Raw genomic sequence first — 57,671 nt, 5'->3', positions numbered from 1 at the left:
GCATTTTTGCAAGTCTCCCAAATATAAGAGTGAATATTATCATTGTAAAAAAAGGCTGCAGTAATGCCCATGATGCTCCCATGATTGTCTGCTTGTACCTGATCTTGATTTCTCTCAGGGCAAGGAAGAACAGAAGTTCTCTGTACTCTTTGAGTTCCTGCCAGTTCAGATCCAAAAGCCCATATTTCGGGCGAATAACCAGTTCGTAATCAGTTGAATGTTCAGTCATAGAAGAACACATTTACCTGTTTTTAGCTGTGGATTCGCTCGTTTTCATAGTACACAGCTAATAGATACTTCAAGCCATTTATTTTTCTCGAACTCTTCATTCTTTTATACTACTTAAGCTCTTCATTTTTGGCTAAGCTCTTCATTTTTGGCTTTGATACCACTCATAAGTTTGTTCAATCCCATCTTTCAATGAAATTTTGGCTTTCCATCCTAGTGAACTCAATTTTGTAATATCGAGCAGTTTCTGCGGAGTACCGTCGGGTTTTGAAAGGTCTTTTTTAATTTCACCCTCAAATCCAACAATTTCTTTTATTAATTCTGATAGTTCGCCTATTGTAATATCTTTCCCTACCCCTATATTGACAAATTCTCCAATATCATCAATATTAAAGTTTTCCATCAAATAAACACATGCATCCGCCATGTCATCCACATGCATGAATTCCCGGAGAGGTTTTCCGGTACCCCATATTACAACTTCAGGTTCATTCTTCACCTTAGCTTCATGAAACTTCCTGATCAGTGCAGGCATTACATGCGAAGTTTCAAGGTCAAAATTATCATTCGGCCCGTAAAGATTGGTCGGCATTACCGAGATAAAATTAGTCCCATATTGCTGATTGTAATGTTTGCAGAGCCTGATCCCTGCAATCTTTGCGATTGCATAGGCTTCGTTTGTCTCTTCTAGGGAGCCTGTTAGTAAGTATTCTTCTTTTAAGGGCTGCGGGGCGAGTTTAGGGTAGATACAGGAAGAACCCAAGAAAAGTAATTTTTTTACACCATATCTATACGAAGCATGAATAATATTTGCTTCGATCATAAGATTTTCATAGATAAATTCGGCAGGATAGGTGTTATTGGCAAGAATCCCTCCTACTTTTGCAGCCGCTAAAAAAACATACTCCGGCTTTTCCCTTTCGAAAAATTCATTGACTGCTTGCTGTTTTGTCAGGTCAAGCTCTCTATGGGTGCGGAAGATAAGATTGGAGTAGCCTTTAGACTCAAGTCTTCTTTTAAGAGCTGAACCTACAAGGCCTCTGTGACCAGCTAAGTAAATTTTTGATTTTTTGTCCATAATCATTACCTTTGCTTTATTCAAAAGAGTGATTTTCCTTTACAGCCTTTTCGTCGGCTTTTATCATAATTTTTACCAATTCTTCCAATTTCACTTTCGGCTTCCAGCCAAGTTTTTCATTTGCTTTTGAGGGATCTCCAATTAGTAGGTCTACTTCGGTAGGTCGGTAATATCTTGGATCTATTTCTACTATAATTTTGCCTGTACTGGAGTCGATTCCAACTTCTTCACTACCTTTACCCTTCCACAAAATCTCGATCCCGACTTCTTTAAATGCCAACTCCGTAAACTCCCTTACTGAATGAGTCTCTCCTGTAGCAATCACGTAATCATCTGGATTTTCTTGCTGCAGAATCAGCCACATTGCTTCCACGTAATCTTTTGCAAATCCCCAATCTCTTTTTGCGTCAAGGTTTCCAAGGTAAAGCTTCTCCTGCATTCCACGCTTTATTTTTGTGGCCGCCATTGTGATTTTTCTGGTAACAAACGTTTCTCCACGAATAGGAGATTCATGGTTGAATAAAATACCATTACATGCAAAAATATCGTATGCTTCCCGGTAGTTGACCGTAATCCAGTATGCGTACAGTTTAGCTGCTGCATACGGGCTTCTCGGATAGAAAGGAGTTGTTTCTTTCTGGGGAATTTCCTGGACCTGCCCGTAAAGTTCACTGGTTGAAGCCTGGTAGAATCTTGTTTTTTTCTCAAGGCCCAGAATTCGAATGGCCTCAAGAAGGCGCAGTGTTCCCAGCCCATCGGAGTTTGCTGTATACTCCGGGGTTTCAAAGGATACCTGTACATGGCTTTGAGCGGCCAGGTTGTAAATTTCATCCGGTTGAGTTTCCTGTATTATACGGATAAGATTGGTAGAATCCGTAAGGTCACCATAATGCATGAAAAAATTTACGTTTCTTTCATGAGGATCCTTATAAAGATGATCGATCCTCGCAGTGTTAAATGAAGAAGATCTCCGTTTTATACCATGTACAGTGTATCCTTTGTTTAAAAGAAGCTCAGCTAAGTAAGCCCCATCCTGACCTGTAATTCCTGTGATCAGTGCAACTTTAGGCATTTTTCGCTCCACTTTTACTAGAAATCCTAATTAGTTTTTAATAAAAAACTTTACTACATCAAGCCGAGATAATACCAAGAAAAATTAAATTCGTAATCTTAATTAGATATCAAGAATTATTAAAAACCTGAGGGATTATATTTTCTTGGTCTTAATTATTTTTGGTTATCTATTTTTGGTTTTTTACCAAATTTCCTGCTTTTAAAAGACTATCAAAAGTGCCCGCGTCACTCCAATAACCATTTAGAATTGAATACTTCATATCTCCACGCCGGATATAGTGATTATTTACATCCGTTATTTCAAGTTCTCCGCGGCCAGAAGGCTTTAAAGTTTTTATTATATTAAACACATTTTTATCATAGATATACAGGCCTGTAACCGCATAATTGGATTTAGGATTCTCAGGTTTTTCTTCAATACCAATAACTTTCTTATTTTCTTCTTCAATCTCAGCAACACCGAACCTATGAGCATCAGGCACATTTTTTAGGAAAATTTGAGCCCCAGAATTAAAACGCTGTACAGTATCATTTATTTTATCCTGAAATATATTGTCCCCTAGGATAACAGTTACATTATCATTATCAACAAAATCTTTTGCTAGATAAAGTGCCTGTGCAATTCCTCCGGCTTCTTCCTGAATTTCGTAAGTAAACTTAACCCCAAGATCTGCACCAGATCCCAGAAGCTCTAGAAAATGTCCTGCATGACCTCGACCGGATACGATCATTATCTCTTTGATGCCTGCGTCAATTAGAGTCTGGATTGGATAAAATATCATTGGCTTATCATAGACAGGCAAAAGGTGTTTATTTGTAACTTTAGTCAGGGGGTAGAGCCTGCTGCCGGTACCGCCTGCGAGTATTACGCCTTTCATTCATTTCTCTCCTTCAGATAATCCTTAAGTGCTTCTTTCCAATGCCTCATAGAGCTTGTTTTAGTATTTACAAGGACCGAATACTTTGGGCGTCTGGCTTTTCTTAGAAATTCCTCACTTGTGCAGGGAACAGCGTTACTTATTATGGCAGATGCAAACTCGTACCAGGAACATATACCTTCGTTTGTTACATGGTATATCCCGGTCTCAAGTTCAGATATTTCCAAGATTTTATTCGCGAGATCTACGGTATAGGTGGGTTTCCCAAATTGATCATTAACAACTTTAACCTGAGACATCTCACCGGACAGTCTCAGCATCGTTTCTACAAAGTTTTTTCCATGTATGCCAAAAAGCCAGGAAATCCGGATAATTCTATAATCATCCAGATTTTCTACGATTTTCTGTTCACCAAGAAGTTTTGAACGACCATATACATTAATAGGATCAGCAGGAGTATCGGATTCTATATACTCTTTTTTTGACCCGTCAAATACGTAGTCTGTGCTGAAATGTATAAGTGTTGCACCTATTTCCTTACAGGCTTCAGCGATATATCCAGGTCCATAACCATTAACCTTAAATGCAAGTTCCTGGTGGTCTTCGCAACCTTCAACATCAGTGTAAGCTGCTGAATTTATCACAAGATCTGGGTTTATTTTTTGTATGGATTCCATTACCTGCTCTTTGTCTGTGATGTCAATGTCTTTATGTGTCAGTTTCACAGCATCCGGAAACACTTTGCAAAGATCGAATCCTAGCATCCCGTCGGCACCGATAATTAGCGTTTTAATGGTTCCCACCACCATCGATTTTCAACATACCATTTGACTGTTTGCTCAAGGGCAGTATCAAAATCGTATCTGGGCTTCCAGCCCATTTTCTCAAGCTTGCTGCCATCAAGTGAGTAACGGAAATCATGTCCTTTTCGGTCTTCGACATATTCGATTGAAGATTCGTCTTTTCCAAGCATTTTAAGAATACGGTGAGTGATTTCGAGGTTTGTAAGTTCGTTTCCGCCGTCTATATTGTAGATTTCCCCACTTCTCCCATTGTGAAGAACAAAATCGACTGCAGAACAATGGTCTTCAACATAGATCCAGTCCCGGATATTCAGGCCAGTGCCATAGACAGGAACTTTTTTTCTTTCCATCAATCTGCTGATGAAAAATGGAATTAGCTTTTCAGGGTACTGATAAGGTCCGAAATTATTTGTGCATCGAGTTATGCAGATGGGTAGGCGGTAGGTTGTGTAGTAAGACCTCGCAAGAAGATCGGAACCTGCTTTGCTTGAAGAATAAGGACTTGAAGGATTCAGATTGTCTTTTTCATTAAATGAACCTTCTTTGATACTTCCGTATACTTCATCAGTAGAAATATGAATGAATTTTTTGATTTTGTTTGCAAGAGCACTCTGAAGAAGGGCGTTTGTGCCTAGTAGGTTTGTTCTTACAAAAACCGATCCATCCTCAATTGAGCGGTCTACGTGACTTTCGGCTGCAAAATGCACAACATAATCGACTTTTTTCATTACTTCATTGACAACCTGCGAATCACAAATATCCCCTTTCACAAAAGAGTAATTTTGGTTATTTTCAATATCCTTGAGATTGGCTGGATTTCCAGCATAGGTTAGTTTGTCAAGGTTTACTACTTGATAGGTGGGATACTTTTCGAGCATGTAACGAATAAAGTTGCTGCCTATGAATCCGCAGCCCCCTGTAACCAGAAGTCTCATTTAAGTCACCTCTTGGCGTGTTAATAAATATTTGGTACGTTAATAGAATAAATACATACCAATAAATTACAATTGATAAATAAAAATTTGCTCAAGTTTCAATAACTCATTTTAGCTTCTTCTAATTTTGGGAGTAATAGATCCTTTGGAGAGGTCTTTATATCTTCAGTTTTTATCTTCCAGTCAATATTCAACGACGAATCATTATAGATAATCCCTGCTTCAGCCTCAGGGTGGTAGTATTCATCGCATTTGTATTGAAAAATGGCAGTTTCGCTCAGTACGGAAAATCCATGAGCAAAGCCTTTAGGAATTAAAAACTGCCTTTTATTTTCAGCGGAAAGTTCAACTCCAACCCAATCAAGAAAAGTAGGTGAATTCTTCCTTAAATCTACTGCAACATCGTAGACTTCCCCTTGTAATACTCTTACAAGTTTCGCCTGACTAAAAGGAGCCAGCTGATAGTGTAGACCACGAATTACTCCATAAGATGATTTTGACTCATTATCCTGAACAAAAGAGTATTCTTTTCCTAAAAGGCTATCCAGTGTTGTTTTGTTATAGCTTTCAAAAAAATAACCCCGATCATCTCTAAAAACTTTAGGTTCAAGTATAAAGAGATCATTTATTTTCGTGCCTATTACCTTCACACTTATCATTTCCTCCCGTAGACATCGTCAAACCTGACAATATCCGCTTCGTCCACAAGTTCCCCTAACTGCACTTCAATAATCTCAAGCGGAATTTTCCCGGGATTGGACAATCTGTGTTTCTCTCCTGCGCTGATAAAAGTACTCTCTCCAGGTCTCAGGAAAAATTGCTGTCCGCTAACTTCCACACAGGCCATACCTTTGACAACCACCCAGTGCTCACTGCGATGGTAATGCAGTTGGAGGCTTAACTTATGGTCAGGAAGTACTGTGATATTTTTAATCTTATGCTCCGGAGAGGCTTCAAGTAGGGTATATGAACCCCAAGGCCTATAAACAGTCTGTCCTATGTATGCCCTTTCATCATTCCTGTCTTTAAGGGCTGAGACAATATCCTTCACCTTCTGGCTGCTGGATTTAGGGCAGACTAACAGAGCATCACTGGTATCAACAATAACCATATCCTTAACATCGATGAGTGAAACAAGCTTGCCACAACTTGAATATACTAGATTTCCATCGGAGTTGAGCATCAGAGGATCACATTCATGAATTACGTTTCCTACGGGGTCCTTTTCAAACTCGTCATAAATTGCTGCAAAATTTCCCAGATCGCTCCATTTCTGCTCAAGTTTTACAACTGCGACCCGATCGGATTTTTCCATTATTCCATAATCAATGGAGATCTTGTCCACAGATGCATAAATCTCATTAATATTCTTTCCGTTTTCAAAACAGGCGAAAACAGACGGTGCATATTTTTTAACTTCGTCAAAGAAGAGTCCTGTGTCGAAAAGGAACATCCCGCTGTTCCAGAGGCAGCCTTCCTGAATATACTTCTCTGCAGTTTTCCGGTCCGGCTTTTCTCTGAATTCCGAAACCCTATAACCTGGCCCACAGGTTTCTGAGGGTTTAATATAGCCGTATCCCGTGTGAGGAAAAGCAGGAATAACCCCGAAAGTAACCAGATAATCCGAAGCAAGTTCTTCAGCCGAAGAAATTGTCTGCATTGCAGATCTATCAAGGACATGGTCCGAAGAAAAGATTCCTACTACAGAGTGCCCATATTTTTTTTCAATTTCTTTCATTCCGAAGAAGATCGCAGGGAGAGTATTCTTGCCTTCGGGCTCGATTAAGACATTTTCTGGAGGGATTGAGTACCCGATTTCCTCAATTTGTCCGATTACGAAAAATTTCTGAGCTTCATTCGTTACAACGAAAATTTCGGAAATTTCAGTAATTTCAAGGCATCTGAGGACCGTTTCCTGGAAAAGAGACGTACTTCCAAACTTTAAAAATTGTTTGGGATACATTTCTCGGCTGAGAGGCCAGAGTCGTGTTCCTGAACCGCCTGCAAGAATTATTGATTTTATACCTGTCATCTCCTTTGGATATTGGTTAAAACGGATGCTATCTTAATAATCGAATTGAAGATAACTTAAATCTTTTAATAGCTTAAATTTTATAATAACTAGATTTTATAATAGCTTAGATTTTATAATAGCTTAGATTTTATAATGACTTGGATTTTATGATAGCTTAGATTCTATAATAAATTAAATTTTAGATATAAAGGGTACAGATAAGCTGAAAACACAAGATTAGAGCAATATATAATGAATGTCATTAAATAATCTTTGCACAGGAAAATGTTAAATCTACTCATTTCCTGCATGACAAGCATGGTATTCTTTCAAAAAAGAGAATAACTGATTGCCAGTATATATTTCAGAAGGCACCAGTTACATCCGTGTTTTCATTTATCATATTTTCAGTTGCATCCAGACTTTCAGTTCGCACTTTCAGGTGCTTTGAAACCGTTGTCTGGTCCTTATCTGTAAGGGAGGTCACATCAGAGGCACAATAGCTGTTTTCCAGCATAAGAATGAATGGAATAAACGAACCTGGAAAATAAAGTAAAATAAAAGAACCCGGAAAATAAAACAGGATAAAAGATCAAGAAAATAAAGAGGCGAGCAGCGAGCTAAAAGAAAAATGCTTAAAAAGGACGGAAAAGAACACAAAGTTCAATAAAGGCCTCTATTCGAGGATTTTCCTCTGTTCTTCCTTTCCTGACCTCAAAAATATTCAGGACCTTCTTTCTTTCCCATAAAGGGTCTTTCGTTCTTTCTCATCGTATTTATCACAGCTTATGAGAGGCTTTTTCCTTGCCTTGACCTCTTTTTCTATCGGGCCCGGAGATTCAATATCAGTTTTTTGTACTATAAGCGTTCCCTTTTATAATTTTTTCAATCTTCCAGCGTCTTAATCATCCCGGCAAAAAAGTAAAAAATAAGTGAAATTATTTGCAGGTGTCAAGTAGCGATCTCTTCTTGCCACCCCGTGCTTCGGTAGGATGGATCGGATCGACGTCAGCTACTTCTTCTCCTTTCTTCTCCTCTAACTTCTCTCCCTTTGTACCTTCTCTTCTTTCTTCAGGCATTTGTTTAACCTCCATGTATAAATTCATCTCAGTTGTATTTTCCCTTATCCACCTGTCAGAACGAAATCATTCAGCTTTTTATAACCATTTAGCTTTATATAGCAATAAAGTGGACGAGTCTCTTCAGAGAATGAATTTCTCTCTCAGGCAAAGGTTTTAAATTTTCAAGTTCAAATACGGCCATAAAATTCGGTTATCTATCTGGATATAGTTTGCACTGAGTTTGCTTTATCCCCCCTCTCCGCCAATTAACTTCCTGATATAATCTGTTTAGGGATTACCCCTTAATTTATTATATCCATTATATTTATTAAATTATTGCAACAATGGTCAAAAAGTTGAAGAATACCCAGACTCTTTTAAAAGGAAGCATTGACAGAAAGGGTACTTATAGTTCAACAAAAAAATGATCCAGACGGACAAAATAATTAAAATTATTTGGGAGAATATATATCCCATTAATCAATATAAGGAGAGCGTCCAGGCGGGAAAGCTCTGTAGTGCGAAAAATCCGTGAGGAGATCCGCCGTATCAAAATTTACCGATTCATTTGCTCAAAAGAATTGCTTTTACTCAGGAAAATGTGATCTCATGGCATATAAAATATTGAAAAAGGAAGAAATCGCTCCGTCAGTGCACAGGATGGTAATAGACGCCCCTGACGTGGCAAAGGCTGCGAAAGCCGGACAGTTCATAATCCTCAGAATTGATGAAAAGGGAGAACGGATTCCCCTTACAATCGCCGATTTTGACAAAGAGAAAGGCACAGTAACCATAATATTTCAGGAGATGGGCAAGACTACAAAACAGCTTGCAAAGTTTTCTGCAGGCGAGTTTCTGGAAGACTTCGTCGGACCTCTTGGCACCCCTGCCGATGTAAGGAAACTCGGTACTGTTATCCTTGTAGGAGGAGGTATAGGAGTTGCCCCGTTATATCCTCAGGCAAAGGCATATAGCAAAGTGGGTAACAAGGTAATTTCCATTATAGGAGCCCGGAACAAGGACCTTCTTATCCTTGAAGAGGAAATGAAAGATGCCAGCTCCGAACTGTATATCGCGACCGATGATGGATCAAAAGGACACCACGGGTTTGTGACCAACATCATGAAACAGATTCTGGATAGCGGTGAAAAGGTTGCAAGAGTTGTGATCATTGGGCCCCCAATAATGATGAAGGTAGGAGCAGGAGTAGCTTCTCCCTATGATGTTGAAATTCTGGTCAGCCTTAACTCCATCATGGTCGATGGGACAGGTATGTGCGGCGGCTGCAGGGTTACAGTTGATGGAAAAACAAGATTTACCTGCGTTGACGGGCCTGAATTTGATGCACGGAAAGTTGATTTTGTTCAACTCATGAACAGGCTTGCGATGTATCGCGGCGAAGAGGCAAAAGCCGCGGAAAAATACGAAGAAGAATGCAGGTGTGGACTGCACTGATAAGGAGGGGATGAAAAATGCAAGAATTAAATGGAGAAAAAACCTCAAAAGCAAAGAAAGAAAGGATCCCGATGCCAGAACAGCCTGCGGAAGAGCGCAGAAAGAACTTTAATGAGGTAGCTCTCGGCTACACGAAAGAAGACGCTCTTGCCGAAGCCTCCCGCTGTCTATCCTGTAAAGAACCAAAATGTGTCGAAGGCTGCCCTGTGAATGTGGACATTCCAGGCTTTATCAAGCTGATCTGTGAGGAAGATTTCTCAGGGGCAATCGAGAAGATTAAAGGCACAAATGCTCTTCCTGCCATCTGCGGCCGCGTCTGCCCCCAGGAAACTCAGTGCGAAGCTCTCTGCGTACTCGGAAAGAAGGGGCAGTCAGTCGCTATCGGAAGGCTCGAACGTTTTTGCGCCGATTATGAACACCAGCAGGGAGTAAAGGTTCCTGAGATTCCGGAGCTTACAGGAAAGAAAGTAGCCGTTGTAGGTTCAGGGCCTGCAGGTCTCACTGCTGCGGCAGACCTTGTAAAGATGGGTCACAAAGTAACAGTTTTCGAATCCCTCCACAAGGCCGGCGGAGTTCTGAGTTACGGCATTCCCGAGTTCAGGCTGCCAAAGGAAATTGTGCGGCAGGAAGTTAAGTATATTAAGCAGCTTGGGGTAGAGTTCAAGCTCAACTATATAATCGGCAGGATCAAGACCTTAGACGAGCTCTGTGATGAATTTGATGCGGTTTTCATGGGCACGGGCGCAGGCCTCCCTAGCTTTATGGGAATCCCGGGCGAAAACTTCAATGGCGTATATTCCGCAAACGAGTTTCTGACCCGCGTAAACCTCATGAAAGCCTATGACCCTGAATATGATACCAGAGTCAGGCTGGGAAAGCACGTTGTGGTAGTAGGAGGCGGAAACGTGGCAATGGATGCCGCCCGTTCAGCCCTCCGCCTTGGCGCTGAAGAAGTCAGCATAGTCTACCGTCGCGGGGAAGAAGAGATGCCAGCTCGCAGGGAAGAAATCGAGCACGCTAAAGAGGAAGGCATAACCTTCAGGCTCCTTACAAACCCTGTCCGCATCCTTGGCGACGAGAAATTCAATGCTACTGCAGTCGAATGTATTAAAATGGAACTCGGCGAACCTGACAAGTCCGGCAGAAGAAGCCCTGTCCCTGTAGAAGGTTCGGAATTCACGATCCCTGCCGATGTTGTGGTTATCGCAATCGGTACATCTCCTAACCCAATGATTTTCAAAGGCTCGGAAGGCCTTGATCAGAACAAAAAAGGCACTGTTGTCGCAGATGAAGAAACAGGTGCAACCTCCAAATGTGGAGTCTTTGCAGGCGGAGACGTTGTTACAGGTGCAGCAACCGTCATCAGCGCAATGGGCGCTGGCAAGAAAGCCGCAAAAGCAATCGATGAGTATTTGAAAGAGCAGTGAAACCAGAATATTCTGGTTTTCTTTTTTAATTAAAAAAAACCATTAAATCATATTTTTATATACTTTTTGAGTGAGTAAAAACGCCAACAGAAGATATCTAAAAAGTGCCCATGTGTATCTCATAGTTTTTTTGCGTTTTAGGGTGGGGTTATCGAAGGAAACAAGTAACTTCTTATATACTATGGAATAATCGAGAAAGCAAATACATAGGCACTTGTGGAAAATTCAGCTCAGAAAGGGCAATTTTCTTTATAATAAACAAGCGATGATATAGGAATTATGCTTCAAGTATTATGTTTTTCCCCATAATGAGGTCGAATCTACATACTTGAATTAATTTGTAATTTTTCCGATATTTGTAATCTTATAGAACTTTTGACCATTGTAAGGATCAAGTAAAGCATTTAATGTAGGGGTAGAGCTACGTAAGCTGTCACCAGCCATAAAATAGCAGATAATGCTTGTTTTTGACCACTAAATATGCAAATCTTTAAAAAAGTTTAAATTAATTATTTTCATATATCTTTCGTTGATTATACACAGGTAACAAGGAATATATATGGATAAAAAATATTATTCAATAAATATAGGTTCTAATAATAATGCAAATAACAATAGTAATAATGAATCATCAATAAAGATTGGTTCCGAAAATAAGATTGATAAATCAGTAGTTGGAAATAATAATGAAGTTTCATTTACTAATAATGAAAATACCATCCATTATTATGGAACTCGGAAAAACAGTTTTTTACATAAAATGATTTCTGAATTATTAATAGGTTATTTTGGGAAAACTAAAGTTAGAAATGTGGGAATTGGATCTGTTATAGCTGGTACTATTTTAACACTTTCTTCTGGATACAATATTAATCTACATTTTTTCTTTTATTTTGGGGTTCTATTAATTTTCATTGGTTGTTTGTTTATATATGCGCTTTTTCATTCCAATACTACTACGTGTAAAAAGTGTAATAAAGAGTTTGCATATTATGAATATAAAAATCCAGATATCCAAGAAATAAAAGAATCAAAAAGAACTATAGAAACAACGACGACTTATTTAAAATGTAAATATTGCGGATATGAAGATAATATAACTAAGACAGAAGTATATTTAAGATAGTATACTAAAAGTTCTATATTGTGTTTCCATTGACAGTAAAAACGCCTATCGTTCTAAGTCGCTCTGAGACATTTTTAAAATAAGATGTAAAAGAACATATTCTAAAAGTCAAACAGTGAGCTTGAGAATACGCCCATGTTTTGACCTGTGAGTTCAGCAAGTTGAACGTGTATCAGCTTAACTAAGAAAAATAATAGTAACGATTAAGTGTATAGTTACTAATTTACTTATCTTTCTAGATAAAACGTTCCAACATCCAGAAGTTCAGAAATCTTTGAAATAAATCAAAAATTAATTAAAAATTTTCCAGTACTACTTTCAGAAGTATAATTATTCGATAAAATTGAAAAAAGAAACTTACTGGAGAATACTATACACCCTGGAAAAATAAGATTTACGGTCACTTAGCCGACTTTCTCTTTTTTAATTTCACTTTTGACTTTCCCCGTGTGGGATCTTATCCTGGGAGCTCCTCCAAATAGACGTCCAGGAAGCTCTCTACAAGCCTATAGTTTTCTTGCCCCCAGTATCCAATGGAGAGTGTAATTTCCTCATTGTAAGTACAAACTCCTAGCATAAACCCAGGTGGATACATGATAGGGCTTGTAATATACCCTTTTACTGTAAGCAACACTCCAAAGTTATATTCCTTCAAGATCCCAAAATTTGAGAGCAGTGGATACGTTAAGTTGTGTTTCCTACTTAGTACACCTGACTCTATTATCCACTTCTCCATAACAGGATAACCTTGCCCGTACTTGTATTCCAGTCCTTTTGCGCTCTCGATTCCTGGGTAATTATCTTTCAATTTTCTCATAAAAAAAACAATTCTTTCAAGGGTTTTCTCAAATACTTCTTCCTGTATTCTTTCAACGCCAAGATACAGTGCTCCTGAAAGATTGCATATTGCTTCCGCTTCATTATCTGGGCAATATCTTCGCAGGTCTATGGACACTTGGATAGTCATGGGTACTTTATACTCTGTATTGTTTATCTCAAAAAGCGTCCTATATAATGCAGTCAGGAGCAGGTCGTTTATAGTTGCTTTCTTATCGTGGGCATACTTTTTAATTTTAATGAATCGCTCCTTCGGGATATACCTGATGGAACGCATTGGTGAAACTCCGTCTTTTTGATGGAGCGTCCAGGTTGGTCTTGGACCACCCTTTGGTTCGATACTACTAAACTCTTTTATATGCTTAAAGACCTGACTTTGATCCCTTCTACCGCATAAATTCGGACTAATGGAATATCTCGGATCTTCACATAGCCTACTGTATACGTCAGACAATATCGATACATATTCCTTAAGCCCGCCGGCATCACAGGCAGAGTGACTTACTTTGATGCAGACTGTATCCGTCTCTTTCTCTCTGAAGATTCTTGATACTACTAGGGGATCCGTATCTGCATGCAAAGCCTCGTTAACAAACGTCATTATTCCCTGCTCCGGGGATGGGGTTTCAATCACGGAGCATATCATTATCTTTTCCAGATCATCTCTGCGTCCCCAATAAGGGTTGCCGCAGTTCTCGACAAACCTGGAGCCCAGCACAGGTTCCTGGTCTAACGTCAGACGCAGCGCTTTGGCAAAGGAAGTCTCATCAACTTGCCCGCTCAACTTTAGAACCATGCAAAGTTGCTGATCTGCGAACACCTTGCTTGAGACATGATTAAACGCATCTTGTGCTGTTAAGTTGAATATCTTTGGGATGTTCATATGATTCGTTCCAAAATCTAGTATTGCGATTCCGAAATAGGTTCATAAAACTTGATTCTTTAATAGATCCAAAGATCACGGATTTTTTCAGGAAATAAGGAATCTATTTTGGAATCGAAGCACTAGTACTGCGATTCCGAAGTAGGTTCATAAAACTTGACTTTTGAATAGATCCAAAGATCATGGATTATTCCAGAAAATAAGGAATTAATTTTGGAATCGAAGCACTAGTAATGAGAGTAGAAAATCATTACACAAGTTTATATTTTTACAACTATTTAATTACGCTACTATTATCCAGTTGTTTTCCTAAAATCACTTTAAAACCGTCTATTAGAGCAGTTATTGAAAACTACTACTTCTCAAGATAAAAGGAAAAATTCAGTTATTTTAAGGAAAATTACTGCATTTTTAAGTTTTTCTGGATTCCTTTCTCATTGCGTTTTTGTGTTTCCATAACAATAAAAAACGCCTATCATTCTAAGCCGTTTTTAGACATTTTTAATAAGATGTAAAAGGACATATTCTAAAAGTCAAACAGTGAGCCTGAGAATACGACCATGTTTTGACCTGTGAGTTCAGCAAGTTGAAAGTGTATCAGGTTAACTAAGAAAAATAATAGTAACTATTCAGTGTATAGTTACTAATTTACTTCTGTTTCTAGACAAAACGTTCCAACGTCCGGAAGTTCAGAAATATCTAAAATGCATCAAAAGTTTATTAAAAGTTTTCCAGCACTACTTTCAAGAGTATAATCAGAACGACGATCAAAAACAGAGTCCACAAAAGCGGCAAAAGTATACGCAGCAAAAAATACAGTATTATCGCTATGAGAATTAACTGAACTAAAGATATCCTTCTTCCAGCACGCAGGAAGCGACGATTTAATCCTCTAGCCATTAAATTGCATCTTCTAACTTATGTTCTATTTTATTTCAGGTCTTTGTTCTGTTTTTGTTTTAGATCTTATACTTTCTGTCTGGCAAAGAGTATAAAAAGTAAAACCATGCTTTAAACCCGAGTTTTAGTAAACAGGTCTGCTGGGAATCGAACCCAGGTTCGGAGCTCCGGAGGCTCCAGTGATATCCTCTACACTACAGACCTTCATGTGAAAAAGTTAATATCAGTTCGCTAAAAGATTAATCTATAATCAGTTAACTGGCTGGCTATAGTGCTAAATAGCTTATAAACTTAATCCTTAATTATATTAAAATATCCTTTAAACTATTTAAAAACCATTACAAGGAAACTTAGCCTGAAAATCTCAAGATAGGTTTATTCTTCCCATTTCTGGCCGTACTTCTCATCATATACTATTTCGGATAGAGCCCTACGTGTTGAAGTCCTTTCCTTTGGAACCGGTTCCCCAATTGCAAGAACTGCCATCAGCTCCAGTTCTGAAGGGCATCCCAGAATAGAATTGACCTTCTCTTTTTGATTCAGGATTTCTCCAAGCCAGACTCCGCCAAGGCCAAGTTCACAGCAGGTGAGGAGCATATTCTGGATTGCAGCCCCTATTGCCTCGAGATCTTTTGTCCTGTTGTAAGAAGTTTCATTATCCAGAAAAGTAGCAATAAGCAGAGGAGCTCCTGCCACGATACCTGAGTAATGCGTGCATTCCGATAGTTTCTGGATGGTCTCTCTATCCCGGATAACAATGAAACGCCAGGGCTGATTATTCAATCCGGAAGGAGCCCAGTGCCCTGAATTCAGGATTATGTTGATATCTTCCTTGCTGACGGGCTCGTCTGTAAACTCCCGGACGCTCCGTCTGCTAAGGATAGTGCTAATAACTTTGCTTTCTCCTGTTATTGGCATCATTTCCCCTCCGGATTGATTTTATACTTCCAGATTTATGAATTTTCTGTCTACAGGCTGTCAATTACTGTAGAATCAGTCATCGTCAATCTTCTTGTTGAGCCAGGGGATGTTTGCACGGATCTGCTTTCCGACGACCTCAAGCTGGTGTTCCTTTTCCTGGCGTTCCATGGCTTTGAGTACTGGATGGTTGACCATGCCTTCGAGCACAAATTCCTTGGCAAATTCGCCGTTCTGAATTCTTTCCAGGGCTTCATACATGGCTTCGCGGGACTCCTCGTTAATAACCCTGGGGCCGACGGTCATGCCTCCGTATTCTGCAGTGTTGGAAACGGAGTGCCACATTCTCTCAAGCCCACCTTCATAGATAAGATCAACAATGAGCTTGACTTCATGGCAGGTTTCAAAATAGGCCATCTCGGGCTGGTATCCTGCCTCAACAAGCACCTCAAAGGCGGTCTTTATGAGAGATGAGATTCCTCCGCAAAGGTCAACCTGTTCTCCAAAAAGATCGGTTTCGGTTTCCTCACGGAAAGTAGTCTCATAAACGCCTGCCCTGGTTGCACCGATCCCTTTGACATATGAAAGAGCAATGTCCCTGGCATTTCCGGTTGCGTCCTGATAGACTGCAATTAGAGCCGGGACTCCAATACCTTCGGTATATGTTCTTCTTACAATGTGACCAGGGCCCTTGGGAGCAGCCATGAAAACATCAACGTCTTTCGGGGGAACAATCTGGCTGTAGTGAATATTGAAGCCGTGTGCAAAAGCAAGCGCATTACCGGCTTCCAGATTTGGCGCGATTTCAGAATAATAAACCGATGCCTGATTTTCGTCCGGCAGGAGGACCATGATAACATCTGCAGCTTTTGCAGCTTCTGCCACAGTCATGACCTTCAGGCCGTCATTCTCGGCTTTTGCCCAGCTTGAACTGCTTTTTCTGAGCCCAACAACAACATTGAGCCCTGACTCATGGAGGTTACGGGCGTGAGCATGACCCTGGCTTCCATAGCCCATTATTGCGATAGTTTTGTCTTTAAGTGCATCAAAAGTAGTTTCGTTATCATAAATTATATTTGCCATATTTGATTCTCCTGATGAATTTTTCAGTTTTTGAGCAAAGCTCCTTATATTTTTTAGGGAAGCTATTATTAAATCTTTTTTAAATCTGTTCACTTCCCTGAGAATTAAGTCGCTTTAAGTTGATTCATGGAAAGTTGCTTTTTTTGGATAGGGCAGCTTTTGAAGTTTTAGCAGAGGCCTGAAACCTCAGGCTTACTTTTATTGAAGCTTCAAGGGGTTTAAAACGCTTTCGGCTGCCCCAATCTGTAAAAATAATCCAGCAGCTACCTTCCTTTACCTGCCCTTATTATTTAAACCTTCTTTGGGCCGCGAACCAGAGCAATCTTACCTGTCCGGACCATTTCCTTAATCCCGAACTGCCTGAGGAGTTTTTCTATTGCCTGAATTTTGGCTTCATCCCCGGTTACTTCGACAGTTATGGATTTAGGAGCTACATCCACTATCCTTGCCCTGAAAATATCCGCAATCTGGATAATTTCGGTTCTCGCACTCACGTCGGCTGCAACTTTAATGAGGGCGAGTTCCCTTTCTACAGCTTCGTCTCCTCCTATGTCCGAAACTTTGATCACATCAACTAGCTTGTTAAGCTGTTTTGTAACCTGTTCGAGCACATGGTCATCGCCATCAACTACTATAGTCATTCTGGAGGTTTTGGGGTCTTCAGTGACTCCAACAGCCAGGCTTTCAATATTGTATCCGCGTCTTGAGAAGAGCGAAGCTACCCTGGAGAGGACTCCAGACCTATTTTCCACAAGGACTGCCAGTGTGTGTTTCATTACTGCTCCTCCAAGTCGAGAATTCTATCAGCTTTTGCCGTACGCAGATCAGGCATAGCGCAGGGGGTGTCTGCATGTTCTTCCGTATCAAGGATTTCATTAATTGCAGCCCCTGCCGGTACCATAGGATAAACATTTGCCTCGCATTCAACAATCACTTCGACAACGGCAGGCCTACCCGAAGTGACAGCTTCTTCGATTGCAGGCCTTACTTCGGACGGTCTTTCCGCACGCAGTCCAAGGGCCCCGTAAGCCTCGGCAAGTTTAACGAAATCTACACTGCCCTTAATAAATGTGTGGGAATACCTTTTATCATAAAACAGTTCCTGCCACTGCCTGACCATACCCAGATAACCGTTATTAATGATCACAGAAACAACCGGAATGTCGTTCTGGACTGCAGTTGCAAGCTCCTGAGAGTTCATCTGGAAAGAGCCATCGCCTGCAATGTTGATAACCGTTTTATCCGGCTTGCCAACCTTTGCTCCTATGGCAGCAGGGAAACCGTAGCCCATCGTGCCAAGCCCGCCTGACGTAATGAAAGTGCGGGGATTTTTATACTTGAAGAACTGAGCAGCCCACATCTGGTGCTGCCCGACCTCAGTAACTATAATTGCGTCCTTGCAGGCCTCAGAGATTTGCTCGATGACAAACTGAGGCATTATAACATCAGATGACATCTGTTTATAGGTAAGTGGGTATTCCTTCTTCCACTGTTTTATCTTTTCAATCCATGCTTCGGATTTACAACGCTTGATATATTTATTCAGGGACTTGAGTACCTGTTTTGCATCTCCAACGATTGGGATCTGAACCTCTACGTTCTTTGAGATCTCTGCAGGGTCTACATCGATGTGGATAACCCTTGCGTTGGGGGCAAAGGATTCGAGTTTTCCGGTCACACGATCATCGAACCTTGCGCCCACGGCAATAATAAGATCGGATTCCTGAATTGCGTAATTCGCGTATTTGGTTCCGTGCATACCAAGCATCCCGACATGCAGAGGGTGTTCGGTTGGAATTGCACCAATTCCCAGAAGAGTAGTCGTAACCGGAGCGTTTATTGTCTCAGCTAGTTCTACAAGCTCTGCGCTGGCATTAGAACTTATCACGCCGCCACCTGCGTATATAATAGGCATGCAGGAATTTGCAATTTCCTCAGCGGCTCGTTTGATCTGCTGGGTGTTGCCTTTGTAAGTTGGCTTATATCCTCTAAGCTCTACTTTGTCAGGATAGTAAAAGTCGATCTCCGCATTCTGTACATCTTTTGGAAGGTCAATTAATACCGGGCCAGGCCTTCCGGTAGAAGCGATATGGAAGGCTTCTTTTACGATTCTCGGGAGTTCGTTTGCATCCTGTACAAGGTAGTTGTGCTTGGTAATGGGCTGGGTAATTCCCTTAATGTCGGCTTCCTGGAAAGCATCGTTACCTATCAGGAACGTCGGAACCTGTCCTGTTAAGGCTACAATAGGTACTGAGTCCATGTATGCGGTAGCAATCCCTGTTACCAGGTTGGTTGCTCCGGGACCTGAGGTGGAAACGCAGACCCCGGTCTTTCCAGTAGCGCGGGCGTACCCGTCTGCAGCATGAGCTGCTGCCTGTTCGTGGCGCACAAGTATATGGCGCAGATTCGAATCATAAAGTTCGTTATAGAAGGGAATAATCTGCCCTCCTGGATATCCGAAGATGGTGTCAACCTCTTCTTCTTCCAGGCACTTTATCAGAGCCCTTGCGCCATTAACTTTTTCTGTTGACCCGGTTGTCATTATTTAGCTCCTTTTTATTTATTGAAATGGTGATTTAACTGGGTACTCACCTGAAGATGAGCACATTTCCAGTAAGGGTGTGTTCATTAGAAATATTTATCTCTCACACTCGCAATTTCTCGTTATTAATTTTGCAGATATATCATAATCGATCATGTATATATGGATAAGGTTTTTTCCTGATCCAGAAACATCAGCAGTGTACGATTTCAAAAATTTTTCCAGCAGGAAAAAGAGAAGAGGATATAAGATCCCTCTTGAGAAATTTTTAAAACTCATTCTTTCTGAAATCACTCAGCTCGGATAAGGCGGTTCATGCCGTTCATTACAGCCTCTACGGAAGCCATTATAATGTCCGTCCTGGCTCCGCTTGCGGTAACTTCCTTTCCGTCTTTGGAAAGTTTTACCCTTACTTCAACAAGAGCATCGGTTCCGCCAGTGATCGAGTCTACATGATATTCTTCAAGGATAATATCTTCCGCGCAGGAACTTACAGCTCTCCGGATTGCGTTGATTACAGCATCTACAGGCCCGTTCCCGATTCCTGCCTGTACTATAGCTTTATCTTTTACGTTAAGTTTTATTGATGCCGTTGGAGTCACCCGGTTGCCGGACACAATGGTAAACTCTTCCAGTTTTACCAGAGGTTCCTTATAAATATCAAGTACGGTTTCTGCAATAGTGTGCAGGTCAGCATCAGTTACGTGTTTTCCCTGGTCACCCATCTGCTTGACCCGGTTGAAAATTTCTTCGGTCTGGGCGTCGTCAGCTACAAGCCCCATTTCCTTTAAGGCGAGGGTAATCGAGCTGCGTCCTGCATGTTTTCCAAGTACAATCTGGCGCTGCCTTCCAATATATTCGGGACTCATCGGCTCATAGGTCGCCTTATCTGCCAGAAGACCGTGGACGTGGATTCCTGCTTCGTGAGTGAATGCATTTCCACCTACAAGAGCTTTATTGGGTGATACAGGAACGCCTGTAAGCCGGCTTACAAGTCTCGAAATCCGGTAGATCATCTCGTGTTTGATACCTGTATCATATTTGTAGAGCCATTCCAGGCTCATTACCACTTCTTCAAGGGATGCGTTTCCAGCTCTTTCTCCTAACCCGTTTACAGTTACATGGGCCTGTTTTGCCCCTGCCGCTAGGGCAGCAACCGTGTTCGCAGTTGCAAAACCGAAATCGTTGTGGCAGTGAATGCTGATTGGGGCTTTCAGGGAAGAAGACAGGTCCCGGAAAATTTCGGTTGTCCTTTCAGGTACCAGAAGGCCTACAGTATCGCAGAAGCATAACCTGTCAGCACCCGCAGAGATTCCGTCGGCATAGATAGCCTTTAGAAACCCAGGGTCTGCACGCGAAGCATCTTCTCCGCTCAATTCCACAATCAGGCCGTGGTCTTTGGCATACTCCGTTACTTCAGATGCGATCTGCCGTACTGCATCCCGACCCTTTTTGATTTTCGTTCTTATATGAAGGTCCGAGACAGGTGCTACAAGGTGGATTGAGTCAACATCACATTCCAGAGCACGGTCAACATCGGACTTTACGATCCTGCAGTAGCTGCAAATCTCAGCATCAAGCCCTGCATTTGCAACAGCCTTGATAGACTCTCTTTCACCTTTGGAAGTGATTGCAGAACCAGCTTCTATTATCGAGATTCCCATCTCATCAAGCGCTCGGGCGATTAAGAGCTTCTTGTCCTTTGCCAGCGCAACGCCGGGTGTTTGTTCACCGTCTCTCAAAGTAGTATCCAGAAAGCGGATATTTTCGAATAATATAATCCCTCAGTCTTTGTTTTATTAAGATAGTTTCTTCGGCAATACAGGAAAATAATATCTATATAATACTTACAATTTTATAATATTATGTCCTATTTTGCAAGCTCCAATGTATTAATACAAATATTACATATATTTTTTCTCAGGAACCCGGCTTTTTCAGGAAGATTTCCTAGTTTACGCCGTGGCTCTCTGAAACTTTTCCTCAATAGGTATACCATAGTATTTTTAGTTTACAGTTAACAATGTATTCAACTTTAAAAAGAATAATCTCTTTCTAAAATCACTTATTCAAAAAATTAAAAAATAACAATAGCAAAGGTTAGGGTAAAAGAGAGAAAAGTAGAAGAAAAGAAGAAAAAGTCAGAAAAACATAACTGCAAGAGTTTTCCCGTAACATGCGGAGCAAAGTGTATGCGACTCTTGCATAAAATTACCTAGAATTTACTCTCAAGAGGATTTTAAAAATATTTGCCTACGTTCTCTATTGCTTTTACAATGAGGGAAACGCATGCTTCAATATCTGCCGTATCCAAAACCTCAACAGGGGAATGGATGTATCGGGTGGCTATGCTGACTGTACCTGTAGGGATACCTTCTCTTGTAAGGTGTATTGAGGTTGCATCGGTTGTTCCTCCCGAACCAACTCCAAGCTGATAGGGTATGTCATTATCAGCAGCAGTTTCTTTAAGCCACCTAAGAACTTGCGGATGAGCTATAAGGCCTCTTCCGGACGCATCGGCTACAGTGACTACAGGGCCTTTTCCTAGTTCCAGGGAAGAGTCGGTCTTATTTATACCCGGATGGTCTCCAGGGATAGTCGTATCAAGAGCAAGCGCAACGTTTGGACAAATTCCAAAAGCACAGGTTCTTGCTCCCTTCAGCCCTACCTCCTCCTGGACAGTACCTACTGCATAGACATTTGCTCCAATTTTGTGTTTGGAAAGCCGTTTCATGACCTCAATAAGGATTACAAGGCCTGCACGGTTGTCAAAGGCCTTTGAAGTTACCTTTCCGTTTGCCAGGGACACAAAGTTCCGGTCAATAGAAGCTGCCGTGCCTATCTCAATTCCAAGGTTCTCAGCATCTTCCCTGTCTTTTGCTCCTATATCGATGAACATATCGTCCAGCTTCACGGGTTTTTTCCTGTCTTCCTCTTTCATTACGTGAGGAGGCTTGGACCCGATGACTCCGGGAATTGAACCTTTTTTGCCGTGAAGTACAACTCTCTGGTTAAGAAGGGTCTGGTCAAACCATCCCCCGATCCCGACAAACCTGAGGAAGCCGTTATCATCAATATACCTGACCATGAGCCCGATTTCGTCCATATGGGCAGCCAGCATTATGGAAGGACCCTCTCCTTTTTTGAGAGTTATAAGGTTTCCCATGCAGTCTCTGCGCATGGTATCAACATAGGGTTCAAGTTCCTTTTCAAGGAGTTCCCGGATATCATCCTCAAAGCCTGAGATTCCATGGGCATTGGTGAATTTTTCAAGCAGAGATTTTATCTCTCTAAGGTTTACGCCTTTTTCCATTTTCGAATATCTCCTGCGTATTAATTAATTTAAAGTTCAAATTGATCTTAATGAGCCAATTATAATTTAATAAGGTTAATTATAATTATCCCCTTATTATTTCCCGTTATTCTCTGATTTTTACACTAATTCTTTGGCAAATAATTTTTTTACGATCTCTTTTTGATAAATGGCTTTTTATAACTATTCTTTCCCAGGCGATTTTCTCAAATCCTCAGTTTGGGAATAACTAAGTCATTTCCACTTCAGATCAATAAATATAATACTGTTATCTATGGATTAATCTGTTATTTAAGTTTCTGGCAGAAGGGCTCCAGATTCATTTAAGGCGGCGAAGAGAAATTTTTCGGAAGCTGTAAGGACAGAAACATTAAAATCCCTTCAGGTTTATTGAGGACTCAGGTGAAAATCATATGACTGCAGAATTACCTCCTCAAGTTCAGAACCAGATAGCACAGCTTCAGCAGATACAGCAGCAGATACAGGCTATGGCTATGCAAAAATCACAGATTGAAGCTATGCAAAAAGAGTCCAAAATGGCTCTTGACGAACTAGAAAGACTCACTGACGACGCAGTAGTCTATCGCAATGTAGGGGAGCTGGTAATAAAAACGAGCAAGGGAGAGTCCATTACAAAACTGAAAGATAGGGAAGAAACTCTCTCACTCAGGCTTCAGTCCATTTCCAGGCAGGAAGAAAGGCTCACATCTCGCTTTAAACAGCTTCAGGAGCAGATTCAGCAGGCCTTGGGCCCCAGAGCACAATAATTTTATTTTTCATTCCAGCATAAGGAATTTTAAATAAAGTATAGCTTTGTCAAAATTCATCCTAAGTCATGCGGAAATCTCGAAATTCTTGAATCCAAGGAAATCGATGCCTATAAAATATATTGCCAGAGTGGACAATGGAAGTTGATGAAGAGGAGTTTTTCAACCGGCTCCTTGACTATCGAAATATTTTATATTTGTGCCACCGGAATGCAGATCCGGACGCGGTTAGCAGTGCTTTTGCCCTTTCAGAGGCTATCGGAGGCACCGTCGGACTTGTGGATGGGTGCAACCGTGTAGCGTCTGTGCTTATAGAAAGACTTGCAATTGAGGTGGTGGATAATCCCAATCCTGCTGATTACGGTTTTGTCGTCGTGGTTGATACCTCCACAAAAGCGCAATTAAATGATCTGGAGCTTACCAGGTATTGCGTGATCGATCACCATACAACTACTGCTTTGACAGAAAATGCCGAATTCTACCTGCACAGAAACAGTACCTCTACCGTAGAAATAGTTTACAATATCTTAAAAGCAATGGGAGCACCTATTAACCGACGGGTGGGGATCGGGATGCTCACAGGAATCGTAACGGATACCGGGCATTTCAAACATGCATCGGCAGATACGTTCCGAACAGTGTCTAAAATTATAAAATGTAGCGGCGTTGAGTATGGTGAAGTGCTGGACCTTATGGCTGCTACCCCACAGGATATTTCCATGCGCATAGCTATCCTGAAAGCTGCAAGCCGCGTCGAGCTAGATAGAGTACAGGATATGTTGATAGCATCTTCCCATGTAAGTTCTTTCGGAGGTTCTGCATCTTCCATGCTCATTAATATCGGCGCAGATATTGCTTTTGTTGGCACAGCCAAAGGCGAAAGCGCCAGGATAAGTGCAAGAGCAAAACGTGATGCTGTAAGTGCCGGAGTTAATCTTGGCCAGCTGATGGAAGATATAAGTAACGAATATAACGGCACAGGAGGCGGCCATTCCGGAGCTGCAGGAATCGATGTGATCGGCGACATGAAAGAAGTGCTGGATAAATGCAGGGAAAGGACAAAGAAAATTCTTGAAGCTTCTCTCGGAGTAACGCCAAAAGAGATCTCTTTTAAGGATGATATCGAATAGCTTGAAAATAAGTAATCTTCTCAAAATAAAAACAGATTTCATTCTTCAGAATATAATAAAAAGGGATTTCATTCTTTAGAATATACTTCAAAAATCCCTTACCTCGTAGTATACTTGAAATCTCATTTTGCTTCATAAGTTACCGGAGTTCGGTAATTGAATCCTGTAATTATCAAATTTACCAGCTATTGGTAAACCTGCCGAGGTATTTCAAAACCCATATCGGCATACCTGAAAAATTTTTTCCATCTATGCAGTCAGGTTTATTTATAAAATCTTTTTTTCGGCCTAACAGCTAATATTTATATGAGAATCTAGCTTAATCTTCATATTAATCCAGCTGACCTTCATATTATATTTACGGGAGTATTTATCCGTTGGAAATAATAAATTCCGGAGCAAGAAGGCAACGTTAAGAAGTAAAGAGAAAACCGAGACTGAAGCATGACCTTAAAAGGGCATGAAACGAGTTATTCAAAATACAAGCTAGAGAATACAGGGCCTGACATCGAGAGCCCAGAACATAAGATATACAGAGTGTGAAAAAATGCCAGAATACTGGGATCCTGAGATAGAGACAATGCCTGTAGAGGATTTAAAAAAGCTACAGGAAGAAAAGTTGAAACAACTTGTACATTATGTGTATGAGCGCTCCCCATTCTATAAAAAAAAATTTGATGAACATGGGGTTAAGCCGGAAGACATCCAAACTCTTGAAGATATCAGGAAGTTACCTTTTACAGTTAAGCAGGATCTCAGAGACACCTATCCAACAGGTATGTTTTGCGTCCCGAATTCAAAACTCGCCCGTTTTCACGCTTCTTCAGGTACAACAGGCAAACCGATAGTTGTAGGGTATACCCAGAAGGATATTGATGAATGGGCAGAGTCCCTTGCAAGAGGATTTACTTCTGTTGGACTGGGGAAAAATGATATCCTTCAGGTAAGTTATGGCTATGGTCTTTTTACAGGTGGACTCGGTGCTCATTATGGAAGTGAGAAACTGGGCGCAACAGTACTTCCTACAAGCTCCGGGAATACTGAACGCCAGATTCAACTAATGAAAGATCTTGGCACGACTGCGATTGCCTGTACACCTTCTTACTTCCTTTATATAATCGAGACTGCAAGAAAACTAGGCATCAGCATAGAGAACGAAACAAAGTTAAAAATGGGATTTTTCGGGGCTGAACCTTGGTCTGAGGAACTCAAAAAACGTATAGAAGACGAATCAGGGATTAAAGCTTATGATATTTACGGAACTTCGGAAATGAGTGGTCCTCTCTTTACCGAATGCTCAGAACAGTGCGGAATTCATATCTGGGCAGACAAATTCCTTGTTGAGATTATTAATCCCGAAACAAATGAGCCTGTTCCTGATGGCGAGATTGGAGAACTCGTGATCACGACTCTTAATAAAGAAGCTCTTCCTCTAATTCGTTACAGAGTAAGGGACCTTACCCGAAAGCTTTCGGAGCCCTGCGTGTGCGGAAGAACCCATCCCAGGATTACACGCATAAGTGGGCGCTCGGATGATATGATTATCGTGCGCGGTATCAATGTATTCCCAGGACAGGTCGAATCGGTCCTCATGACGATTCCTGAAGTCGGAAACCATTTCATGATCATTGTAGACAGGATTGGGCCCCTTGACTCCATGAAAGTCCAGATCGAAATGAATGAGTCTGTCTTTAGCGATAAAATGTCAGATATGATGGCACTTGAAAGAAAGATTTCGAGTGCACTTAAAAGTGTACTGAATCTTGCAGCCGAGGTGGAGCTGGTTGAGCACGGCTCTCTGCCCCGCTCGGAAGGAAAATCAAAGAAAGTTATCGACAAGCGAAAGATTTGAAAGCTTCAAAGAGCGAAAACAAAACCTGCAAATATTACTGTCTTGCAGGTTTCACTTTTTTTGGGACGATCTCTCAAAGTTTTTTTATAATGCGGAACCAGATGTAAAGTAAAAGTTTTTATATGTAATATAAAATAACCAACGCAGAAATGATTTAGGCTTATAAACAGGAACAATATCAGTAAATAATACTCTAAAAAGGCAGTTAGTTGCTGAGCTGGCCATAACTGGTTATAAGCTTAAAGACTGTATGTAAGCTTAAAATATAATAGAGACTTATATTACTCTGACATATAGACTTATATTATACTCTGGTAGGATTAACAGAAGTAAGAGAGAACGAGAATAAACAGTATAAAGACATAGAACAAGCAATATAAGGACATGGGTGCTGGAATGGAAGATAAAATTATAAAGCAGATTTCCCTTTTTGCGGAAAATAAACCTGGCAGACTTGCAAATGTCGCAAATAAGTTGAAAAGCGCCGGCATAAATATCAGGGCGTTTACCATTGCCGAGTCAGGAGACTTCGGAATAATCCGCATGGTTGTGGACAGGTCCGATTATGCTCACAGTATACTCCATGATGCAGGGTTTACCGTTTCCGAAACCAATGTTCTGGGGATCGAAATGGATGATGTCCCTGGCAGCATGTCCCGTATTGCAGAAGTATTCGGAAAAGTCAAGATCAATATTGATTATGCATATGCCTTTGTCACCAGGGATCAGAAAGCCCTTTTAATAGTAAGGGTCAATGACATTGAAAAGGCAATTAAAACGCTTGAAGAAGAGAATATCAAGCTCATAAGCATGAAAGAACTTGAAAAGATCTGATTTTAACTAAAAAACGGATTTTTCCAAAAAGGTGTTTTTAGAGGAAAAACGAAACGATCCAGAACTCGGCAAATTCTGTGCCCGGGATTCTGGAAAGGCTTCTTTTTATAGCTTCTGGCTTCAGGGCAAAACCTTAATAAAAGGGCTTATAGCCTACAATACTTCCTTGAGATTCTAACCGGATAAATATGTGCATAATAAATATAAAAAAGAATAAATGGGATAAGGAAAAAGTTGGCAGGGTAACAGGTTACCGGTTTGACTACAATGAAGGAAAATAAAAGTAACTTACAGGAGAACGCACAAAGCTCCTCTAAAAATAAGCTTGGTGGAGTCCATACGACAATTATCGGGGGACGAGCTGGTAAGAAACTTGTAAAGCTTGTAAGCCAGCACCCTGAAGTAAAAAAGGTAATTCCAACCGTAATTTCCGTAAAAGGCATTGCAGGAGGAAGCCTCACCGGAAAGGTATTGCGTGCGGATGCGAGAGGGAATTTGAGGCTATTGCTCTCTGAAGGCAGGAGTTTTCAGGAAATAAGACTGGTAACAACAGTTGGTACCGCTGAAGAGGGAGATAGAATTATGGACGAACTGAACGAAATCTTAAAAACTGCCTTCTGAGGCGTTAAAGGAGAGACCAGTAATTGGGGTTTATAGGTATTGATCATGGCACAACTGCGATGCGTTTTGCTCTCATAGAAAGGGAAAATACCCTGACCTTTGAGCTTGAAAGGGCTGAGGCAGCGGCCATGTCCGAAAATGAGATTCTGACTTCGCTTGAGTCACATTTTGGAATTCGGCGTGAGACAATTGACCTTATCGCATTGACGTACTCGATGGGAGATGGTTTTTCCACAATTAAGGATGTAAGGAGCCTGGAAGGAAGAGGGCTTAGGAGTGTTGAAGGAGCAGGAAAAAAGACAGGTGGGGGCACAAGAGTTTTTGATGCCATCCGAAATTCGGGAGTTCCGGCAATAGCAATTCCTGGCCTTCATATGGAGAGCAAGGTGGATTCCAGAATGAAGGTATTTTCCCATCTTACAAGCCCTGAAAAGCTGGGAATTGCTTACCACATCCTGTGCCTTGGCTATAAGAACTTCGTGGTTTCCGATATAAGCTCAAATACTGTTACTCTTGCCGTTGCCGATGGGAAGGTAATTGGGGCAATCGATGCTTGTATATTCGCTCCGGGTGTTCATCACGGTCCTCTTGACTTGCAAGCTATCAGGGATGTAGACAAAGGATATTGCACTGCAAATCAGGCTTTTATAAACGCAGGAGCTTTGAAAATGACCCCCTATAAAGATAGGGAAGAACTACTCAGTGCAGCCAAAAAAGAAGAAAGTCCTGCTCTCTTGGCACTTGATACTATTGCGCTGTTTGCAGCCATGGAAATTGTTTCTATGCAGCTTCTTCTTAAAGACTATGAAACAGCAGGAGAAGTTTTTCTTGCGGGGTCTGTAGGCGAATTCGAATATGTGCAGAAAAAAATCCGTGCACATCTGGGGCAGGAATGCCAGTGTCTCGGAATGTGGCATGCCGCAATAGGCTGTGCTGAGATCGCACGGGATGTTTTTGCAGGAGAAAAAGAAATCCTCGGCGTAGGAGTCGATTATCCTTAAAAAAGTGAGAACGGAATATCAAAAAAGGACAGGCGTAAATCAGGTCTTTTCTACGGATTCTTCATATATGCTGTCCTGATATTCCGATGCATCAATTTTTCTTTCGCCTGGTCCCATTCCATCGGACTCATCATAACTGCTCATTCTGTCTTTCTTCATAAGAATAACATAGTCCGCAGAATTCTTGAGAGCTGTAGAAAAACCAGGTTCAACCCCAAAAATGATAGTCTCTTTTCCGTGTTCATTTGCTTTGTTTAACAGCGGCTTGAAGTCCGCGTCCCTTGTAACGATCGCAAGAGTGTCAATGTTAGGATTATATACTAGCTCCATGCCCTCTACCGCGAGGCGCACATCAACATCGCTCGAACAAATTATAGGCTCAAGCCCGTGATTTTCGATAGCTTCCACAAGCTTGTCAGAGGCGTACTGGTTAAGGAAAACGCGCCCGATTTTGATATTTCCATAGTCTTTCAGGACGTCCCTTATCTCCTCAAGATTTACATCAAATTCTTTTCTGAGGATATTCGGACCATCCACTAAAAGTCCTATTTTCCGCCTGCCAATTTCTTTTTTCGAGCGGAGGTATTTTGAGATTGAGTCAATTCCGCTTTTTACAGGTTTCATCATCAATGTCCTCTGTGATCTTGCGGTTCACGGAACCTGTTCCTTATTTGTTTGCGCCATATGACCATACAGCACTAACTCTGGGGGAAGCTACAATTCCAGCAGCCCTCCAATCTGCCGGTGCAGAGTTTAATGCTTCCGCGGTCAGCTTTTGAGGTTTAAAGTTCCGAATTTCTAAGATTTATATCTTGATACCGCAATTTTGCATTCAATCCGATGATACCTTATATCTGCTTTTCTGTAGTAAAACATTTGCATATTAAGGCAATCGGAGTTTGCAACTTTATCCTTCTATAAACATTTGGATTGAAAAACCAAGAATCTTCCTGCGAACAGGAAGGGACTCCGGCAGAACAAAAATTCCAATCTATAAAACGTATATTCAAAATGTAGTTCTATAAAACGTAGTAATTTATATTTATAAATTATCGGAAAAAGGTCCCTTTTTTACTTCCCGAATAACATATGGAGATTCCTTGAGCTCAAAAATGTTTTCCGTTTTTCGCCCTTTTTTACGCCTTAGATACTGGATCTCTCCTAGTCTCTCCAGAAAAGCCTCATAAATTTCCGTGAACTGCTCAAATTCCGGATCAGTAAGCTCTATTACCCCTTCCCTGCCCGCAAGCCAGTCATAGACGTGGAGAAGAGTAACTTCCCGTATCCTCTTCAGGTCTTCATCCTCAGGCGATTTTTCAAAGTACAGGGTCTTTCTTAACTCTGGAGACCAGGCTGCAAATAGCCTCTTGAAATTCAAGACCAGGATAGGGATTTTTTCTCCTGGATTGGGTCTCGGATGGTAGTATGTGCCCTCTAGAAGGTCATTCCCTTCCAGAGTTACCACCTGCCGATGTACCTGGATCTTAGAGCATTTTCCTGAATTTTCTTTATGCGGAAACCCATATAAAGACCGACAATGAGACCGCTGAGGTGGGCTGTATGGGCTATCGTGTCCGAGGAGTTAACCATCAGAAAATCAAAGAAAGCAAAAAGCACCAGGGCATGTTTTAACTTCATCGGGACGAAGTAAACATAGACACGGCTCTCTGGCTCAAGTATTGTAAGAGCGGCAAAGACCCCATAAATTGCACCGCTAGCACCAACCATCGGGCCAGGAGATATATTGAAAATTGGCTGGGTTAAAAAGGTATACCCTATTGCCGATAGGATTCCAGCAGTGAAAAAAATAGTGAGAAGCTGTCTGTTCCCTACCCGTTGCTCAAGTGCAGTTCCAAAGAAGTACAGGACGAGCATATTGAATAAAAGGTGAAATAAACCACTGTGCAGAAATATGTATGTAATAAGCGTCCACGGTCTTGTTACAAAATGGTTAGGGTCAAAATAAAGAGCGCTAAAATAGGCATTGCCTATGCCAGGAATTATTTCAAGGAAGAATGAAACTGTGCAAAGGGCAATGATTGCTATTGACGGACTTGCGAAAATAGAATCTTTACCTGTCACCTGTTCCGCCTCCAGGGATGTAAGTTGCATTAAGGTCAAACATATTTCCAATTACTCTCCGGTTTATATTTCCAATTACTCTCTGGTTAATATCGTATAAAACTGCCTTGAATTTGAAGTAATTAGAGAATTTGAGTCGGTTTGAGTACCTTACCTGCAACCCAGATAAAGCATCTCAGCTTAGAATGATATATTTCCATTGACTTGATTACTGATATTATATCATCTTCATTGGCTTGATAATTGAGATTTGCCTGCATAGCAACGTATAACATACCCTGCAAGCAATTATTTGTAAGCTTCGCAGTATACCAGATACACGTTGAATTCTGCTGTAATCGTTTAAATCCTCTACCTGCGTATAACTGTATCATTTAAGGGTTTGAAATAGCTGACTGAAGACAAGATAATGAATATACTAGGTTTGTAGAGTAAAACTCTTAATTCTGAAAATTTTATGAAATTAAATTGAGTGTCTACTTAAATGCTTTATACATAAGCCAGTAAATTTCCGGATATTCTGACTCAGGCGTTCACTTTATTTAATATTCTATTTTTCAAAGGTCTCATATTAACTGATCCAATTTTCCCTCGTTCCAAATCTTCGATGAAATAAATCATAGGACTTGCGCACTTGAGGAACAAAATCAAGTACGTCAAACACTGTGGATTAAAATCACATTTCAGACAGTTAACGGTTTAATGCTGTTGGTTTTTCAGTTCAACTGCGTAAGTCCTAAATTATAGGTTAAAGCTCATGAGAAGAGCAAAATCAATTCCTAAAGAGATATTCTAATTTGTTCAAGAATGGACCTGTTAAAAAGTGATCTTATTGGAAAATGGATAAATGTCATTTTTTATTTGAAAACGTTGTATTTTAATAAAAAAATATATCAATTAATATTCAATTGGAAATATCATATTTATGTGTTTCCTGCAAAAATACAAAAATAGTTTACGGCGTTTACTGTGTAAAGCCATATGACAATGCTAAGCCTATAAATAATTTTCCATTTATTTATCCCATATATATTTATAAAATTCAGGATATTCTTCAAATTTTATATCTCCAGCAAAGATAAGTTTTGTTTAAAGCTTAGCATCTCATTTGGTAACAAATATTTACACAATCAGTTATGTTTAATATGAATAAAAAGTGTGATTGTTATCAATTAATATCACTAAGAAATAAAACGCCAGTACTGTAATGACTTTTAGTGAAAAACCGGTATCTAAAGGCACTAACTTCTTTTTTGTATAATAAGTTCAAATAAATTTGTGAAGTCATCTGATTTGAATATTCACATTTTACCCATCTCGAAATGCGTGTTACAAATTAGAAAATATTATATAGATTTGGTACGTTAAGACATTTAATTAGTGTTTATTATCCATCGGTAGCGACCTCTGCTTAGGATTAAGGTCTCAATCGTTGGCAAAAACGGTTTTTTTGAAACAAAGGGCGTAAAAATGGTTGTGAAGAGAGATTAAGCCCTAAAAACGACTTTTATGTGGAAATATTTCCTCTAAAAACAACTTTAGCTGGAAAAACGCTGGTGAAATACTCGCTAATTGAAAAAAAAGTAGCTAATAGCATTTTACCAGAAGCACATTTATTTACACGGTTGTAACTTTAAGCAGACGGCAAGGAGTATACTATATAATCGTTAACAATATGCCGAAAAATTAAAAATTGCAATCGTCTTGGTAAAGTCGACTTTATACAAATTTAGGAGGTAAAGCTCAAATGAGCAAACTAACTACCGGGAGTTTTTCTATAGAAGATCTGGAATCCGTTCAGATCACTATTAATAATATTGTAGGAGCAGCAAAGGAGGCTGTTAAGCCAACAAAAGAGGCTGCTGAAGTAACGGGTCCAATGGGTCCAACTCCCTTCCCTTCAATTGCAACATTAAGGGACTGGAGTTTTACGCTGTTCGACCGCTATGAGCCTGTCTACACCCCAATGTGTGACCAGTGTTGTTACTGTACATTTGGACCGTGTAACCTGGAAGGGAACAAGAGAGGTGCTTGCGGTCTTGACATGAAAGGTCAAGCTGCAAGAGAGTTCTTCCTCCGCTGTCTCACAGGTTGTGCATGTCACAGTGCCCACGGCCGCCACCTGCTCAATCACCTTATTGACCTCTTTGGGGAAGACATGCCGATTAACATGGGTGCTTCAAATGTTATTGCCCCCAATATTCAGCTTGTTACAGGTCTGCAGCCGAAGACCCTTGGCGATCTCAAACCCGTAATGGAATATGTTGAAGAAGAGGTAGGCCAGCTACTTGCAACTGTACACGCAGGGCAGGAAGCAGCAGCAATTGACTATGATAATAAGGCCATGCTCGCTGGTGTTCTTGACCACGTAGGTATGGAAGTTTCCGATATCGCTCAGGTTACTGCACTCGGCTTCCCGAAGTCCGATCCTGAAGCCCCTCTTGTTGAAACCGGTATGGGAACAATCGATGCTTCAAAGCCAGTCATTATTGCCATTGGGCACAACGTTGCTGGTGTCACCTACATCATGGACTACATGGAAGGCAATGGCCTGACTGATAAGATGGAGATAGGAGGTCTCTGCTGTACCGCATTCGACATGACCAGGTACAAGAGAGAGGACAGAAAAGCCCCCTATGCAAAAATTGTCGGTACCATTTCAAAAGAGCTGAAGATCGTACGCTCTGGAATTCCTGATGTAATCGTTCTTGACGAACAGTGTGTAAGAGCTGACCTCGTTGAGGAAGGACAGAAGCTTAAGATCCCGATTATCGCATCCAATGAAAAGATCATGTATGGTCTGCCAGACAGGACCAATGATGATGTAGATGCAATCGTAGAAGACCTGGTAAGTGGCAAGATTCCTGGCTGCGTGATGCTTGATTTAGAAAAACTGGGAGAACTTGTACCCAAGGTCGCTCTAAAGATGGCTCCAATCCGCGAAGCCGAAGGGCTCTCAGCCATCCCCACAGACGAAGAGATGAAAGCTCTTGTTTCCAAGTGTGCAGAGTGTGGAGAATGTGCACTGGCATGCCCAGAAGAGCTGGAAATCCCTGCAGCAATTGCAGTGGCTAAGGGAGGAGATTATTCTGCTCTTGAAGAACTACACGACTACTGTGTAGGCTGCCGCAGGTGCGAGCAGGTCTGCAACAAGGAAATTCCAGTCCTAAGCTTGATCGAGAAGGCTGCCCAGAAGGCAATTGCTGAAGAGAAAGGCCTTGTAAGAGCCGGAAGAGGTCAGGTAAGCGATCCAGAAATCAGGGCAGAAGGCCTGAACCTGGTTATGGGTACAACCCCTGGTGTTATTGCAATTATTGGATGTTCCAACTTCCCTGCAGGTACCAAGGACGTATACAACATCGCAGAAGAATTCCTTAACAGGAACTACATCGTTGCAGTTTCCGGATGTTCTGCAATGGACATCGGTATGTACAAGGATGCTGACGGCAAAACGCTCTATGAGAGATTCCCCGGCAGATTCGAGAGAGGTAATATCTTTAACACCGGATCCTGCGTCTCAAACGCCCACATTTCGGCTACATGCCATAAGGTCGCTGCAATCTTTGCAAGCAGAAACCTTTCAGGCAACCTTGCCGAGATTGCAGACTATTCGCTCAACCGTATTGGTGCAGTAGGACTTGCATGGGGTGCCTACTCCCAGAAGGCAGCAGCTATCGGTACCGGATGTAACATGTATGGGATTCCTGCAGTACTCGGTCCCCACAGCGGTAAATACAGGAGAGCCTTGATCGCAAAGACCTACGACGACAGCAAATGGAAACTTTACGACAGCAGAAACGGTTCCGAAATGGCAATCCCGCCATCTCCAGAGTTCCTCATCACCACTGCAGAAACCTGGCAGGAAGCCTGTGTAATGCTGGCAAAGAACTGTATCCGTGTATCTGACAATAACATGGGCAGGTCCATTAAGTTGACCCACTGGATGGAGCTCAGTGAAAAGTACCTTGGTGTGTTACCCGAAGACTTGTACAAGTTTGTCAGGAATGAAGCTGATCTCCCACTCGCCAAGCGTGAAATGCTCCTGAAGATGCTTGAATCTGAGCATGGTTGGGAAATCGACTGGAAGAAGAAGAAGATCATTTCCGGCCCGAGTATTAAGTTCGATGTCTCTGCACAGCCGACTAACCTTAAGAGACTTTGCAAGGAGGCCTGAAGATGGTTGACACCACCAAGAACACCAAACTGTTTACCACCTATGGTGTAAAGACCTCAAAAACCGTCACTACGGAAGTTGCTTCTAAGCTTATTTCTAAGGCAAAGAGGCCACTTTTCGTAGTTGGAACAGGAGTCCTCAACCCTGAACTCCTGGATCGTGTAGTGAAGATTGCAAAAGCAAAGAACATCCCAATTGCAGCAACCGGTAGCTCAATGATTGGTTTTGTGGATAAGGGTGTCAATGCCAAGTACATCAATCTGCACGCGCTTGGCTTCTATCTGACAGATCCTAACTGGCCAGGATTTGATGGCAATGGTAACTATGACACAATCATACTCCTGGGCCACAAGAAGTACTACATCAACCAAGTACTGTCAGCAACTAAGAACTTCAGTGATGTAAGAGCAATTTCGATAGACAAGAGCTATATCCAGAATGCAACGATGTCCTTTGGAAACCTTAGCAAAGCCGACCACATCGCAGCACTGGATGAGGTAATTGACCTTTTATAAGTTTTAATTTAGGAGGCGAAATATAATGGCAGAATTCCCATTTGAGATTTCCCCAATGTTTGAAGGAGAAAGAGTAAGAAAAGAAGGAATGTTTGTTGAACTCGGTGGCCCGAAGTCCCTGGGTCTGGAACTTGTCCGTGCAATGGCCATGGACGAGATCGAAGATGACAAAGTTACGGTTATTGGCCCTAATCTTAAGGATATGGAGGAGGGAAAAACCTACCCCTGGGCAATGGTCTTCAACATCGGTGGAGAACTTATAGAGGCTGACCTTGAATCTGTCATCGAAAGGCGTATCCACGATTTCATCAACTACTGCCAGGGCATTATGCACCTGAACCAGAGATACGATGTCTGGATGAGAATCTCCAAGGATACAGCTGCAAAGATGGACTCCTTCGATTCTTTCGGAAAAGCTGTCATGATGCTCTTCAAGACCGAGCTTCCCTTTATTGAGAAGATGCAGGTGACCTTCTACACCGACCAGGCTGAAGTTGAGAAGAAGATGGTAGAAGCAAAGGAGATCTTCAAGATAAGAGATGCTAGGACAAAGAACCTTCATGACGAAGATGTTGATGTCTTCTATGGATGTACCCTCTGTCAGGCTTTTGCTCCAACCAACGTCTGCGTAGTTTCCCCTGACAGAGTCTCTCTTTGTGGTGCAATCAACTGGTTCGACGGCCGCGCAGCCGCAAAAGTAGACCCAGAAGGCCCTCAGTTTGCAATCGAGAAGGGTGAACTCCTCGATTCCAATACCGGTGAATATTCCGGTGTCAACGATATTGCTGTAAAGCTTTCAAGTGGCGAATTTAGCAAAATTAAACTCCACTCCTTCTTCGACTCCCCACACACCTCTTGTGGTTGCTTTGAAGTAGTCGGATTCTACATCCCTGAGGTTGACGGTATTGGCTGGGTTAGCAGAGAATACCAGGGAATGGCCCCGAACGGTCTTGGTTTCTCCACTATGGCCGGTCAGACAGGCGGTGGAAAGCAGATCGTAGGTTTCCTCGGTATCGGTGTCGCCTACTTCTATTCACCCAAGTTCATCCAGGCTGACGGCGGCTGGAACAGAGTTGTCTGGATCCCCTCCATGCTCAAGGAAAAGATTGCCGACACGATCCCTGCAGATATCATGGACAAGATCGCAACTGAGAATGATGCAACTGACATTGAATCCCTGAAGGCTTTCCTGCAGTCGAAGAACCACCCGGTCGTTGCTAGATGGGCAGCTGCGGAAGAAGAGGAAGAAGAGGAAGAAGAGGAAGAAGAGGAAGAAGCAGAGGAAGTAGCTGTTGCAGCAGCCCCAATGATGATGCCTGCAGCCGGCTTCCAGATGCCTGCAATGGCTTCAATGCCAATGATGCCTGCTGGTGGTAAAGCTGGTGGAGTTAAGATCACCTTCAAGAAGGCAAAGATCACCATTGAAAAAATGACTATCAGAGAGAAGAAGGAATAAACGTAGTTGGGTGACGATATATAATCATCTAATACGAAAAACAATTCAACGGGGTATTCTGTGACAAAAGTAATTGCAATAACGGGAAAAGGTGGGACTGGTAAAACAGCGGTAGCGGCTCTTCTGATCCGCTCCCTTTCCAAAAAAGGTAAGTTTCTATTGGCAGTTGATGCAGATGCAGACACTAACCTTCCTGAGACTCTTGGCTGTGAGAACGTAAAAACAATCGGAGATGCAAAAGAGTATTTACAGGCCGAAATCACCAAACCAAGGCCTGACAACCCCGATATGAATAAAGAGGCCGTACTCAAAAGCAAGATTTATGAGATCATTGAAGAAATGCCGGGCTATGATCTCCTGGTCATGGGCCGACCCGAAGGTTCAGGCTGTTATTGTTATGTAAACAATCTCCTCCGGGGCATCATGGATAAACTGATCATTAATTATGATGTAGTTATCATTGACGCAGAGGCTGGGCTTGAGCATTTCAGCCGGAAAATTATCCGGGACATAGATGATCTTATTGTCGTAACAGACGCCTCTCGAAGGGGATTTAGGACTGCTGAAAGAATTCACGAACTCGTGGATGAACTGGACTCAAATATTGGTCAGATTCACGTTATTGCAAACAAGGTTACAGATGCTAACCGCGAAAAGCTTGTCAAACTGGCAGAGGATCTGAAACTCAACATGATAGGTATGATCCCACTCGATCCGAAAATTGAGGAAATGGATATAAAAGGCATACCTCTCTTCGAAATCTCGGATGACTCGATTGCTGCAGTAGAAATCGAAAGTATCGTACAAAAGCTGGGATTCTAACCTCAGTTTTTTTGAACTTGTAAGATTGCAGAAAACAGTGCTGAGAAGAGAAAAAGACCCTCTTGCCCGTTTTATGGGCTTGAACCGACATTCAAAATCATATGAAATAACGGAGCAGGGTTTACTTCTATTTCTTTCCATATAAGGAAAGAATCTGGAAGTAAAATCTGTATTTTACCTTTATTTATACAATCACTCATCAAAACGGAAAAATTACGGAAAAGGTGAGGTTTACATGGCAAACAAAAAGAAGTTATCAGAAGTGACAGACATGTTCAAGGACGTAGACATACTATCCCTTGAAGGTGTAACCATAGAAGGGGACATTGAGATTGATCTCAGTGGACTCGGAGGCGGTTTTGACCCGATGCTTGCTGCTATCCTCGGACAGGAGAATGCAGTACTTGCACAGCACTTCGCAAGACTTGCTGGTGTTTTCGGCGTCCCTGTAGGCTTTGGTGCCCCAGCAGCTGGTGTCCCCGCACCTGCTCCTGCAGTTGCTCCCGCTCTTGCGGCTCCGAAACTTAAGGATCTCATTCCTGCCAAGTTCGATGTTGCAAACATTGCAGAATGGACAACTCAGATTCAGGAAGTCCCAATAGGTAACACCTCTGCAGACGGCGGAAGCCGTGGCAAGAGGGTCATGCTCGGTGGCGAGAAAGCCCTTCCGTTCTTCCCTGACGCCCCAATGCCCAACAGAAACCAGGTTACCATTGACGTATTCGACATGAGACTAGGGCTTGCAAAAGCTGTCAAGGAGAACTACGACGAAGTCATGGACAACCCTGGAGAATGGGCAAAGAAGAACGTTGAGAAGTTCAACGCCGACATGATCACAATTCACCTGATTTCAACCGACCCTCTCGTCAAGGATACCCCTGCCAAAGAGGCAGCCAAGACAGTTGAAGAAGTCCTGCAGGCCGTTGATGTGCCAATAGCAATTGGTGGATCAGGGAACCCACAGAAGGACGTAGAAGTTCTTTCAAAAGCAGCAGAAGTTGCAGAAGGCGAGCGCTGTCTCATTGCATCTGCCAGCCTGAACCTGGACTATGCCAAGATCGCAGAAGCTGCATTAAAATACGACCACGATGTGCTTTCCTGGACTCAGCTGGACATGAATGCCCAGAAAGAGCTGAACAGAAAACTCATGAAGCAGTGCAACGTGCCCAGAGACAGGATCATCATGGACCCAACCACTGCAGCCCTTGGATATGGTCTCGACTACGCTTACACTAACATGGAGCGTATCCGCCTTGCAGCCCTTATGGGTGACGAAGAACTGACCTTCCCGATGTCCTCTGGTACCACCAACGCATGGGGTGCCCGTGAGTCCTGGATGGTTAGCTCCCCACTGAAGGAAGATTCTGACTGGGGTCCCAGAGAATACAGAGGTCCTATCTGGGAAATCATTACAGGTCTGTCCCTTGCAATTGCAGGAAACGATCTGTTCATGATGATGCACCCAACCTCGGTTGCTGTCCTGAAGCACATTACTCAGACCTTATTTGGTTCAATTGAGGCAGAGCCTGTTGACATTGCTAACTGGATCGGAGCGGAGGTGTGAAACATGAAGATAAACAGCCCATTAGAAGCTTACAAATACCTCCCGCAGACCAACTGTGGAGAATGTGGTGAAGCAACCTGTATGGCCTTTGCTTCCAAGCTGATTGACAGATCCGGGAAGACAGCAGATTGTCCACCCCTGATGAAAGAGAAGAAGTTTGCGAAGAAGCTTGCAGAGCTTGACAGACTCCTTGCCCCTGAGATTCGTGAGGTTGTAATCGGAGTAGGCGACAGAGCAGCCAAGATTGGTGGCGACGATGTCCTGTACCGTCACAAACTTACATTCTTCGACAAGACGAAGATGTTCTTTGATGTGACAGACACCATGGATGAAGCTGCCCTTGTTGAGAGAGTTAAGAAGATTGCAAACTTCAAGAAGTTCTATGTCGGGCGCCACCTGCTCCTCGACGGTGTGGCAATCAGGTCCGTATCCAACGATCCGGCAAAGTTTGCAGCAGCTGTCAAAAAGGTTGCAGAAGTAGGCATACCAATGATCTTCTGTTCCTTCAACCCTGCAGTCCTTAAGGCCGGGCTTGAAGCAGCAAAGGATAAGAACCCATTGCTATACGCTGCAAACAAGGACAACTGGAAAGAGGTAGGAGAACTCGCCCTTGAATACAAGGTGCCTGTAGTAGTCTCAGCCATCAATGATCTTGACACCCTGAAGACCCTTGCAAAGACCTTTGCAGAGGCAGGCATTAAGGACATCGTCCTTGACCCCGGAACTGCTCCAAGTGGCAAGGGCATGAAGGAGTCTTTCACCAACTTCCTGAAGATCAGGAGAGCAGGCATTATGGGTGATACCGAGATCGCATACCCGATTATGGCTATTCCGCTTACTGCCTGGATGGCCGGAATAACTGACCCTGTTAGCGCTTCCTTCTGGGAGACTGCAATGGCTTCAATTTTCACCATCAGGTACGGCGACATTATGATCCTCCACAGCATGGAACCATATGCCACCCTGCCTCTGGTACACCTGGCCGAGACAATCTACACTGACCCGAGAACTCCTGTCGCTGTAGACTCCAAGATGTACAAGGTTGGAAACCCAGATGAGAACTCTCCAGTGCTCTTCACAACCAACTTTGCCCTTACATACTACACAGTGGAAAGCGACCTTTCCTCAAACGGCATTACCTGCTGGCTTCTTGCAGTTGACACCGATGGTATTGGTGTGGAAGCAGCCGCTGCTGGTGGCCAGCTGAGTGCCGATAAGGTGAAGGATGCCTTTGACAAGTCAGGCTTTGACATCCACAAAGATGTTAAACACAACTCTGTAATTATTCCAGGTCTGGCTGCCCGTCTCCAGGGCGACCTTGAGGACAAACTCGGTGCAAAGATTCTTGTGGGCCCAATGGACTCCGGAAGACTCCCTGGCTTTATGGAAAAGAACTGGCCTCCAAAACAATAAATTCGAATGTGATAAAACAAAATCCGTGTCTTTTGACATGGAACTTTTTTCTTTTTTAAATTAAGGTCTTCAGTCCTTTTTTGTTGAGTTGTTTTATCTTTTTAAAAGGCACTGTCTTTCTCTAATCCCTGAATTTTGATTCAGGGATTGTAAGATAGGTTAGTTTTCATTTCTGCGCAATTACTGCTTGGTCGTGTACGTGAGTTATTGATCAATTCCGAAAAAACAAGTACACCTATCTTAGTTAATAATATATAAAAGTAGTCTTATGCACATGTTTTTCAATAATTCAAACCCACTACCACACGCCTATACTAAAGCTGTTCAATCAGGCAGACGTTATAAAAGGTTCCCCACTCCTTTTTATACTTGATCTTTTACTTGTTTTCAGAGTATATGCCTGGTCTTGTATTTGTTGTAACTTTTATGAAATTTGTCTTCGTTACAATATTGCTGCCTGCCACATTGGTCACTGTAAGTTTCACCGTATAGTTTCCTTCCTGCGAATACTCATGTTTTGGATTCTGTTCTGTTGATGCTCCGTCTCCAAAGTCCCAGTTCCATGCAGTAGGAATTCCTGTACTTTTATCAGTAAACTGTACCTTCAGTGGAGCTTTTCCAGAGGTAGGTTTCGCAGAGAATGCAGCAACAGGTTTTGCTATCACTTGTATATAGTCGGTTTTTGTTGTCGTATTACTGCCTTGACCATTGCTTACTATAAGTTTCACCGTATAATTCCCTGCCTTGGAATACATATGAATTGGATTCTGGATTGTTGAAGTTTTTCCATCTCCAAAAGTCCACTTCCATTTGGTCGGTGTCCCTGTGCTAGTGTCATTAAAGGCAACTGTTAATGGTGCTTTTCCTGAGGTTATATTGCTGGTGAAGTTTGCTATTGGATATTCTGGTGTGGTTGTAATTACTGTTGCTAACGAACCAGTGTTATCATCGACAACTTTTGATACAGCATCATCATTAATGCCAAGCCAAAGTTCACCATCTCTATCAACAGTAAAAGTGGCACTGCTACCTATAGCCCAATATCCCGCTCCAGTAGGCTGGGGGAAAAACGAGCCATTACCCCAATTCCCTTGATAAGGATCAGTGCTTTGAGGACCTACAAAAGCAATAAGCTCACCATGCTTAGATGGAGCATCAGGGGTTAGAAATAAGTCAGAAAGAGTTGTATCCTCACCATCCGGACCGCATTCACCATTGCCCGTATTCCATGTGCCACTTGCGCTAATAGAAACTGTTTGCCCTTTCATTACTTTCACTCCGGTATCAGTCCAGAGGAGATTTGCAGGTACATCTAAATTCGTAGATGCAGCCACTGTTCCAATTTCTATTAACGCTATCATTAATATTGCTAACAAAATTATTGAAATTTTTTTATTTTTTATGTTATCTCCTCACTTATAATGAATTTTTTATAATTTAAATAACTTTTTTATTTCAGTCAGGTCTGATCTTAAAATCCCAATTAAAAGATAAAAAAATCTAAAATAATAATCTCTAAAAATAATAAAATCAAATAAATCAAAAAGAATGAGGGAGGATGTGGATATATGACTCAGTTATTACCCTCGTGTTCATGAAAATCTTAATTTATATATAGATTCGTTTAAGGAAATATTAACTAACGAGTTTTAATTTATACAAAGAGCCTATCCCAAAACTCAAAATTTACGTTTCTGGATCTCGTATTTTAAGCGACCAATCGAGCTTATGACTACGAGGCCAATTCTGAATATTTCTGAGATTTGAGAACAAAAATAAGTTTTGGGATGGGCTCAAACTATAATTCTTTGTTTTGAAATCAGTATTTATAAAAGTACTACGTTGTAAATTTTGGTTGTCCCCAATAATCGGTTGATATTCTCCAGAGATTCATACATCATATTCCGCTCTCATCTTCTGCTTTATGTAAACTCAATTTCCTGTACAAAGGTAAGCTTAGAAAACAGATGCAGTTAAGCAAAAATACTCAAGGATAAAATATCAACCAGTTACTAATGCACTACCAAAAGTAAGATCAATGTGTTTTTGTCATTCGGAAATAAGTCTAATCAGAACTATTGTCATACTAGTAAATTTTATATATTTACCCCTCGTCATTATATACAATTTCTCAGTTTTCTTTTTTCTTTGTATTATGTAACTCTACTTTTAAATAGCATGAGTAGGCTTAACAGGTCAATTGCTTAAGTTCTATTGCAGATTTTCCTTCCTGATAAATTCTAAAAATTGCTATTCCAGAAAGATTATTATTGAAAAAGAGATATTTAAAAAGACATATTGAAAAAGAGATATTGAAAAAGACTTATTTAAAAAAACTATTACTATTCCAAGAAGATTATAAGTAAGGATTACAGATGAATTTCATCACGTGCCCTAGATGTGGCAGAGAATGCTACAGGCTCTTTGATTCAGTTTGCAAGGACTGTTTTTTTGAGACTTTCAAACTGATTGAATTGCCTCATGTGCTCCATGTAAGGATATGTTCAGCTTGCGGAGCATACTTCCATAGAAGCCGGTGGGAAGATATAGGTAATATTGAAGATGTGGTATTAAAGGCCGTAGAAGATGCGCTTTTTATCCACAGCGAAGCCGGAGATGTGGAAGTCTATCTTGAGCCCAGGGAGATTACGCCTTATATATATCAGGTGAGAGCTGAAGTCGATGCAGTGGTCAGAGAAGAACCGGTGCATGCTGAAGCTGAGACTGAGGTAAGGATTCAGAGAACGGCCTGCGATATGTGCAGCAGGGAATCCGGAGGATACTTTGAAGCAATTATCCAGATCAGGGCAGCAGGCAGGTTTCCTACCAAAGAAGAGAACAGGCGCTGTATGATTATCGCCAGGGAATCCATGGAAAACATGAGAAAAAAGGGTGACCGGCTTGCGTTTATAAGTGAGGTAGTGGAGCAAAAGGAAGGGATAGACCTTTACATGGGTTCCATGAACGCCAGCAGGCAGGTCTGCCGGTTAATCACCTCCGAACTTGGAGGTAGTTTTTCTGAATCTCCTACCCTTGTGGGGATGAAAGATGGAAAGAACCTTTACAGGGTTACTTTCTCTGTGCGTCTTCCCGAATTCAGGCCTGGGGATGTGATAAGGTTCAGAGGAAAGATTATCCAGATCAAGAGTTCAGGAAAAAAAGTTAATGGAACCTCTCTTGAGGACGGCTCAAGATTTCTCTCAACCCCTGAAGAATTAAAAGGAGCAGAGAAAATAGGCAATATGGGGGATGCGGTTTTAACAGTGTTGGTTTCAATCGAAGATAACGCAATTCTAGTGCTAGACCCTGAAACTTATGAGACTGTTGCCATAAAGAAACCTATGTCGTTCAATGCAGAAGCAGGAAGCGAAATTCCTGTCCTGAAAACCCCATACGGAATCTTTGCGCTGGCTCATTCTGAGATTTCACAGGCGTAATGAATGGTCCAGAAAGAGGAAACATGCAGAATATCCTTGTAATCGGATTTAATACCCGGAATGTTGTCTGCTCTGCAAGCCGGGCTGGCTATACAGTCTGTTCTATAGACGCTTTCTGTGATATCGACCTACGGGAATGCGCTCATGCATCGGCGTTTCTCGAGTGCAGAACCATACAGGAACTGCACCAGCTTGAAGCTTCTCGGATAAAGGCTCAGATGGCTGAGTTTGGACTTGAGTTTGATGCCCTTGTTCTAGGCTCGGGACTTGAAACGCTTGACCATAACGATTTTTCCTGCCCTGTACTTGCCAGCAGTCCTGATGCCATGCAGAAGGCTTCAGACAAACTTTATCTCTCAAGAAAGCTTGAAGCCCTTGGAATCCCTCACCCACGCTGCTATTCTTTGGAAGAACTGGATGCAATAGAATATCCGGTTATGGTTAAGCCAGCGTCTGGAGGAGGAGGAATTTTCAACCGGATTGCCAGGAACAAACAGGAACTTTCAGCTATCCTTGAGGAATTAAACGGGCTGAACCCGGAGCTTACGGAACAGACAGTTGTTATTCAGGAGTTTCTGGAAGGGACTCCTTCAAGTGTTTCTTTGCTTTCTACAAAGAGCGAAGCTCTGTCAGTGGCTGTGAATGAACAGCTAATAGGAATCCCTTGGCTTTCGCGGCTGCCTTTTGCTTACTGCGGAAATATAACGCCTTTCAGGACCGATCAAGCTGAGAAAATGGAAGCCATTGCTGAAGAACTGGTGCTTGAATTCAAGCTCCTGGGCTCAAACGGAGTGGATTTCCTAGCTTCGAAAAAGGGGCCTGTAGTGCTTGAAATAAACCCGAGGTTCCAGGGAAGTCTTGATACTGTCGAGAAGGCGATGAACATTAACCTTTTTGAGGTCCATGCTGGCTGCTTCAGAGGAGAACTTCCTGAAAAACCCGAAGCTAAAGGTTTTGCTGCGCGAGGAGTAATCTACTCGGATCGAGAACTTTTTATAGATCAAAAGCTCATGGAGCTCATTCTGAGGGAAAAAGGTGCTGATGTTCCATCCCAGGGGACTGTCGTAGAGCCTGATGGGCCTCTTACTTCCCTTTTTGCGTGTACCTCTACCAGGGAAGAAGCAGTTCTGTCGCTTAAAAAAGGGACAAACAGGATAAGGGCTTTTATTGAAAACCAGACGAAAAGAAAAGGTGCTTGAAGAAAAGGTGCCTGAGATTTGCCGAAAATGTATAAAAAGTTGAAGATTAAGAAAGTTCAATTTTTTCTGGCTAAGAAATGTTTCCGGAAAAGGGGAATGTAAATTTTAATACTGGTATGTCCAATTCATACTGGCATTTGCGAGGTGAACATATTGGTTGATATAAATGACAAGGTAATTAGAGGATACCTCATGAGCCTTGTAGGGGAAGACGGGCTACAAATGATTGAAAGAATGCCTGAAGGCGAGGTTACGGATGAAGAAATTGCGGCGAAGACCGAGGTTCTATTGAACACCGTGAGGAGAACTCTCTTTATATTAAATGAGAATAAATTTGCAATCTGTCGCAGAGAGAGAGATTCAAACAGTGGGTGGTTAACTTACCTCTGGCGCCTGGATTTTTCTGACATAGAGCATCAGCTTATGAAGGAAAAGAAAAAATTGCTCCGTAACCTGAAGACTCGTCTTGATTTCGAAGAAAACAATGTTTTCTATATGTGCCCTCAGGGCTGTGTTCGCCTTCTTTTTGACGAAGCTACGGAAACCGAGTTTCTTTGCCCTATGTGTGGAGAGGACCTGGTCTTCTACGACAACTCGCATTTTATTGATGTCCTGAGAAAACGTGTAGATGCTCTTAGTTCAGCGTAAGTGATCTGCCTTGACCACCCAAGCCGAAGCAATGAAGCTACTTGAAGAATACGGATGTGCTCCAAATGTGATAGCACACTGTAAGGAAGTCGCATCGCTTGCAGTTGAGATTGCAAATAAAGCAAAAGCAGCAGGACATAACGTAAACCCAGAACTGGTTGAAGTCGGGGCCCTTCTTCACGATTTTGGGAGGTGTAAAACTCATAAAATCGCTCATGCGGTAGAAGGGTACAGGCTAGCCAGGATCAAGGGAGTCGAGCCCGAGATTTCCGAAATAATAAAAAGACATATAGGAGCAGGGATCTCAAAAGAAGAGGCAAGGAGTTTAGGGCTTCCGGAGGATGATTATTTCCCGCGAAGCCTTGAGGAAAAAATCGTTGCCCATGCCGATAACCTTGTTAAGGGAACGAGCAGGATCACTGTAGCTGAGAGAACTGAGCTCATGCGTAAGCAAGAAATACCCGAAAATGTGATTCAGAGAGTAAATAAACTTGCTGAAGAGGTCGAGAGACTTTTTCTTTAAATTTTGGATTTTTTGGGATATGAGGAGATCTATATATCCTGTAAACGAAAAAAGAGAAAATTATTTTGCCAAATCTTCCTTTAAATTTAAATTTAGACGCTTTCAATATAAAAGAGAAGGAAAACTTATATATAGCGATATTAATAATGAGATAATGAAGTGCTAAATCCTGCTATTTAAGTTAAAAATATTTACCTCACTAAAACATTTTTTTTAGCGACATTTTCTCATTTTTAACTTATTATGAGGGTATGTTTATGGATAATGACAAATATCTAAAGGGCACAACTACCGTAGGAGTAGTTTGTACCGATGGTGTTGTGCTCGCAAGTGAACAGAGAGCCACAATGGGGAATTTCATCGCAAGTAAAACTGCAAAGAAGGTTTACCAGATCGACGACCTTGTAGCAATGACCACTGCCGGTTCGGTAGGGGATGCCCAGCAACTTGTGCGGCTCGTAAGTGTAGAGTCACAGCTCTACAAGATGCGCAGAAACGAGTCGATGACAATAAAAGGTATTGCAACTTTAATGTCAAACTTCTTGAATGGTAACCGCTACTATCCTATGATGGTTCAGCTCATTATCGGAGGAGTTGACAAAAACGGACCTGGAGTCTACTCACTGGATGCAATGGGAGGAAGTATTGAAGAGACGAGGATCTCGGCAACGGGTTCAGGTTCTCCCATGGCTTACGGGATACTGGAAGACCAGTACAGGGAGGATATGACTGTAAAAGAAGGTCTCGATCTTGCTATCAGGGCAATTCACAATGCAACCAAAAGGGATTCAGCGTCTGGAGAGAATGTCGATGTAGTGGTAATTACTAAGGAGGCTTTCACGAGGCTGGACCCTGAAGATGTAAAATCCAGAAGGGCTTTATTAACTAAATAACTTAATTGTTGGTTTTTTATTTTAACACTAACTAACATCTTTTTCAACCTATCGTTTTTCCAATATCTATATATTTTTTCATTTTTTGACAAAAAGGAAGATTCTTGATGCCTATTGAAGATGTGCTATTAGACCTCAAACATAAAATTGAGAAAAACCTACCCGCGGGAGTTACAATTACCGATGTGGAATTTGAAGGGCCTCAGCTTGTGCTATATACTGAGGAACCCCGCAAATTCGCAGACGATGGGAATATTATTCGCAACCTCGCAAAAGAACTCAGAACGCGGATTGCCATGCGCCCTGACCCCAGGGTGCTGGCAACTCCTGAAGACTCTATTTCTATAATTGAAGAAGTTGTTCCAAAAGAATCCGTAATCTCAAGCTATTATTTTGACCCAGATTCCGGAGAAGTAATTATTGAAGCTGAAAAGCCTGGTCTTGTGATAGGAAAGCATGGAGCTACCCTCCGTGAGATCACAAAACAGATCGGCTGGATTCCAAAGGTTGTGCGGACTCCCCCTATCAAATCTCGTACAGTAAAGAATATTAGGGAGTTTATGAGAAACAATCTCAAGGAAAGAAAAGAGATTCTTAAATCGGTGGGGAGGAAGATTCACAAAGAATGTACCTCTAAAGATCAGTGGGTAAGGGTTACATCGCTTGGGGGCTGCAGAGAAGTAGGGCGGAGTTGTTTCCTGCTCTCAACTCCAGAATCCCGAATCCTGATCGACTGTGGAGTCAATGTAGGTTCGGATGAAAACATGACTCCTTACCTGTATGTTCCTGAAGTTTTTCCCTTAAACCAGATCGATGCCGTGATAGTTACTCACGCTCACCTGGATCATCAGGGGCTTGTTCCTTTGCTTTTCAAATACGGGTATGAGGGGCCTGTCTACTGCACTCCCCCTACACGGGATTTAATGGTGCTGCTCCAGCTTGACTACATCGATGTGGCAGTAAAAGAAGGGAAGAAGATTCCCTATGAGTCAGGCATGGTAGCAAAGGCTCTCAAACACACGATTCCTCTGGACTACGAGGAAGTAACGGATATCGCTCCTGATATCAAACTGACTTTCCATAATGCAGGTCATATTCTGGGATCGGCTATTTCTCATTTCCATATTGGAGACGGGCTTCATAACGTCGTCTTTACTGGAGACTACAAATATGAGAAGACGCGGCTTTTTGATCCTGCTGTCAATAAGTTTCCAAGAGTCGAAACTGTTGTCAGTGAAGCTACTTATGGAAATTCCAATGCTTTCCAGCCCTCACTTAAAGACGCCGAAAGGCACCTGCAGATGTTAGTTAAAAATACTGTAGAAAGGGGAGGAATTTGTGTCATCCCGGCATTTGCAGTCGGTCGAAGCCAGGAAGTTATGATAGTGCTTGAAGAGTCCATAAGAAAAGGGCTGATTCCTGAAGTTCCGGTCTATCTGGACGGAATGATCTGGGAAGCGACGGCAATTCACGCTACACATCCCGAGTACCTGAACAATGACCTGAGGAAACTGATCTTCCAGAAAGGCCAGAATCCCTTCCTGTCCGAATGCTTCAAGCCCGTTGACTCCCACGACATGCGCCAGAAGATAATTCAGAATCCTCATCCCTGTGTTATTCTCGCGACTTCGGGCATGATGAACGGGGGGCCGGTTATGGAATATTTCAAAGCCTTTGCCGATGACCCGCGCAATTCTCTGGTGTTTGTAGGGTACCAGGCCGATGGAACAATCGGACGTAGAATCCAGAAAGGATGGAAAGAAATCCCGATGGCAGGAAAGGGTGGAAGCACCGAAATCCTGAAATTAAACATGGAAATCCAGGTAGTTGATGGTTTCTCAGGCCACTCTGATAGGAGACAGCTTATGGATTACATCAAGAGGATGCAGCCCCGTCCGGAAAGGGTATTTACCGAGCATGGGGATGAAAAAGCCTGCGTTGACCTGGCAAGTTCGGTTTACAAGAAGCTGAAGATTGAGACTCGGGCTCTTACAAACCTTGAGACCGTAAGGCTACTGTGACCCTCCTGGGCCTCAATTCTTTTTTTGAATAACTAAATAAATAACTAAATTTTTTCATGCCTTGAACCCGTTAGCTGGCTCAAGACTTAGAAGATGTTGCATTAGCTGTCTGTGATCTCCTACCACCAGATCTGCCCTGTCAAGCTGTGAAGGCTCCAGATATGTGGGAACCCCTATGCAGTAGATTTCGGCTTTTTTTGCAGCTTCTACACCTAGAATGGCGTTTTCTATTACTATGCATTCTTCCCGTTGCACATTCAGGAGTTCGACAGCTTTAAGGAAAGGATCTGGATGAGGTTTTGAATTCTTAATATCGTCCCCTGTAACTACAATATCGAATATGCCGGGAAAAAGCTGGTCCACAATCCCGTGGACAATGAGATGGTCAGAGCCCGAGACTACTGAAAGCAGGAAACGCGTTTTAAGGACTTCGAGGCATTCCTTCATCCCGTCGAAAGCTTTCAGCTCAAAGATCCGTTTGAATTCCTGCCTGTAAATTGAGGTAATAGTTTCAAAATCATATATCTCTGGTTCTTTCCCGGCTTTTTGGATAAGCAAAGGAAGGCCGTTCCTGGGATTTGAACCTTCTATTTCATAAATATCATGTTCCTGGATTTCCATACCCATATCAAGGAAAGCTTTTCTCCAGGCTGCTGCTTGGAAGGGCATGGAATCCACAAGAACACCATCCATATCGAAAATTAATGCCTTTAACACGTTTCCGACTCCACAATTAAAACTTAGTGATTGGAATTAAGGCTCCTAGGAAATAAGGTAACCAGGATTCTTAGTAATTAAAGTAATCATAATTCATGGGTTAAGGTAACTGAGATCTCTGGGATTAAGATAAAAATGGCTTTGAAGCCTTAAAGTTTTCCTGGTAAATCCCAGATAGAGTTATAGTTTTAAAGTGATTTTTCTAATTTTAAAACGCATATTACAAGCTTAATACCCTTTTTACACTTTTCTCAGGCTTTCATGATTTCAAATTGTCTATTAAGACTTTAAAGCATTTCTCATGACCACCTTTTCCATGAGTTTACATATTTCCCGTGAATATGTATTTTTATGAATTTAACGCATTTCTTATTGGTTTAACACTTTTTTCTGATTTTGTCACGCTATTAGTTTTTAGTGTGACGCCTAACTGTACTCTCCAAAACACACAACCGAATAAATTAATTCCAAACTTTCTCAGCAAACAATATTTAGGAGAAAACTTGGGCTCATTGCCTGGAAATTACAAATATAATAATATTTATATTAATCTAAAAACTATAAATTCAAAAAATCAAGCAAGAGCCTCTAAATTTTGGAACAATACCGAAACAGTTTTTAAGAGGAGAATTCTAGTTAAAAGTAATAATATTAACAGTCTAATTTAATTGCAAGACTCTATACAAAAGTTTTATCAAAAACGAATGATAGGATTGCAGTGTTGGCCCTGAAGTCAAGCATGGCATCAAAAGAATAAAGAAGAGGAGATATGAAAATTGCCCTGACTTGGATTATCAGGAGAGCTTTGCTGAGGAAAATGAAACTTTCGATAAAAAATTCTAGTTATATATATAAACATTTTGGCAGTCCCTCACCCTTCATCTTTGAGAATTAAATGTTAAAGGAAGTAAAAGAGTGAATATATGAGAGTTATGGGTGACATATTTAAACTTGATAAACAATTTAAGAATATTGTTTAAATAAGTCCGAAATATTTAAGTTCGGCAGAGTGCCAACTTATTAAAGATGACGGATGAAAATCTTTGATAAGTTTTGAAGGTTATCGTATAACTCCACTCAGAATATTGAAAGGTATGTGGCCCCCGATGTAAAGGGTGGGGAGTCAAACGTAACAATTAGACACAAATCCAGTCGAGGGGATAGAATTGCAATCAATAGTACAGGAAGCAATGAAATTCAGCGAAAAAGAGAAAGAATATCGGAAGAATTCTTCCTCTGATGACGACTTCGAAGAATTCGGGCAACCGCGAATCATGATTGTTGGATGCGGGGGTGCCGGAAACAATACTGTAAACCGTCTATATAACATGGGAATCGAAGGTGCGGAAACAGTTTGTATTAATACCGATAAGCAGCACCTTGACAATGTAAGAGCTGACAAGAAGATCCTCGTGGGAAAAACCCTCACGCGAGGACTGGGAGCAGGCGGTTACCCCGAGACCGGAAAGAAAGCTGCAGAGCTTGCAAGGGGCACACTTGAAGAAGTGTTAAAGGATGTTGACCTGGTTTTCATCACCGCAGGGTTAGGCGGAGGTACCGGAACAGGGGTTGCTCCTGTAGTTGCCGAAGTAGCAAAAGAGCAGGGAGCAATCGTTGTAGGAATGGTCTCCAGCCCCTTTAGAGTTGAGAGAGCTCGGATTTACAAAGCCGAAGAAGGCCTTGAAGACCTGCGCAGGGCAGCTGATACCGTAATTGTCCTTGATAATAACAGACTGCTGAATTATGTGCCAAACCTTCCTATAGATCAGGCTTTTTCCGTAATGGACCAGCTAATTGCCGAGACCGTAAAGGGAATTACAGAGACCATCACAGTGCCCTCTCTGATAAACCTTGACTACGCCGACATCAGGACTATCATGAGCTGCGGCGGAGTTGCAGTTATGCTTGTAGGTGAGTCAAAGAGCCAGGACAAGAGCACTGAAGTAGTGCGGACTGCCCTGAATCACCCTCTGCTTGATGTTGACTACAAGGGCGCAACCGGAAGCCTTGTCCATGTAACTGGCGGGCCTGACCTGAGCCTTAAGGAAGCCGAGGAGATCGCATCCATGCTTACCTATGAACTTTCTCCAAGTGCAAACGTCATCTGGGGCGCAAGGATCAGGGAGGACTATGAAGGTAAGGTCAGGGTAATGGCAATCATGACAGGTGTGCAGTCTGCCCAAATCCTGGGTCCTCAGGCAGCATCCGGAATTCTGGAGTCCAGAACTGAAGCTGACTCCATGAAGGAAAGAAGGTTCGGAAAAATGACGGCAGACCGATTAAGGAATTCTGCCGGGTCCCTTAGAAAGAAGAATGATGAGTCAATCATTGATTTTATAAATTAAATCAGGCTCATGTAAAAGCCCGGATTCTCAAAGCCGAAAAGCTCGGGCTTTTCATCCCCTTATACTTTTTTACCGATTCGTTTCAAACAGATACTCTTTTTTATTAGCGCTTCTATCTAAAAAACATGAAAATTTTGATTGCAACAGGGCGGCTTGCGGAAAATACCGTCAGGAAAGCGATCGGAGAAAAAGCAGACATCCTCGTAGCCGATATTGATATTGCCGCCTTCATCACCCCTAAAAAACTGATTAAAACGTTTCAGAAAGCCGGGCTTTCGAAAGTTTATGACCTTATTCTGCTTCCAGGGCTTGTAGCAGGAGATTTTTCAAAAGCTTCTGAAGAACTGGGGTGTAAAATCCGGCTTGGACCAAAGCATGCCTATGATCTTGGCTTTGTGCTCCAGTTTGCCGGAAAAATCGAGTTTTCCGAAAAAATCCCTGCATGTGAACTCCTTGCTGATGTTCGAAAAGAGATGGCTCTCGAGCTAATAAAGAAAAACGAAGAGGACGCCTCTTCCTCCTTTACACTCAGAAGTGTAAAACTCGGAGGAAAGGCTCGCATGAAGGTTATGGGAGAAATTGTAGGGGCCATGGAAATGGATGCTCCTACGCTCCAGAAAAAAATCGAAGCTTTTATCGCCCGTGGGGCAGATATAATCGATCTTGGAGCTACCCTTAATACCCTATCGGAGCAGGCTAAAAGAGCCGTATCCCTTGCAAAAACCATTACAGAGACTCCAGTAAGCATAGATACCCTTGACCCTGAGCTGATAAGAGAAGGAGTAGAAGCAGGAGCAGATCTTGTCCTGAGTCTCAACAGCACGAATCTTGAGACTGCAGGTCCGATCGTTGCCAGGGCAGGGATTGCAGCCGTTATAATCCCTGACGAAGAAAGAAGTCTGGAAAGCCTTATCAGGAATGTTGAAGTTGCCCGCAGGCTTGGAATTGAGAAAATTATTGCCGATCCTGTGCTTGATCCTGTGGGGCACAATATAACCGAATCCATTGTACGCTTTCATGAGTTTCACAGGATATACCCTGAGGTTCCCGTGTTCTTAGGAGTTGGCAATGTCACTGAGCTTATGGATGTGGATACCATAGGAGTCAATGCCACACTCTGTGGAATAGGAGTAGAAGTCGGAGCAAGCATCCTTTTCACCCCCGAGTACAGTGATAAGGCTCAGGGTTCTATTCTAGAACTGAAAAGGGCTTCCGAGATGATGATGCTTTCCGGTATAAGAGAAAGCTCACCAAAAGACCTCGGACTTGATCTCCTCTGCATTAAAGAAAAACGCAGGCGGCCTGATTTCCCGCTCCCGAAAAATGCGATTCAAGCCAGACCTTCGAAAGGCTGGCGTGTAGATCCTGCAGGCCCTATCCGCATCCGTACAGTACCGGACAGAATAAGTGGGAACGGCGGATTGATTGTAGCCGAACACGAGGAAGCTTCAGTCGTGGGAAAAAACGCCAGAGAAGTTATGGACACGCTGTTTGAACTGGAACTGGTCTCCCGCCTAGACCATGCCGCATATCTGGGAAGGGAACTGGAAAAAGCCGAACTTGCCCTGAAGTTTAACAGAAGTTATGCCCAGGATGATGCGTTCTGAGTACAAAGAACACAGACAAAATAGAGAAGTGAAAGAATGAGACTTGAAGATGAAGATAAACAGGCAATTTTTGAGATAGTGGCAGCCCGTTATTTCACAACACAGAGCTGGAAATGGGTAAACTTGAGGAAAGATATTAACAAAATCTTCAAAGCTTTTGATGAGCTGAATGAACAATATGCGTCCTACTCTTATGTTAGCAAGGACTGGTACGTGGAAAATATGGGATCCAAGTACATTCACATGTGTAGCACTTGGGAAGAACTTAAAAATCTCGTTACATTCCTGAATACACATGGAAGTGCCTTTAATTTTCTTGTAAATACAGGAAACCGGAAATCCTTCTGCATCGTAAGCGACACAAGGGACTTGAATGAAGCTCAGGCAAATGCAATCAAAGAAGTTCAGAAACTCGGGTACAATACATTTATATTCCTGGCCACAGTTCCGGATGAGATCGAATTCCAGCTACTGCAGGTAAGGGGAGTTAACTGATCTCTTCTGACCTATTTAAGCTTTCCCCTGGCTGTTTCTTGTTTTGACCGGAAAAGCACAGAAAGTAATTTTTGCCCGTTTAATTCTTCCATTCTTCCTGTTTTTAATTGACCAATCAAGCTCCGGATCATGAAAACAATCCTGAATAATCTCGGATTAAAAATTAACTTTCAGGACTAAGAATTAACTTTCAAGATTCAAAATTAAAATAAGTTTGGGATCAACTCTTCTTTATTCTTTTTTCTATCAGTATGCGGTTTGAAAAAATTTATTATTATATTTACAGAACAAAATATTTTGTTTTCTGCAGCTCTGCCTAGGAACTCGGAAACTTATTACCTTATTTATCTGGTATATAAATATTTAAAAAATACAATTTACAAATAGAACTGCTTTTTTTATCAGGAATTTGTCGATATCTTTATATATATGGGAACTTAACTGAAAAAACGTAGATAGAAACTTAACTGAAAAAACGTAGAACGAACCCGTTAAACTATAGAATTTTCCGGGCTTGTCTCTAAGCAAACTCCTATTGCTGCAGTTCCATTTCTTTATAATTTCCAAGCAACACACTCTATATTTGCATCTTGTTTGGATTCTCAGATTGAACATATACCATTAGGAGAGAATAATTATTGTAAAAATAATTTAAAAATTATCGCTCAGACAAAGGGTAAAAAGACTTATATAAAAGCAACTGATTACGCTTTTGTCAAAACCAGGCTTTAGCAATTCAAAATTCAATTTACTTGAAAACTTATTATCAGAGAGTTGCGAGCCGGATTAACTGATAGATTCGGTATTCATGAACGTTTATAAGTTAGTTTTAGAGCTGACTTTGCTGATCATGACCAACTATCACTACTATAATTCACGTGATGTGCATAAGCATATTACTCTTTGCGACAAGGAACACGTCACAAATTGCCTTGTACTGCCCTTTCCGTTTGTGGTGATTCCGTTATGAGGCGCATCAGTAGTAATGCAAATCAGAATAAAAGACTTAAACTTGTTTTGAAAACCCTGTATGAGGCGCATCAAAACCCTGTATGAGGTGCATCAGTAGTAATGCAGACATACACTCTGAGCTCATAATACAAAATGGAAAAAGCCCAAAAGTCTAGTTTAGGTTATCTGCCAGGATAGAAATAGTTTGGATTTTGAGGTTTACTGGGGAAGGGCAATTATATAGGTTCGACGCTACTTAAAAGACCTAACTTCCGCAAACTGCACAAAACCATAAAGATAATCGCTTACACTTTCGTTGAAATTAATCTTTAACTAATTTATCTGTCAAAAAATGTGATGAGAGAAGTGATCGGCTAAATGGAAATTATAACCAAAAATAAGGTGGTCAAGGCAACACTAGAAAGCCTTTTTTGCCTGACCATAATGTCGCTAACACCGGCAATAGCAGCTGCCAGTGAGGCGAATCTTAAAATTCCGAATTTAAGCCAGGAGCAAAACAATTTGCTGCTCTGGGGTATCGTAGTCTGTGTATTAGGTATGCTGTTTGGTCTTTACCAGTTTATGAAGGTGAAAAAAATCAGGGCCCATCAGTCCATGCTGGATGTGGCCGACACAATTTATGAGACCTGTAAAACTTATCTTATCCAGCAGGGTAAACTGCTGTGTATATTATTTGTTTTCATCGGTTTATGTATAGCCTTTTACTTTGGCTTCCTTCAGAAAATGCCTCTAAGCGGAGTATTACTTATCCTGGCCTGGACCATTTTAGGGATACTGGGTTCTTACACGGTTGCTTGGTACGGTATTCGTATGAATACCCTGGCTAACAGCAGAACCGCATTTGTTTCCCTGGAGAAAAAACCCCTTAAGCTATTAAATATCGCTCTCGATGCAGGGATGAGCATAGGCGTGCTTCTGGTCTGCGTTGAACTGATAATGATGTTAATTATACTGCTGTTTGTTCCTAGAGATTTGGCCGGAGCAAGCTTTATAGGCTTTGCAGTCGGAGAATCTCTGGGAGCCAGCGCCTTACGTATTGCAGGCGGGATCTTTACCAAGATCGCCGATATAGGCTCCGACCTAATGAAAATCGTTTTCGGAATAAAGGAAGATGACCCGCGTAATCCTGGGGTTATTGCCGACTGTACTGGAGATAATGCAGGTGATAGCGTAGGACCAACTGCAGACGGATTCGAAACTTATGGTGTAACCGGAGTTGCTCTCGTTTCCTTCATAGTTCTGGCTGTACAGCCCGACCTAACCGGCATCCTGCTTACCTGGATCTTTGTCATGCGTATACTCATGATTATTACCTCCGTAGCCTCTTTCTACATCAATAGAGCACTCAGCCAGGCAAGATTCAGCGGCAAAGATGATTTTGATTTTGAACAGCCTCTGACCAGTCTGGTGTGGATTACCTCTATTTTTTCCATAATTGGAACCTTTGCCGTAAGCTATTACATACTGGGACCGAGTTCCGGAATGTCTGCCGAGTTGCATAATCTCTGGCTGGTACTCTCAATAATAATAAGCTGCGGTACTCTGGGAGCAGCTTTAATTCCCGAAGTTACCAAAGTCTTTACCAGCCCCAACTCACTCCATGTAGCTGAAGTTGTTAAAGCTTCTCGAGAAGGCGGTCCATCTCTCAATATTCTATCTGGACTGGTTGCAGGTAACTTCAGCGCGTTCTGGATTGGCATGGTATTCTTATTGCTGATGTTCGCTGCCTATTATGCCAGCGGGTTTGGCTTGAGTGAGATAATGATTTATCCCTCCATATTTGCATTCGGCCTGGTGGCCTTTGGAATGCTGGGTATGGGTCCTGTTACCATAGCAGTTGACAGTTATGGACCGGTAACAGATAATGCTCAATCCATTTACGAGCTGTCGCTTATAGAAACGATTCCCAAAATAAAGGAGCAGATCCAGAGAGAATTTGACTTCAAACCGGATTTCGATAAAGCCAAACATTATCTTGAAGCCAACGATGGAGCAGGAAATACCTTTAAGGCCACAGCCAAACCGGTC

The 57,671-nt window shown here is 41.9% G+C and carries 47 protein-coding genes, 1 tRNA gene and 1 pseudogene (2 of these 49 cut by a window edge); 25 read left to right on the top strand and 24 right to left on the bottom strand.

Going from position 1 to position 57,671, the window contains the following annotated elements; translation table 11 throughout:
- The 10 genes from BP621_RS13950 to BP621_RS13905 form a co-directional block, all read right to left on the bottom strand.
- Positions 1–229, bottom strand: the beginning of a protein-coding gene (locus tag BP621_RS13950; RefSeq protein WP_292391022.1) for an ABC transporter permease. The gene continues 608 nt to the left of window position 1, outside the view; only the first 229 of its 837 coding nucleotides appear in the window; it begins with the start codon at positions 227–229; its stop codon lies beyond the left edge, outside the window.
- A gap of 141 nt (positions 230–370) precedes the next feature.
- Positions 371–1,306: a GDP-L-fucose synthase gene (fcl, locus tag BP621_RS13945; RefSeq protein ID WP_349682085.1), complete on the bottom strand. Its 936-nt coding sequence runs from the start codon at positions 1,304–1,306 to the stop codon at positions 371–373.
- Between the two features lie 16 nt (positions 1,307–1,322).
- A complete protein-coding gene (gmd, locus tag BP621_RS13940) occupies positions 1,323–2,378 on the bottom strand; it encodes a GDP-mannose 4,6-dehydratase (protein WP_292391019.1) in 1,056 nt (351 codons plus the stop codon).
- A gap of 169 nt (positions 2,379–2,547) precedes the next feature.
- Positions 2,548–3,258: a sugar phosphate nucleotidyltransferase gene (locus BP621_RS13935; RefSeq protein WP_292391017.1), complete on the bottom strand. Its 711-nt coding sequence runs from the start codon at positions 3,256–3,258 to the stop codon at positions 2,548–2,550.
- Positions 3,255–4,022, bottom strand: a complete 768-nt coding sequence (rfbD, locus tag BP621_RS13930; RefSeq protein WP_292391015.1) for a dTDP-4-dehydrorhamnose reductase — start codon at positions 4,020–4,022, stop codon at positions 3,255–3,257. The genes BP621_RS13935 and rfbD overlap by 4 nt, the downstream gene beginning before the upstream one ends.
- Before the next feature lie 17 nt (positions 4,023–4,039).
- Positions 4,040–4,996, bottom strand: coding sequence for a dTDP-glucose 4,6-dehydratase (gene rfbB / locus BP621_RS13925; protein ID WP_292391013.1), 957 nt, complete (start codon positions 4,994–4,996; stop codon positions 4,040–4,042).
- Positions 4,997–5,094: 98 nt separating this feature from the next.
- The gene (gene rfbC, locus BP621_RS13920; RefSeq protein ID WP_349682084.1) at positions 5,095–5,646 is read right to left on the bottom strand and encodes a dTDP-4-dehydrorhamnose 3,5-epimerase; all 552 of its coding nucleotides are present in this window, start codon (positions 5,644–5,646) and stop codon (positions 5,095–5,097) included.
- Positions 5,647–5,651: 5 nt separating this feature from the next.
- Positions 5,652–7,028, bottom strand: coding sequence for a mannose-1-phosphate guanylyltransferase/mannose-6-phosphate isomerase (locus BP621_RS13915; RefSeq protein WP_292391008.1), 1,377 nt, complete (start codon positions 7,026–7,028; stop codon positions 5,652–5,654).
- 346 nt (positions 7,029–7,374) lie between these two features.
- Positions 7,375–7,527, bottom strand: coding sequence for a hypothetical protein (locus tag BP621_RS13910; protein ID WP_292391005.1), 153 nt, complete (start codon positions 7,525–7,527; stop codon positions 7,375–7,377).
- A 421-nt stretch (positions 7,528–7,948) separates the two neighbouring features.
- Positions 7,949–8,089 carry a hypothetical protein gene (locus BP621_RS13905; protein ID WP_292371642.1) on the bottom strand — a complete coding sequence of 47 codons (141 nt, stop codon included), beginning with the start codon at positions 8,087–8,089 and terminating at the stop codon, positions 7,949–7,951.
- Between the two features lie 591 nt (positions 8,090–8,680).
- Here BP621_RS13905 and BP621_RS13900 point away from each other — a divergent pair.
- The 3 genes from BP621_RS13900 (at position 8,681) to BP621_RS13890 (ending at position 12,079) form a co-directional block, all read left to right on the top strand.
- Entirely contained in the window at positions 8,681–9,526 is an 846-nt protein-coding gene (locus BP621_RS13900; RefSeq protein WP_292391003.1) for a sulfide/dihydroorotate dehydrogenase-like FAD/NAD-binding protein, read from the top strand.
- Between the two features lie 17 nt (positions 9,527–9,543).
- Positions 9,544–10,953 (top strand): NADPH-dependent glutamate synthase, encoded by a 1,410-nt coding sequence (gene gltA / locus BP621_RS13895; protein WP_292391001.1) that lies wholly within the window; start codon positions 9,544–9,546, stop codon positions 10,951–10,953.
- A 559-nt stretch (positions 10,954–11,512) separates the two neighbouring features.
- Positions 11,513–12,079, top strand: coding sequence for a hypothetical protein (locus BP621_RS13890; RefSeq protein ID WP_292391000.1), 567 nt, complete (start codon positions 11,513–11,515; stop codon positions 12,077–12,079).
- A gap of 457 nt (positions 12,080–12,536) precedes the next feature.
- Here the strand turns inward: BP621_RS13890 and BP621_RS13885 are convergent, their stop codons facing one another.
- The 8 genes from BP621_RS13885 to BP621_RS13850 all read right to left on the bottom strand — a co-directional run bounded on the left by BP621_RS13885 (position 12,537) and on the right by BP621_RS13850 (position 22,555).
- A complete protein-coding gene (locus tag BP621_RS13885) occupies positions 12,537–13,799 on the bottom strand; it encodes a hypothetical protein (protein WP_292390998.1) in 1,263 nt (420 codons plus the stop codon).
- A gap of 1,032 nt (positions 13,800–14,831) precedes the next feature.
- Positions 14,832–14,903 (bottom strand) — tRNA-Arg (locus BP621_RS13880).
- 171 nt (positions 14,904–15,074) lie between these two features.
- Positions 15,075–15,617: a nitroreductase family protein gene (locus tag BP621_RS13875; protein ID WP_292391072.1), complete on the bottom strand. Its 543-nt coding sequence runs from the start codon at positions 15,615–15,617 to the stop codon at positions 15,075–15,077.
- 75 nt (positions 15,618–15,692) lie between these two features.
- On the bottom strand, positions 15,693–16,793 hold the full coding sequence (gene ilvC, locus BP621_RS13870) for a ketol-acid reductoisomerase (RefSeq protein WP_292390995.1): 1,101 nt from the start codon (positions 16,791–16,793) through the stop codon (positions 15,693–15,695).
- 197 nt (positions 16,794–16,990) lie between these two features.
- Positions 16,991–17,476, bottom strand: coding sequence for an acetolactate synthase small subunit (gene ilvN / locus BP621_RS13865; protein WP_292390993.1), 486 nt, complete (start codon positions 17,474–17,476; stop codon positions 16,991–16,993).
- Complete coding sequence (locus BP621_RS13860; protein WP_292390990.1) at positions 17,476–19,242, bottom strand: acetolactate synthase large subunit; 1,767 nt, start codon at positions 19,240–19,242, stop codon at positions 17,476–17,478. The genes ilvN and BP621_RS13860 overlap by 1 nt, the downstream gene beginning before the upstream one ends.
- 290 nt (positions 19,243–19,532) lie before the next feature.
- Complete coding sequence (locus BP621_RS13855; protein ID WP_422656675.1) at positions 19,533–21,005, bottom strand: (R)-citramalate synthase; 1,473 nt, start codon at positions 21,003–21,005, stop codon at positions 19,533–19,535.
- A gap of 476 nt (positions 21,006–21,481) precedes the next feature.
- Positions 21,482–22,555, bottom strand: a complete 1,074-nt coding sequence (locus BP621_RS13850; RefSeq protein WP_292390989.1) for a M42 family metallopeptidase — start codon at positions 22,553–22,555, stop codon at positions 21,482–21,484.
- 413 nt (positions 22,556–22,968) lie between these two features.
- Between BP621_RS13850 and BP621_RS13845 the strand changes: the two genes are divergently transcribed.
- The 6 genes from BP621_RS13845 (at position 22,969) to BP621_RS13820 (ending at position 28,760) form a co-directional block, all read left to right on the top strand.
- Positions 22,969–23,322 (top strand): prefoldin subunit beta, encoded by a 354-nt coding sequence (locus BP621_RS13845; protein WP_292390987.1) that lies wholly within the window; start codon positions 22,969–22,971, stop codon positions 23,320–23,322.
- A gap of 137 nt (positions 23,323–23,459) precedes the next feature.
- Entirely contained in the window at positions 23,460–24,452 is a 993-nt protein-coding gene (locus BP621_RS13840) for a DHH family phosphoesterase (RefSeq protein ID WP_292390985.1), read from the top strand.
- A 547-nt stretch (positions 24,453–24,999) separates the two neighbouring features.
- Positions 25,000–26,304, top strand: coding sequence for a phenylacetate--CoA ligase family protein (locus BP621_RS13835; protein ID WP_292390983.1), 1,305 nt, complete (start codon positions 25,000–25,002; stop codon positions 26,302–26,304).
- Between the two features lie 396 nt (positions 26,305–26,700).
- The gene (locus tag BP621_RS13830; protein WP_292390981.1) at positions 26,701–27,138 is read left to right on the top strand and encodes an ACT domain-containing protein; all 438 of its coding nucleotides are present in this window, start codon (positions 26,701–26,703) and stop codon (positions 27,136–27,138) included.
- Positions 27,139–27,405: 267 nt separating this feature from the next.
- Positions 27,406–27,759, top strand: coding sequence for a DUF2103 domain-containing protein (locus BP621_RS13825; protein WP_292391067.1), 354 nt, complete (start codon positions 27,406–27,408; stop codon positions 27,757–27,759).
- Between the two features lie 23 nt (positions 27,760–27,782).
- Positions 27,783–28,760, top strand: a complete 978-nt coding sequence (locus BP621_RS13820) for a methanogenesis marker 12 protein (protein WP_292390978.1) — start codon at positions 27,783–27,785, stop codon at positions 28,758–28,760.
- 39 nt (positions 28,761–28,799) lie between these two features.
- On the opposite strand, the gene BP621_RS13815 is transcribed toward BP621_RS13820, so the two are convergent.
- The 4 genes from BP621_RS13815 to BP621_RS13800 form a co-directional block, all read right to left on the bottom strand.
- Positions 28,800–29,384: a TIGR00288 family NYN domain-containing protein gene (locus tag BP621_RS13815; RefSeq protein WP_292391065.1), complete on the bottom strand. Its 585-nt coding sequence runs from the start codon at positions 29,382–29,384 to the stop codon at positions 28,800–28,802.
- 418 nt (positions 29,385–29,802) lie between these two features.
- On the bottom strand, positions 29,803–30,225 hold the full coding sequence (locus tag BP621_RS13810; RefSeq protein WP_292390976.1) for a hypothetical protein: 423 nt from the start codon (positions 30,223–30,225) through the stop codon (positions 29,803–29,805).
- On the bottom strand, positions 30,219–30,842 hold the full coding sequence (locus BP621_RS13805) for a rhomboid family intramembrane serine protease (RefSeq protein ID WP_292390974.1): 624 nt from the start codon (positions 30,840–30,842) through the stop codon (positions 30,219–30,221). Before BP621_RS13805 ends, BP621_RS13810 begins: the two co-directional genes overlap by 7 nt.
- Positions 30,832–31,002 carry a hypothetical protein gene (locus tag BP621_RS13800; RefSeq protein WP_292390972.1) on the bottom strand — a complete coding sequence of 57 codons (171 nt, stop codon included), beginning with the start codon at positions 31,000–31,002 and terminating at the stop codon, positions 30,832–30,834. Before BP621_RS13800 ends, BP621_RS13805 begins: the two co-directional genes overlap by 11 nt.
- 1,587 nt (positions 31,003–32,589) lie before the next feature.
- Between BP621_RS13800 and cdhA the strand changes: the two genes are divergently transcribed.
- The 6 genes from cdhA (at position 32,590) to acsC (ending at position 40,786) form a co-directional block, all read left to right on the top strand.
- Positions 32,590–35,016 carry a CO dehydrogenase/acetyl-CoA synthase complex subunit alpha gene (cdhA, locus tag BP621_RS13795; RefSeq protein WP_292390970.1) on the top strand — a complete coding sequence of 809 codons (2,427 nt, stop codon included), beginning with the start codon at positions 32,590–32,592 and terminating at the stop codon, positions 35,014–35,016.
- 2 nt (positions 35,017–35,018) lie between these two features.
- On the top strand, positions 35,019–35,531 hold the full coding sequence (gene cdhB, locus BP621_RS13790; protein ID WP_292390968.1) for a CO dehydrogenase/acetyl-CoA synthase complex subunit epsilon: 513 nt from the start codon (positions 35,019–35,021) through the stop codon (positions 35,529–35,531).
- Positions 35,532–35,556: 25 nt separating this feature from the next.
- A complete protein-coding gene (cdhC, locus tag BP621_RS13785) occupies positions 35,557–36,987 on the top strand; it encodes a CO dehydrogenase/CO-methylating acetyl-CoA synthase complex subunit beta (protein ID WP_292390966.1) in 1,431 nt (476 codons plus the stop codon).
- Between the two features lie 60 nt (positions 36,988–37,047).
- On the top strand, positions 37,048–37,809 hold the full coding sequence (locus BP621_RS13780) for an AAA family ATPase (protein ID WP_292390963.1): 762 nt from the start codon (positions 37,048–37,050) through the stop codon (positions 37,807–37,809).
- A 235-nt stretch (positions 37,810–38,044) separates the two neighbouring features.
- On the top strand, positions 38,045–39,373 hold the full coding sequence (gene cdhD, locus BP621_RS13775; RefSeq protein ID WP_292390962.1) for a CO dehydrogenase/acetyl-CoA synthase subunit delta: 1,329 nt from the start codon (positions 38,045–38,047) through the stop codon (positions 39,371–39,373).
- Between the two features lie 3 nt (positions 39,374–39,376).
- The gene (gene acsC, locus BP621_RS13770) at positions 39,377–40,786 is read left to right on the top strand and encodes an acetyl-CoA decarbonylase/synthase complex subunit gamma (protein ID WP_292390959.1); all 1,410 of its coding nucleotides are present in this window, start codon (positions 39,377–39,379) and stop codon (positions 40,784–40,786) included.
- A gap of 377 nt (positions 40,787–41,163) precedes the next feature.
- On the opposite strand, the pseudogene BP621_RS13765 reads toward acsC, so the two are convergent.
- A pseudogene (locus BP621_RS13765) lies at positions 41,164–41,685 on the bottom strand (PKD domain-containing protein); the annotation flags it as partial.
- A 1,476-nt stretch (positions 41,686–43,161) separates the two neighbouring features.
- On the opposite strand from BP621_RS13765, the gene BP621_RS13760 reads away from it, so the two are divergent.
- The 6 genes from BP621_RS13760 (at position 43,162) to BP621_RS13735 (ending at position 49,507) form a co-directional block, all read left to right on the top strand.
- The gene (locus BP621_RS13760) at positions 43,162–44,223 is read left to right on the top strand and encodes a 60S ribosomal export protein NMD3 (protein WP_292390957.1); all 1,062 of its coding nucleotides are present in this window, start codon (positions 43,162–43,164) and stop codon (positions 44,221–44,223) included.
- A 23-nt stretch (positions 44,224–44,246) separates the two neighbouring features.
- Positions 44,247–45,422: an ATP-grasp domain-containing protein gene (locus tag BP621_RS13755; protein ID WP_292390955.1), complete on the top strand. Its 1,176-nt coding sequence runs from the start codon at positions 44,247–44,249 to the stop codon at positions 45,420–45,422.
- 153 nt (positions 45,423–45,575) lie between these two features.
- Complete coding sequence (locus BP621_RS13750) at positions 45,576–46,070, top strand: transcription factor (RefSeq protein WP_292390954.1); 495 nt, start codon at positions 45,576–45,578, stop codon at positions 46,068–46,070.
- A 10-nt stretch (positions 46,071–46,080) separates the two neighbouring features.
- Positions 46,081–46,593 carry an HDIG domain-containing metalloprotein gene (locus BP621_RS13745; RefSeq protein ID WP_292390950.1) on the top strand — a complete coding sequence of 171 codons (513 nt, stop codon included), beginning with the start codon at positions 46,081–46,083 and terminating at the stop codon, positions 46,591–46,593.
- 257 nt (positions 46,594–46,850) lie between these two features.
- On the top strand, positions 46,851–47,486 hold the full coding sequence (gene psmB / locus BP621_RS13740) for an archaeal proteasome endopeptidase complex subunit beta (RefSeq protein WP_292390948.1): 636 nt from the start codon (positions 46,851–46,853) through the stop codon (positions 47,484–47,486).
- 107 nt (positions 47,487–47,593) lie between these two features.
- A complete protein-coding gene (locus BP621_RS13735; RefSeq protein ID WP_292390946.1) occupies positions 47,594–49,507 on the top strand; it encodes a beta-CASP ribonuclease aCPSF1 in 1,914 nt (637 codons plus the stop codon).
- Between the two features lie 54 nt (positions 49,508–49,561).
- On the opposite strand, the gene BP621_RS13730 is transcribed toward BP621_RS13735, so the two are convergent.
- Positions 49,562–50,224 carry an HAD family hydrolase gene (locus BP621_RS13730; protein ID WP_292390943.1) on the bottom strand — a complete coding sequence of 221 codons (663 nt, stop codon included), beginning with the start codon at positions 50,222–50,224 and terminating at the stop codon, positions 49,562–49,564.
- 1,166 nt (positions 50,225–51,390) lie between these two features.
- Here BP621_RS13730 and ftsZ point away from each other — a divergent pair.
- The 4 genes from ftsZ to BP621_RS13710 form a co-directional block, all read left to right on the top strand.
- Positions 51,391–52,569 carry a cell division protein FtsZ gene (gene ftsZ, locus BP621_RS13725; protein WP_292390941.1) on the top strand — a complete coding sequence of 393 codons (1,179 nt, stop codon included), beginning with the start codon at positions 51,391–51,393 and terminating at the stop codon, positions 52,567–52,569.
- A 125-nt stretch (positions 52,570–52,694) separates the two neighbouring features.
- Entirely contained in the window at positions 52,695–54,176 is a 1,482-nt protein-coding gene (locus BP621_RS13720; protein WP_292390938.1) for a dihydropteroate synthase-like protein, read from the top strand.
- A 36-nt stretch (positions 54,177–54,212) separates the two neighbouring features.
- The gene (locus tag BP621_RS13715; protein WP_292390935.1) at positions 54,213–54,671 is read left to right on the top strand and encodes a hypothetical protein; all 459 of its coding nucleotides are present in this window, start codon (positions 54,213–54,215) and stop codon (positions 54,669–54,671) included.
- 1,329 nt (positions 54,672–56,000) lie between these two features.
- Positions 56,001–57,671: the 5' portion of a sodium-translocating pyrophosphatase gene (locus tag BP621_RS13710; protein WP_292390932.1), read on the top strand. Its footprint extends 771 nt past the window's final position; only the first 1,671 of its 2,442 coding nucleotides appear in the window; it begins with the start codon at positions 56,001–56,003; its stop codon lies off the right edge, out of view.

Origin of the sequence: Methanosarcina sp. UBA5 (assembly GCF_002505485.1) — an archaeon.
Classification (GTDB): domain Archaea; phylum Halobacteriota; class Methanosarcinia; order Methanosarcinales; family Methanosarcinaceae; genus Methanosarcina.
This window is presented reverse-complemented; position numbering and strand designations above follow the sequence as displayed.

Coding starts and splice junctions, on each gene's coding strand:
- fcl (WP_349682085.1), bottom strand. CDS start 1,306: ATGGACAAAAAATCAAAAATTTACTTAGCTGGTCACAGAGGCCTTGTA.
- gmd (WP_292391019.1), bottom strand. CDS start 2,378: ATGCCTAAAGTTGCACTGATCACAGGAATTACAGGTCAGGATGGGGCT.
- BP621_RS13935 (WP_292391017.1), bottom strand. CDS start 3,258: ATGAAAGGCGTAATACTCGCAGGCGGTACCGGCAGCAGGCTCTACCCC.
- rfbD (WP_292391015.1), bottom strand. CDS start 4,022: ATGCTAGGATTCGATCTTTGCAAAGTGTTTCCGGATGCTGTGAAACTG.
- rfbB (WP_292391013.1), bottom strand. CDS start 4,996: ATGAGACTTCTGGTTACAGGGGGCTGCGGATTCATAGGCAGCAACTTT.
- BP621_RS13915 (WP_292391008.1), bottom strand. CDS start 7,028: ATGACAGGTATAAAATCAATAATTCTTGCAGGCGGTTCAGGAACACGA.
- BP621_RS13910 (WP_292391005.1), bottom strand. CDS start 7,527: ATGCTGGAAAACAGCTATTGTGCCTCTGATGTGACCTCCCTTACAGAT.
- BP621_RS13905 (WP_292371642.1), bottom strand. CDS start 8,089: ATGCCTGAAGAAAGAAGAGAAGGTACAAAGGGAGAGAAGTTAGAGGAG.
- BP621_RS13900 (WP_292391003.1), top strand. CDS start 8,681: ATGGCATATAAAATATTGAAAAAGGAAGAAATCGCTCCGTCAGTGCAC.
- gltA (WP_292391001.1), top strand. CDS start 9,544: ATGCAAGAATTAAATGGAGAAAAAACCTCAAAAGCAAAGAAAGAAAGG.
- BP621_RS13890 (WP_292391000.1), top strand. CDS start 11,513: ATGGATAAAAAATATTATTCAATAAATATAGGTTCTAATAATAATGCA.
- BP621_RS13885 (WP_292390998.1), bottom strand. CDS start 13,799: ATGAACATCCCAAAGATATTCAACTTAACAGCACAAGATGCGTTTAAT.
- BP621_RS13875 (WP_292391072.1), bottom strand. CDS start 15,617: ATGCCAATAACAGGAGAAAGCAAAGTTATTAGCACTATCCTTAGCAGA.
- ilvN (WP_292390993.1), bottom strand. CDS start 17,476: ATGAAACACACACTGGCAGTCCTTGTGGAAAATAGGTCTGGAGTCCTC.
- BP621_RS13860 (WP_292390990.1), bottom strand. CDS start 19,242: ATGACAACCGGGTCAACAGAAAAAGTTAATGGCGCAAGGGCTCTGATA.
- BP621_RS13850 (WP_292390989.1), bottom strand. CDS start 22,555: ATGGAAAAAGGCGTAAACCTTAGAGAGATAAAATCTCTGCTTGAAAAA.
- BP621_RS13845 (WP_292390987.1), top strand. CDS start 22,969: ATGACTGCAGAATTACCTCCTCAAGTTCAGAACCAGATAGCACAGCTT.
- BP621_RS13840 (WP_292390985.1), top strand. CDS start 23,460: ATGGAAGTTGATGAAGAGGAGTTTTTCAACCGGCTCCTTGACTATCGA.
- BP621_RS13835 (WP_292390983.1), top strand. CDS start 25,000: ATGCCAGAATACTGGGATCCTGAGATAGAGACAATGCCTGTAGAGGAT.
- BP621_RS13830 (WP_292390981.1), top strand. CDS start 26,701: ATGGAAGATAAAATTATAAAGCAGATTTCCCTTTTTGCGGAAAATAAA.
- BP621_RS13825 (WP_292391067.1), top strand. CDS start 27,406: ATGAAGGAAAATAAAAGTAACTTACAGGAGAACGCACAAAGCTCCTCT.
- BP621_RS13815 (WP_292391065.1), bottom strand. CDS start 29,384: ATGAAACCTGTAAAAAGCGGAATTGACTCAATCTCAAAATACCTCCGC.
- cdhA (WP_292390970.1), top strand. CDS start 32,590: ATGAGCAAACTAACTACCGGGAGTTTTTCTATAGAAGATCTGGAATCC.
- cdhB (WP_292390968.1), top strand. CDS start 35,019: ATGGTTGACACCACCAAGAACACCAAACTGTTTACCACCTATGGTGTA.
- cdhC (WP_292390966.1), top strand. CDS start 35,557: ATGGCAGAATTCCCATTTGAGATTTCCCCAATGTTTGAAGGAGAAAGA.
- cdhD (WP_292390962.1), top strand. CDS start 38,045: ATGGCAAACAAAAAGAAGTTATCAGAAGTGACAGACATGTTCAAGGAC.
- acsC (WP_292390959.1), top strand. CDS start 39,377: ATGAAGATAAACAGCCCATTAGAAGCTTACAAATACCTCCCGCAGACC.
- BP621_RS13760 (WP_292390957.1), top strand. CDS start 43,162: ATGAATTTCATCACGTGCCCTAGATGTGGCAGAGAATGCTACAGGCTC.
- BP621_RS13755 (WP_292390955.1), top strand. CDS start 44,247: ATGCAGAATATCCTTGTAATCGGATTTAATACCCGGAATGTTGTCTGC.
- psmB (WP_292390948.1), top strand. CDS start 46,851: ATGGATAATGACAAATATCTAAAGGGCACAACTACCGTAGGAGTAGTT.
- BP621_RS13735 (WP_292390946.1), top strand. CDS start 47,594: ATGCCTATTGAAGATGTGCTATTAGACCTCAAACATAAAATTGAGAAA.
- BP621_RS13720 (WP_292390938.1), top strand. CDS start 52,695: ATGAAAATTTTGATTGCAACAGGGCGGCTTGCGGAAAATACCGTCAGG.
- BP621_RS13715 (WP_292390935.1), top strand. CDS start 54,213: ATGAGACTTGAAGATGAAGATAAACAGGCAATTTTTGAGATAGTGGCA.